The organism is Enterobacter cloacae complex sp. P24RS, assembly GCF_014982165.1.
Taxonomy (GTDB): Bacteria; Pseudomonadota; Gammaproteobacteria; order Enterobacterales; family Enterobacteriaceae; genus Enterobacter; species Enterobacter quasihormaechei.
On record NZ_JADCKU010000003.1, the window covers coordinates 171,811 to 229,113 of the forward strand.

A 57,303-nucleotide genomic window follows, 5' to 3' on the forward strand; every position below is an offset into this window, starting at 1 on the left:
AAAGGATTGCACTCAGATAACCCCGTCAGCGGTACCCACGACATGAGCTGGGACGCCACGCTCTATGGCCCGCCCGTGGCGGATAGCTGGCGGCTGTTTGCCGGCGCCCGCTATGCACAGGGCAATTTTGACGAAGGCAAAGGCATCAGCCGCCACCTGTTGGGCGGCGTTGAGTGGCGGCCACGCGACCTGACGCTCGAAGCCGAGATCTCCAGCAACCGCTATCACGGTGAAAACAAGCCGGGTGCCCGGCTCTCAACGACTTACAGCCTCAGTGACAGCTGGCAGATCAGCGGTAGCCTCGAACGGTTGTCCCGCACCACGCCCTTACGGGCGCTACGCAATGGCATAAGCGCGAACCGAGGCGAAGGCGGAGTGCGCTGGTATCAAAACGAGCGCCGGGAGTATCAGCTTAGCGCCGCCGTCAGCCGCTTCTCAGACCATAACCGCCGTCAGGAATATGTCCTCACGGGGAAAGAACGCCTCTGGCAAACCCCGTCCCTGACGCTGGATCTCGAACCGGGGATCGCCGCCAGTAAAAACAGCCTGCGGGATACGCTTTATTACAACCCGGCGCGGGATCTGTCCGTCACGGCCGCCCTGTCCGTTGACCATGAGATGTACCGCCACTACGACACCCTCTGGAGCCAGCAGATTGTCGCCGGCGGCGGCAGATACTGGCAGAAAAATCAGTCACCTGGCGCCATTACCCTGCTGGGTTACGGGCAACGCATTCAGTGGAATAACGTCGTGGATACCGGGGTAATGCTGAACTGGGATAAACGCCCTTACGACGGCAAACGCGAAAGCAATCTCTCCGTCTCGTTTGATGCGACTTTACGCTTTTAAGGATGACTATGCTGAACACACGTTTTTCAGTGAGACTGTTACTCACCGCCTGTCTCTGCCTCAGCGCGAGCGTTTACGCGCAGGCGCTCTCGTTTATTGCGCCCAAAGAAAGGCCGCAGCAGGAGGCAAGCAAACCCTGGCCGAAAAACCAGTTTCTGGTGCTCGCCTATCACGACGTTGAAGATGATGCCGCCGATCAGCGCTATCTCTCCGTTCGCACCAGCGCGTTAAACGAGCAGATTAGCTGGCTTTTGCATAACGGCTATCACGCCATCAGCGTGCAGGACATTCTTGATGCCCATGAGGGAAAGAAAACGCTGCCGCAGAAAGCCGTTTTACTCAGCTTTGACGATGGCTACAGCAGCTTTTATACCCGCGTCTGGCCGCTGCTTCAGGCATGGAACGTTCCTGCGCTGTGGGCGCCGGTGGGCAGCTGGGTGGATACGCCGTCAAATCAAAAGGTTAACTTCGGCGGTCTGATGACGCCCCGCGATCGGTTCGCGACGTGGGATATGGTGCGCGAGTTAAGCCGCTCCCCGCTGGTTGAAATCGGCGCGCATACCTGGGCCTCCCATTACGGCATTCCGGCCAACCCACAGGGCAGCCGTGAACCGGCCATCGCCAGCCGCTTTTATGATAAAGCGACGGGGCGCTATGAAACTGACGCACAGTTCAGCCAGCGGATCGGCGATGACGTGCGCAAGGTGACGGATAAAATCACCCGGGTAACCGGGAAAGCGCCGCGCGCCTGGGTCTGGCCGTACGGAGCAGCCAACGGCACGTCACTGTCTATTGCCAAAAAAGAGGGCTACCGCCTGGCCTTTACCCTGGAGGACGGACTGGGCGACGTGGGCAATCTCAGCAGCATTCCCCGCCTGCTGATTGCCGGGAATCCCTCGCTCAAAACCTTTGCTAGTACGGTCAGCCAGATCCAGGAGCACGATCCCGTGCGCGTCATGCACGTCGATCTCGACTACGTTTACGATCCCGACCCGGCTCAGCAGGCCCAGAATATCAACAAGCTGGTCCAGCGGGTCTACGACATGAAAATAAGCCATGCTTTCCTCCAGGCCTTTGCCGACCCGCAGGGCGACGGCAAAATCAAAGCGCTCTATTTCCCCAACCGCCGGCTACCGGTTCGGGCCGATCTCTTTAATTTTGTCTCCTGGCAGCTCCAGACCCGGGCGGGCGTGAAGGTCTTCGCGTGGATGCCGGTGCTCTCGTTCGATCTCGATCCTTCCCTGCCGCGCGTTCAGCGTCGGGATCGTCAGACAGGCGCATTGCACGAGGCCACCGATCCCTATATCAGGCTTTCGCCATGGAACCCGCAGGTTCGCCAGCAGGTGACGGAAATCTATGAAGATTTAGCCCGGCATGCCAGCTTCAACGGGATTGTGTTCCATGACGATGCGGTGCTGACGGACGTTGACGATGCCGGGCAGGATACCGCGCGCCAGAGGAGTCAGCTGCTTATTGGGTTTACCCAGGCCTTAAGCCAGGCGGTAAAGGACATTCGTGGTCCGCAAATTAAAACCGCGCGGAATATGTTCGTCTTGCCCATTCTGCAACCCGAAAGCGAAGCGTGGTTTGCGCAGAATCTTGATGATTTTCTGGCGGCCTATGACTGGACGGTACCGATGGCAATGCCCCTGATGGAGTCCGTCCCGGTAGAGGAGAGCAATGCATGGCTTACGCGTTTGGTTAAAGCCGTCGCCGCGCGGCCCGGCGCGCTCAATAAGACCATTTTTGAACTCCAGGCGAGAGACTGGTCGCAAACACCGCAACGCCCCGTTCCCGACGAGCGTCTGGTGGAGTGGATGCGCGTGCTCCAGTTGAACGGCGTCAAAAACTACGGTTACTACCCCGACGATTTCATTAACAACCAGCCTGCTATATCCCGCATCAGGCCTGAATTATCTTCCTACTGGTATCCTGACAATGACTGATCGCATTATCGCATTCTCTATTTTATGTCTGGTGTTCGGGCTGCCATTAGGCGTTGCCGCCCTGTTTACCGGCGAGCTGATCCTGGATTTTGTGTTCTTCTGGCCGCTGTTCATGTCCGTGTTGTGGATAACCGGCGGTCTCTACTTCTGGTTTCAGCTCGAACGACGCTGGCCGTGGGGCAAAGAAACGCCAGCCCCGATGCTCGCCGGTGAGCCGTTAATTTCCATCCTTATTCCCTGCTTCAACGAGGAAAGGAATGCCAGAGAGACCATCAGCGCAGCGCTGGCTCAACGGTATGAAAATATTGAAGTTATCGCCATTAACGACGGATCTTCCGACAACACCGCCCGGGAGCTGCACCAGCTCGCGCTGGAGCAGCCGCGCCTGCGGGTGATTAACCTCGCGGAGAACCAGGGGAAAGCCGTTGCGCTCAAGGCCGGGGCAGCGGCGGCCCGTGGCGATCTGCTGGTCTGCATTGACGGCGACGCCCTGCTTGACCGCGACACGGCGGCGTATCTGGTGGCGCCGCTGATCCAGTATCCCCACGTTGGGGCCGTCACCGGGAACCCGCGCATTCGCACGCGCTCGACGCTGATTGGCCGTATTCAGGTGGGCGAGTTCTCATCCATCATTGGGCTTATCAAACGGACGCAGCGGATCTATGGCCGGGTCTTTACCGTCTCGGGCGTGATCGCCGCCTTTCGCCGCCAGGCGCTGGCGGACGTCGGGTACTGGAGTCCGGACATGATCACGGAAGACATCGACATCAGCTGGAAACTCCAGCTGCGCCACTGGGATATCTTTTTCGAGCCGCGGGCGCTGTGCTGGATCCTGATGCCGGAGACCCTCAAAGGCCTGTGGAAACAGCGTCTGCGCTGGGCGCAGGGCGGCGCGGAGGTGTTTCTGGTCAACCTTCGCAGAATAGTGCGCTGGGAACACCATCGCATGTGGCCCCTGTTTATGGAGTACGCGCTGTCAACGCTGTGGGCGTTTGCTTACGCGGTGACGGTACTGTTATTCCTCATCAGCCATGTCGCGCCGGTGCCCGCCAACCTGACCGTTGAAACCCTCTTTCCACCGGCGTTTACCGGGCTATTGCTGGGCGTTATGTGCCTGATGCAGTTCCTTGTCAGCCTGTACATCGAGCGGCGGTACGAGCGAAAAGTGGCGAGCTCGCTTTTCTGGGTGATTTGGTTCCCGATGGTCTACTGGATGATTGGCCTGTTCACCACCCTTGTTGCATTTCCAAAAGTTATGCTTAAGCGCCAGCGCGGACGCGCACGCTGGATCAGCCCGGACCGGGGAAAAGGACGTCTTCAATGAACGAAAATACCTTAATTTTGACTGAACACCGGCTACTCCCACGCCTTTTCGATACCGCGTTAACGCTGCTGGCGTGGGGAGGATTTCTGTTTTTTCTGTATGCCCGGCTGTGGATGCAGTTAACTGAAGAGAGCGAGTACCGGTGGGGAGACATCATTGCTTCCTTTAACACGGTACTAATTTATTTGCTGCTCGCCGTACTCAACGGCTGGCTTCTGATTTTATGGTATCAGTACAATCGTCGACGTACCCACGTAAGACGCCGTCGTGCGGGCTATTTGCACCATGACGAGCTTGCCAGAAGCTTTGACGTTTCACCGCAGCTTATCTCGGAGATGAGCCAGTACAACCTGCTGACGGTCTATCATGACCAGATCGGCCGCATCATTGATCTCAAGATTAGCGAACAGCAGGACGAGGAAGAAGCGTAAGAAAAAGCCCCCGCCGGTTATCCGGCGGGGGCTTTTTGTCGCGGGTATGAATTACTTATCTTTCACCACAATCAGCGGTTCAATATCGCTCTCTTTTTTCACCACTAGCGACTCATCCCCGCGCAGACAGGTTCCGCCATAGTTCCCGCCCACGGTAAAGGTGCAGACCTGAATGTATTTGCCGTCAACCTTCGGCAGGCACCACAGCTGCTGATAGATATTTTTACGATCGACAAACTTGCCGCTGGATTTATCCAGCAACTCATCCTGAGCGCTGATGAGGTCGATGTTGCTCCCGCAGCGCCCGGCAATAGGCTTAACGGCGTAACCGGTCTGCTTCAGCAGGTCGTTCACCTCGAAGTCGGTATCCAGCAGATAGCGGTGGTTCGGGAACAGCTGCCACAGCACCGGCAGAATCGCCTTGTTACCGGGGATCACCGTCCACAGCGGTTCGAAGACCAGCACTTCCGGGCGCAGAAGGACGTCGATCAGGCGTACTTCACCCTGCGGGTGTCCGGTGCGGATAGGCACGGCGGCGTACTCGGTTTCGCTCACCTCGCGGATCTGCTCAATCGCCGTTTCCCACGCCCAGGTTTTCCATACGCAGTTGACGTGACGGCCTTCATCATCAATCAGTTGCCCGGCTGCATCCCAGCTCAGCGCGCCCAGGCCATGGAGGATTTTGGTTTCAAACCCGGCCTGGATCAGCGAGCGCTGAATAAAGAGTGCGTGGTAATCCTCTTCAGTATCGTTGTCCTGCATGATATGCACGAACGGCCGCGCGTGGCTGTGCTTCCAGGCGCCGGTCAGCTCCTCCAGCAAGCCTTCCGCCGGATTGTGGCCGGTGCCGCGATAGCCGTTTTTCACCCACTCTTCGAGAATGAGCCCGCCCTCGGTATGGCAGGAGGCGGAATCCGCGTTGTACTCGTAAACCTTGATGCCGCGCTCATCCATGCAGAAATCCATACGACCGGTGATCATATGGTGACGACGCCACTGCCAGGAGAGGCGCAGGCGCGGCCAGAGGATTTTCGGGATGTCGAAAAGCGCGAGGAGATTGTCGTCTTTCAGCACCTTGTCGGTGGCGTGGAGGTACATCAGGTGCAGTTCGTTGGTGGCTTTGATCAGCTCCTGCTCGGCGCTTTCGGTAATGGTGAAGTACTGGCAGGGATCTTTGTTGATAACGTGGCCGTTGGCGCGAACGTACGCCTGTTGCAGGGCGTCGTTTTCATTGAGCCATTTCCCGTCAAACTGACGGCTGTTCTTCAGCCGCGCGCCGCTGATTTTCAGCAGCTCACCGTCGATCTCCGGCTGAGGGATGCTGTGTTCAGTCTCCTCCGTCTGGATCATCCAGCCGAGGATCTCGGTATCGCTGAACGTGTCATGAAGCGTATAGCAGCCGTTTTCAACGCTCAGACGCAGCTCGCGCGTCCACTGCTGCCCCAGCGGCAGCGGAGCATGGATAACGTTCTGCTCCGCAATGCGCACCCTGTCGTCCAGCAACTGGGTGATGACGGCCACGTGTCCGGTCTCCTGAAACTCACCGCCCTTTTGCCAGATAAGCAGCGCCCCGGCCTGCGGCGCGCGCTTCGAGCCATTGGCAAAGGCCTGTAACGGCAGAATGTTGTCGTTCACCACCTGGCGTAAAAAACGAAGAGAGAAGATCTCCCACGCCATCCCGACGTCGGTAAAGACAAACCCGTGGTTGAGAAACAGGAAGCGGCGCGCAAACTCAACGCACTGCCATTTATGGCCCATGTATTCGTTGCCGATATAGCTGCGGAACTCCGCGTCTTCCGGGTAGTGGCGCGGATCGAGACTGCCATAATTTGAAGAGTAAATCGCCACGCCACCCGGCGCATAACCTAATAACGTCCCGAAGGGTGCGTCACTGCTTAACGTTCCTTTACGCATGTGTCCAACCTAAAACAGGCAGGCGGCAATTTTTTGTGGGGTTGTCGTCGTCTGCACGTTGTAATTAACTGACAGAGGTGGCGTTATCATACACCCGCCCTGACCATTACGCTCGCATCGTTAAACGGTTCCTATATCTCCTGCTACACTGCCTCAACACAACACCAAAAAGGCAGGCCAACATGTCCGAAAATACCTATCAGCCACCGAAAGTGTGGGAATGGAAACAGAATAACGGCGGCGCGTTCGCCAATATCAACCGTCCTGTCTCGGGCGCCACGCACGAGAAAGAGCTCCCCGTGGGCGCGCACCCGCTCCAGCTGTACTCTCTGGGTACGCCGAATGGACAGAAAGTTACCATCATGCTGGAGGAGCTGCTGGCGCTGGGTGTAACGGGCGCGGAATACGACGCATGGCTAATCCGCATCGGTGAGGGCGATCAGTTCTCCAGCGGGTTTGTCGACGTGAACCCGAACTCGAAGATCCCGGCGCTGCGTGACCACTCTACCACCCCGCCGACGCGCGTCTTTGAATCCGGCAATATCCTGCTCTATCTGGCCGAAAAGTTTGGTCACTTCCTGCCAAAAGATCCGGCAGGACGAACGGAAACCCTGAACTGGCTGTTCTGGTTACAGGGCGCGGCCCCGTTCCTCGGCGGCGGTTTCGGCCACTTCTACAACTATGCGCCGGTGAAGATTGAGTACGCTATCGATCGCTTCACCATGGAAGCTAAACGCCTGTTCGACGTGCTGGACAAACAGCTGGCGCGCGGCCGCTACGTGGCAGGCGAAGAGTACACCATCGCCGATATGGCGATCTGGCCGTGGTTTGGCTGCGTGGCGCTGGGCAGCGTTTACAACGCCGCCGAGTTCCTCGACGCCGGGAAGTACACCAACGTGCAGCGCTGGGCAAAAGATGTGGCGAATCGCCCTGGGGTTAAACGCGGACGCATCGTTAACCGCACCAACGGCGAGCTGAGCGAGCAGTTGCATGAGCGCCATTCAGCGAGCGACTTCGATACCCAGACGGAAGATAAACGTCAGGCCTGACGGATGACCGGGCGGTTCGCCGCCCTTCTTCTGCGATGAGAAAAGTGAGTCAGCACGCGTACGCAAGGAACCTCGTATGTCAGACCAGACGCTGAAAGCAACCCGACAACAGCGCCTTATCGCTTTGCTGAGCAAAAGCGACTGGCTGACCACCGATGTGCTGGCTGAGAAGCTCTCCGTCAGTAAAGAGACAATCCGCCGGGATTTGAAGTCGTTGCAGCAGCAGGGGAAGCTCCTGCGTCAGCACGGACGGGCGCGTCTGATTCATCCCGATAGCCGCGACAGCGGTGAACCCTTTGGCGCACGGCTGAAAAGCCATTATGCCGACAAAGCCGATATTGCCCGCCACGCGCTAGGCTGGATCAGCGAAGGGATGACCATTGCCCTTGATGCCAGTTCGACCTGCTTTCATCTGGCGCGACAGCTTCCGGATATCGAACTCACCGTGTTCACCAATAGCCTGCCTATCTGCCACGAGATGGCGAAGCGCGAGCGGATCACGCTTATCTGTTCCGGCGGAACGCTTGAGCGTAAGTATCGCTGCTATGTTAATCCGGCGCTGGTGACGCAGCTAAAAGGGCTGGAGATCGATCTGTTTATCTTCTCGTGTGAAGGGGTCGATGAGCATGGCGTCCTTTGGGATCCGTCCGAGCACAACGCGGGCTTTAAGGCGCTGCTGTTAAGCCGCGCCAGCCAGTCGCTGCTGCTGATCGACAAAAGTAAACTTATGCGGGCAAGCGAAGTGAAAATCGGCCAGCTGTCGCAGGTGACACAGATTATTCAGAGCGATAAACGTCAGGCCGCCAGTGACGGCCTGACGCGATGATGTTACGCGGAGAGACGGAACTTCTGCACTGAGCGCTGAAGCTCTTCAGTCTGCCGCTCCAGTGCGGCGGCGGCGGCGGAAACCTGCTCCACCAGCGAGGCGTTCTGCTGGGTCACGCCGTCCATCTGGGTGATGGCCACGCCGACCTGCGAAATGCCTTTACTCTGCTCCTCTGACGCGGTGGCGATCTGCTTCATAATGACGGTCACCTCCGTCACGTCCCGCAGGATGGCTTCCATCGTCGTGCCGGTATCGTTCACCAGCTGCGCCCCCTGCGCCACGCGGGAAACGGAATCTGCAATCAGCCCTTCGATCTCCTTTGCCGCGTTCGCGCTGCGGCTGGCCAGATTACGCACCTCACCCGCAACGACCGCAAAGCCACGCCCCTGCTCCCCTGCCCGGGCCGCCTCGACCGCGGCGTTAAGCGCCAGAATGTTGGTCTGGAAGGCGATACTGTTAATCACGGAGGTGATTTCAGCAATCTTCTTCGAGCTGGCTGAGATGCCGCTCATGGTGGTGACGACCTCGTCGACCAGCGAACCGCCGCGGCTGGCCGTGCCGGAGGCAACGTCCGCCAGCTGGCTGGCCTGGCGTGCGCTTTCGGCGTTCAGCTTCACCGTTGCGGTAAGCTGCTCCATGCTCGCCGCCGTCTCTTCCAGCGCAGCGGCCTGCTCTTCGGTACGCGAAGAGAGATCGTTATTCCCGCTGGAGATCTCCGTTGCCCCGCGCCAGATATTCTCGCTGCCGGAACGGATGGTGCTGACCGCCTCACGCAGGCTGTCCTGCATGGCGCTCAGCAGCGGCACCAGCTGGCCCACGCAGTTGCGGCCAATGGGCTCAATCGGCTGGCTGAGATCGCCCTGCGCAATCTGGCGGAACTGCTGGCGGATGCGTTCCAGCGGCTTCACCAGCAGCGCCACCAGGTAGCGGTCGGTGAAGAGCAGGATCAGCAGACCGACGATCGTGGCGGTAACGATCACCGTCCGGGTTATGCTGGTGAGGCTGTCAACCACCACGCGCGTACTGTCGAGCGCCGTCACCGCAGAATTGTTAAAGTTCTCAACCGCGGCGCCAAACGCGCGGCTCAGCGGCGGCGTGACGTTGTTGGCCTGCTGACGATAGCCTTCGAGCGTCGCCTGCTTCGCCTGCGCCATCTGCGGCGTAACGCCCCGATCGAGCAGCGCCTGCCAGGTGGAAATGACCTGCGCAGAGACCGTTTCATCCATCGGGCCCGGGGAGATGGCCTTCATCTCCGCCAGCTTTTTGCTCATGTTATCCAGAGCCTGCTGGGCGGGAGCCAGGTCTGGCGTGCCGCCCGCCGCTTTAACGTCCATCGCGCGGCTCAGGCGGGTGACAAAACGAAAATACTGATCGTTACCCTGGCTCAATACCGTCATTTGCCGGACCAGCTGACGGTCAACGTCGTTACCATCAGAAACGCGGGACAGAGACCAGGTGCTGTAAAGCCCTACGCCCGCCCACATGACACAAAAGATCCCCAGTATCGTCAGCATGACGAAACGGATGGTGAAATTACGAAGCATGTTCATTGAGTGTTCCTTGCCGTGAGGGTGAATTCGCCCAGAGGCGAGTGCTATCCTCGTTATCGGCAGGGACAGGGGAAAAGATAACCCCTTGTGATGATTTATTTAAGCAGTGCTTATTATTCCAGATGATTTTTAAACCAGCTTAACGTTCTCGACCAGCCAGCTCGGCTTCGGGATGGTCATAGTCAGGCGCGTCGTCGCTTATCTCCACGATTTATGATTTGATAGGCTTAGAATAAAAACGCTGTTTCGAAAATTCACCGATAAGAAAGGAGACATCATGTCCTGGCACCCTTACTCCGGCCGATACGAAAATATGCAATACCGATACTGCGGCAAAAGTGGCCTGCGCTTACCGGCGCTGTCGCTGGGCCTGTGGCACAGCTTCGGTCACGTTCAGGCGCTCGATTCCCAGCGTACGCTGCTGCGTAAAGCCTTCGATCTCGGCATTACCCATTTTGACCTTGCCAATAACTACGGCCCTCCTGCGGGCAGCGCTGAAGAGAATTTTGGCCGCCTGCTGCGGGAAGATTTTGCCGGTTATCGCGACGAGCTGATTATCTCCACCAAAGCGGGCTACGACATGTGGCCAGGGCCGTACGGTTCGGGCGGTTCACGTAAATATCTGCTCGCCAGCCTCGACCAGAGCCTGACACGCATGGGCGTGGAGTATGTGGATATTTTCTATTCTCACCGCGTTGACGAACACACGCCGATGGAAGAGACCGCCGCCGCGCTGGCACACGCGGTGCAGAGCGGAAAAGCGCTGTATGTCGGCATTTCGTCTTACTCCACGGAACGCACGACGGCGATGGCCGAACTGCTGCGCGAGTGGAAGATCCCGCTTTTGATCCACCAGCCGTCTTACAACCTGCTTAACCGCTGGGTCGACAAAACTGGCCTGCTGGACGCGCTGGAGAAAAACGGAACGGGCTGTATCGCCTTTACCCCGCTGGCGCAGGGCCTGCTGACCGGTAAATACCTGAACGGTATTCCGGACGGTTCACGCATGCAGCGGGAAGGGAAGAAAGTGCGCGGCCTGACGGAGAACATGCTGACGGAAGCTAACCTGAGTAGCCTTCGTCTGCTGAATGAAATGGCGCACGCGCGCGGGCAGACGATGGCGCAGATGGCGCTAAGCTGGCTGTTGAAAGACGCGCGCGTAACGTCGGTGCTCATTGGTGCGAGCCGCCCTGAGCAGCTGGAAGAGAACGTGCAGGCGCTGAATAACCTGCGCTTTACCGAAGATGAACTGACGCGGATTGACCAGCACGTGGCGGACGGTGAACTGAATTTGTGGCAGGCGTCGTCGGATAAATAGCGCGCCTGCTGCCCTCACCCCGGCCCTCTCCCACAGGAAGAGGGTTAGGGTGAGGGGCGCGGTGAATTTATTTCTTACTGATCTTATCCAGATACCCCATCACAAACGCCGACAGCACAAACGTCAGGTGGATAATGACATACCACATCAGCTTATTGTCCGGGACGTTCTTCGCGTCCATAAAAACGCGTAACAGGTGAATAGACGAAATCGCCACAATTGACGCCGCGACTTTATTTTTCAGCGAGGAGGCGTCCATTTTCCCCAGCCAGCTGAGCTTTTCTTTATGCTCGGCGATATCAAGCTGAGAGACGAAATTCTCATAACCGGAGAACATCACCATCACCAGTAATCCCCCCACCAGCGTCATATCCACCAGCGACAGCAGAACCAGAATCAAATCGGCTTCTGCCACGGAGAAAATGTTTGGCAGGACGTGGAAAATCTCCTGGAAGAACTTGATCGTCAGAGCGACCAGCGCCAGGGAAAGACCAAAATAGACGGGTGCGAGCAGCCAGCGAGAGGCATACATTGCGTTTTCAAAAAAGCGTTCCATAAAATCCTGTCTGCAAACGAAACCAGCGCTCAGTATATCTCAACTACACATCGTTGGGATCTACATCCGGGCGCGCATACTCCGGCCAGACCAGCGCAACCAGTTCCGGGTAGGCTTCCAGGCTAAACTCGCGAAAACACTGGCGCAGATTTAATACGTCCAAATCGGAGTACGACACCTTCTCACCATTCAGACAGCGCTTTTTGATATTGTCATAATATTTATAGACGGCGGAATTAAGGTCGCTACAGCGGCGCTGCGCATCGAACAGGCCGGGCGTGTCATTAATGTCGGACATTTTCATCCGCTTTATTGTCGCATGAAGAAAATCGATATATTCGTGATTCACCCGCCAGTACCACACCGGCGTTACGGCGTTCATCAATACGGAGAAATGATCTTCCCCCTCCTCTTTGGACATCAATTCAGGCTGCGGCGGTTCACTGACGTCTTTTGACACTTTCGTTTTATTGAACTCTTGCATCAATAAAAGCACGCCAGCGGTCAGTAATAGTAACGTTATGACCGTAAAGAAAATGCTGTTCATGGGTAGGCTCCATTTTTTTTGATTTTAAAATTGCCTCATGTTATTGTCAACGAATCTCACCCTTTTTCCAACCCCACCCTTTTGAAATTAAAGGAAATTAAAATGCTGCCCGACAATATTGTCCCGGCAAAGTACCACATTACGCCTGTGGAACAGCCTTCGGCGGAAGCAGATAAAGAGGCGAATTTCACTCAAGGAAAAAGAAAACTCTCCGACTACGAAGCCGACATATTAATTGGTGTTTCGCGCACCGGCAAATCTCGTAATATGGTGCTGGAAGAGCACGATCGCCATTTAAAAGAACGTTTATTTCGGGCCATCAAGATTGAAGCTCTGGTTCATCTGCTGAATGATTTACAGGCCGAAGGGGAAATAGATGCCCAGACTTTAAGTCAAATAATGGCCGAGAAAACGCAGCAAATAAATGAAGCGGGCAATGAAATTTGGCTTAATTTAATTACGCGTGAAAAAAACAATCCCATTTTTTATCAGCTGGGGGAAGATTAACGTGAATGATGATACCGGTAATAACGTTTATTTGACTTTAGATGATAAGAAAAGCGATGAATTTATCTTAAAGCAAAATCTCGACGCCCTCAAAAAGATAAAAAATGACGAGATGACGCGTATTACGCAGGATTTAATTTCAATTCCGGCCACGCTGGTGCGCCTGAAATGGCAGAACCGCCGGGAGATTTATGCCTTGCAGGTCAAAGAGGAAATTTACGGTGCGGTGATGAACGCCATTATTGAACAGCGCCCTGAGCTGAAGGAGAAGATCCTCGGGCGGCTGGAGGCGAGCTATCAGTACCTGCTGGCACGCGAAACCGCCACCCTGCGCCTGACCCGTAAACTCTCGGAAGGCAACTATCGCACATCAAACGTCACCTGCGTGGCGCTCGATGAAGAGGCGTCAACAACATCTTCCGACTGCTGACAACGTGGTTCGCCCGGCGGCGCTAGCCTGAAATTGTAGGCCGGGTAAGGCGAAGCCGCCACCCGGCACGGAAGGCGGCTTCGCCTTCGTTTTACTTCGCGGCCGCTTTCTCTTCGCCGACCAGACCAATCTTCAGGTAACCCGCCTGATGCAGCGTGTCCATTACCTTCATCATGGTTTCGTAATCGACGGTTTTATCCGCGCGGAAGAAGACGGTGGTGTCTTTCTTGCCGCCGGTCAGCTGGTCCAGCGCCGGAATAACCGAGGCATCCGTCACCGGGTCGTTGCCCAGGAACATGGATTTGTCAGCCTTCACCGACAGGTAGATAGGCTTTTCCGGACGCGGCTGCGGCTGGCTGGAGGACGCAGGCAGATTCACCTTTACGTCCACCGTCGCCAGCGGCGCGGCAACCATAAAGATAATCAGCAGAACCAGCATGACGTCGATAAACGGCGTCACGTTGATCTCATGCATTTCACCGTTATCGTCCAGATTTTCATTAAGACGCATTGCCATACAATCAACCTACGCGCAGTTTGGAGGCCGCATGCACCGGTTTAACGGCGCTGGCGTTCAGGTCCAGGTCGCGGCTTTGCAGCAGCAGAACCTGCGCGGCAACGTCGCCCAGCGTGGCTTTGTAACTGCCAATCATGCGCGCAAAGATGTTATAGATAACCACCGCCGGGATAGCGGCAACCAGACCGATAGCCGTTGCCAGCAGCGCTTCTGCGATACCCGGCGCGACGACCGCAAGGTTAGTGGTCTGCGTCTGGGCGATGCCGATAAAGCTGTTCATGATGCCCCAGACGGTACCAAACAGGCCGACAAACGGGGAGATGGCGCCGATAGTCGCCAGATAGCCGTTACCGCGGCCCATATGACGGCCTACGGCTGCAACGCGACGCTCCAGACGGAAGCCGGTACGCTCTTTAATGCCTTCGTTATCTTCACTGCCTGCGGAGAGTTCCAGCTCGTTCTGAGCTTCATTCACTAACAGGGTGGTCAGGCTTTTCGCATGGAAGGATGAGGTGATATCAGAAGCCTGATCCAGAGAGCGGGCTTCTGCCAGCTGCTTCTGCTCACGCTTGAGGCGACGTTTTTGTGAAAGAAGTTCGGCGCTCTTGCTGAAGAAGATAGCCCAGGTGATCACGGACGCCAGAATCAGGCCGATCATCACAATCTTAACTACGATGTCAGCATGATGGTACATGCCCCAAACGGAGAGATCCGTCTGCATCAAATTATTACCCACTCTGTATCTCCAGGACGCAAATCACAAATCTGAACGTAATAATATCAAAACGTCGTCGAATTGATAGTAGTTCTCATTAGTATTTACATAGTGCCGTAATTTTCGCTCACTTTCCTTGCGCTTACGCAGTAAAAATTTTTTATGCGTATTTTTAATAATATTTTCTGCTTATTCGATAAGCATCCGGATGCACATTCTGACAATCATGGTAGTCTGGACGTCCAGACGTATAAAAATAGGGTTAGCGAATATGACTAATAAGCAGCTTGAGACCACGCTGGTGCAGGCAGGACGCAGTAAGAAATACACCCAGGGCTCCGTCAACAGCGTGATCCAGCGCGCCTCCTCGCTGGTGTTTGATACCGTCGAGGATAAAAAAATCGCCACGCGTAATCGCGCGAAGGGCGGGCTGTTTTACGGTCGTCGCGGCACACTAACCCATTTCTCGTTGCAGGAAGCCATGTGCGAACTGGAGGGCGGCGCGGGCTGCGCGCTGTTCCCGTGCGGCGCGGCGGCGGTCGCCAATACCATTCTGGCGTTTGTGGAACAGGGCGACCACGTCCTGATGACCAATACCGCCTACGAACCAAGCCAGGACTTCTGCACCAAAATTCTCAGCAAGCTCGGCGTCACCACCAGCTGGTTCGATCCGCTGATTGGGTCAGGCATTGCCGGGCTTGTTCAGCCAAACACGCGCGTGGTGTTCCTGGAATCTCCCGGCTCCATCACCATGGAAGTGCATGACGTCCCGGCCATCGTGAACGCGGTGCGCAGTATCGCGCCGGAAGCGATTATCATGATCGACAATACCTGGGCGGCAGGCGTGCTGTTTAAAGCGCTGGACTTTGATATTGATATCTCCATACAGGCGGCGACTAAATATCTGATTGGCCATTCCGACGGCATGATCGGTACGGCGGTAGCTAACGCCCGCTGCTGGGATCAACTGCGTGAAAACGCCTACCTGATGGGTCAGATGGTGGATGCCGATACCGCCTACATGACCAGCCGGGGTATTCGTACGCTCGGCGTGCGTCTGCGTCAGCACCACGAAAGCAGCTTGCAAATTGCCCAGTGGCTGGCGCTGCATCCGCAGGTGGAGCGCGTTAACCATCCGGCGCTGCCGGGCAGCAAAGGCCACGAATACTGGCAACGTGACTTTACGGGCAGCAGCGGGCTGTTCTCATTTGTTCTTAAAAAGCGCCTGAATGACGCCGAGCTGGCGCGCTATCTGGATCACTTTACCCTCTTCAGCATGGCCTATTCCTGGGGTGGATTTGAATCGCTGATCCTGCCTAACCAGCCGGAGCAGATTGCGGCCCTGCGCCCGGGCGGCGAGGTGGACTTTGAGGGGACCTTAATCCGCCTGCATATCGGGCTGGAAAATGTGGACGATTTAATTGCGGATTTATCGGCAGGGTTTGAGCGCATCGTGTAAAGTGCTGACTGAAATGTACTCCCCGGAAGCCATTCTGAACACCGCAAGCGGAAAAGTCTGTATGAGATGCGCCTGCGATCAACCCCTACAGGCAAATTTGGGAGTACAATAGCGTTATATCTGCTGTTCCACAGGAAAGTCCATGGCTGTTATTCAAAATATCATCACGGCGCTCTGGCAACACGATTTTGCCGCGCTGGCGGACCCGCATGTCGTCGGGATTGTCTATTTCGTGATGTTCGCGACGCTGTTTCTGGAAAATGGACTACTGCCAGCCTCATTTTTACCCGGAGACAGCCTGCTTCTGCTCGCAGGAGCGTTAATCGGCAAGGGCGTGATGGACTTCGCACCGACAATGGTGATCCTCACCTCTGCGGCCAGTCTCGGCTGCTGGCTGAGCTATTTGCAGGGGCGCTGGCTTGGAAACACCCGCGTGGTGAAGGGCTGGCTGGCGCAGCTGCCGCAAAAATACCACCAGCGTGCGACCTGCATGTTTGACCGCCACGGCCTGCTGGCGCTGCTCGCCGGGCGTTTTCTGGCGTTTGTGCGTACCCTGCTGCCAACCATGGCGGGAATTTCAGGCCTGTCTAACCGCCGCTTCCAGTTCTTCAACTGGCTGAGTGCCCTGCTCTGGGTGGGCGTGGTCACCACGCTCGGCTACGCGCTGAATATGATCCCCTTTGTTAAGCGCCATGAAGACCAGGTGATGACGTTCCTGATGGTGCTGCCGATCTTCCTGCTGGTTGCTGGGCTGGTGGGTACCATTGCGGTGGTGATTAAGAAAAAGTATTGCAGTGCATAACCAAAAGCCGGGTGGCGCTACCGCTTACCCGGCCTACGTTTCCCCTCAGGCTCCCTGCATGGTTCGGATGCGCGACGCATCTTCCCCCGGCGTAACGCCGAAGTAACGCTTAAACTCCCGACTAAACTGCGACGCGCTTTCATATCCAACCCGCATCGCCGCCGCGCTGGCCTTCATGCCATCGTGGATCATCAGCATCCGCGCCTTGTGCAGACGGTAGGTTTTGAGGTACTGCAACGGCGACGTGCTGGTGACGGATTTAAAGTTATGGTGAAACGCCGAGACGCTCATATTGGCTTCCGCCGCCAGCTGGTCAACGCTGAGGTTTTCGGTGTACTGGCTCTCAATGCGCTTCAGCACGCGGCTAATCAGGCTGAAGTGCGTTTGCCGGCTTACCAGCGCCAGCAGCGCCCCGCCGCCCGGCCCCAGCAGCACGTGATAAAGAATTTCGCGGATAATCTGCTTTCCGAGAATACGGGCGTCCAGCGGCCTTTCCATCACATCTAACAGGCGTTCGATCGCGCAAAGAATTTCATCCGATAAGGTCGCGGAGTTAATGCCGCTTGCCGCCATCGACGGCCGGAACAGTTCGTCCTCCCCAATCTCCATCAGCAGCTCCTGCAACTGGAGGATATCGACGTTGACGCGGATCCCGGCCAGGGGCACATCCTCTGTCGCGAAGGTTTCACATTCGAAGGGTAAAGGTACTGTCAGAAGCAGATATTCATTGGGATCGTAACGGAAAACGCGCTCGTTGATATAGCCAATCTTATGGCCAGAAAAGAGAAAAACGATGCCGGGCTGATACATCACCGGGGTGCGTGTACCGGGCTGGGTTCCGTAGAGCAGCCGAATATCCGGCAATAGCCCGGACACATTATTTCCATTATCTGTCAGTCTCTTAATCTGCGACGTTAGTTGATGGCAGATGGCATCACGGTTCATTTTCAGTTACTCCGGGTACGGTTTCCGACGTTAATAGTGTGCGCATTTTCTTACCGTTTCTCCAGCGCGCTGTAGAAATGGGCAAGACATCGGCAGGAATGTGCATTGAGAGGATAGCGCCTGCCCGCCACAATGTGCAGCATCAGGTTGCCTTCTGCGCCACCACGATTTTTTACCCACTACAGGGAACAAGCCATGAACAACTTTAACCTTCACACCCCAACCCGCATTCTGTTTGGTAAAGACGCTATCGCTGACCTGCGTGCACAAATCCCGACGGACGCCCGCGTCCTGATTACCTACGGCGGCGGCAGCGTGAAAAAAACCGGCGTACTGGATCAGGTTTACCGCGCGCTGGAAGGACTGGACGTGCGCGAGTTCGGCGGGATCGAGCCTAACCCGTCTTATGAAACGCTGATGAACGCGGTGAAAATCGCCCGCGAGGAGCAGATCACCTTCCTGCTGGCGGTGGGCGGCGGCTCCGTGCTGGACGGCACCAAATTCATCGCGGCGGCAGCGCATTACGCTGACGGCATCGACCCGTGGCATATTCTGGAAACGGGCGGCAGCGACATTAGCAGTGCCATCCCGATGGGCTCCGTGTTGACGCTGCCGGCCACCGGCTCTGAATCCAACAAAGGCGCGGTCATCTCCCGTAAAACCACCGGTGACAAGCAGGCCTTTATGAACGAACACGTTCAGCCCGTGTTCGCGATCCTCGATCCGGTTTACACCTATACCCTGCCTGCACGTCAGGTGGCGAACGGCGTGGTTGACGCCTTTGTTCACACCGTTGAGCAGTACGTGACTTATCCTGTTAATGCCAAAATTCAGGATCGCTTTGCGGAAGGCATTCTGCTGACGCTGATTGAGGAAGGTCCGAAAGCGCTGAAAGAGCCTGAAAACTACGACGTGCGTGCCAACGTCATGTGGGCCGCCACCCAGGCGCTGAACGGCCTGATCGGTGCAGGCGTGCCGCAGGACTGGGCTACCCATATGCTCGGCCACGAGCTGACGGCGATGCACGGACTGGATCACGCCCAGACGCTGGCGGTGGTTCTGCCTGCGCTGTGGAACGAAAAACGTGACGTTAAACGCGCCAAGCTGCTCCAGTACGCCGAACGCGTGTGGAACATCACCGAGGGTTCCGACGATGCGCGTATTGATGCCGCGATTGCAGCCACCCGTCAGTTCTTTGAAAGCCTGGGTGTGCCAACGCGTCTTTCTGACTACGGCCTGGACGGCAGCTCCATCCCTGCCCTGCTGGCGAAACTGGAAGCACACGGCATGACGCAGATCGGCGAGCATGGCGACATCACCCTGGACGTCAGCCGTCGCATTTACGAAGCGGCACGCTAAGCGTTTTTAGGATCCTGACTTTCGTTTTTTGACATTTCGTCCAGACTTAATGCACATCACATCGTCGGAGGTTCCCTCCGGCGATGAGCACCTGAAGGAGGAAAAATGGCAAACCAAACCGTAATCAAGCTACAGGACGGCAACGTGATGCCCCAGCTGGGGCTAGGTGTATGGAAAGCCGGTAACGACGAGGTCGTCTCCGCCATTCATAAAGCCCTGGAAGTCGGCTATCGGTCCATCGATACTGCCGCCGCCTATAAAAACGAGGACGGCGTGGGGACCGCGCTTGCCAGCGCTGGCGTTCCCCGCGATGAGTTATTCATCACCACCAAGCTGTGGAACGACGATCAAAAGCGTCCCCGCGAAGCGTTGCAGGAGAGCCTGGAGAAACTCCAGCTCGATTTTGTCGATCTCTATCTGATGCACTGGCCGGTTCCGGCTATCGATCATTACGTTGATGCCTGGAAGGGGATGATTGACCTGCAAAAAGAGGGGCTGATTAAAAGCATCGGCATCTGTAATTTCCAGGTTCATCACCTGCAACGCCTGATTGATGAAACGGGCGTCGCGCCGGTAATTAACCAGATTGAGCTGCATCCGCTGATGCAGCAGCGCCAGCTTCATTCGTGGAACGCCACGCACAAGATCCAGACCGAATCCTGGAGCCCGCTGGCTCAGGGCGGCGAAGGAGTGTTTGACCAGAAAATTATCCGCGAGCTGGCGGATAAGTACGGCAAAACGCCGGCGCAGATTGTCATCCGCTGGCATCTGGACAGCGGTCTGGTAGTGATCCCGAAATCGGTCACGCCGTCGCGTATCGCCGAGAACTTCGACGTCTGGGATTTCCGCCTGGATAAAGACGAACTGGGTGAGATTGCGAAGCTGGATCAGGGTAAGCGCCTTGGGCCAGACCCGGACCAGTTTGGCGGTTAATAAAAAACCCCGGCTTGCCGGGGTTTTTCTTTACGCTTTGCGCTTCACGGGCTTCTTCGCGCTGGAATTACCATTCGAACGCTGATGCACAATCGGCGTGTGCTTCGTCAACGCCGGGCGCGTATTGCGGTTCTGGCGGCGCGCTTCGCGCATCTCTTCCAGCGTTGGCGCAGGCACCAGACAATCACGACGCGAGCCAATGAGGTGCTTTTTGCCCATCTCTTCCAGCGCCTGACGGATCAGCGGCCAGTTTTTCGGGTCGTGATAGCGCAACAGCGCTTTATGCAGACGGCGCTGTTTATCCCCTTTCGGCACCACCACGTCTTCACTCTTATAGCCAATCTTACTCAGCGGGTTCTTGCCGGTGTAATACATGGTCGTCGAGTTAGCGAGCGGCGACGGATAGAAGTTCTGCACCTGATCCAGACGGAACCGACGCTGCTTCAGCCACAGCGCCAGGTTCACCATGTCTTCATCACGCGTGCCAGGGTGCGCGGAGATGAAGTAAGGGATCAGATACTGCTCTTTCCCCGCCTGTTTTGAGTAGGTGTCGAAGAGCTGTTTAAAGCGGTCGTAGCTGCCCATGCCCGGCTTCATCATTTTGGACAGCGGGCCTTCTTCGGTGTGCTCCGGGGCGATCTTCAGATACCCGCCCACGTGGTGCGTCGCCAGCTCTTTAATGTAGCGCGGATCTTCCACGGCGATGTCGTAACGCACGCCAGAGGCGATCAGGATCTTCTTGATGCCTTTGAGATCGCGCGCGCGGCGGTAGAGGTTGATCGTCGGCTCGTGGTTGGTGTCCATATGCTCACAAATGCTCGGATAGACACAGGAGAGACGGCGGCAGGTCTGCTCGGCGCGCGGCGATTTACAGCGCAGCATATACATGTTCGCCGTCGGGCCACCCAGATCGGAGATCACGCCGGTAAAGCCCGGCACCGAGTCGCGAATCGCTTCGATCTCGTTAACAATCGACTCTTCAGAGCGGCTCTGGATGATACGGCCTTCGTGTTCGGTGATCGAACAGAAGGAGCACCCGCCAAAGCAGCCGCGCATGATATTGACCGAGAAGCGGATCATCTCGTACGCCGGAATACGGCTGTTGCCGTATGACGGATGCGGCACGCGCTTGTACGGCAGGGCAAAGACGCTGTCCATCTCTTCGGTAGAAAGCGGGATTGCCGGCGGGTTAACCCAGATATAGCGCTCACCGTGCTTTTGCATCAGCGCTCGGGCGCAGCCCGGGTTGGTTTCGTGGTGCAGAATACGCGACGCGTGGGCGTAGAGCACCTTATCGCTTTTCACCTTCTCGTAAGACGGCAGCAGCACGTAGGTCTTCTCCCACGGCTTCGGACGCGGCGGCTGCACCACCACGGCCTTTGCTTCCGCTTTCTTCGGTTCAACCGGTTTGTTATCCGCGCACGGCAGATCGTCACCGTACGGATGTGGGATAGGGTCGATTTTGCCCGGCATATCGATAATGCGGGAATCCACCCCGCTCCAGCCCGGCAGCGCCTCTTTCACCATGATCGCGGTGTTGCGCACGTCGCGGATCTCGCTGACCGCTTCACCCTGCGCCAGACGGTGTGCCACTTCCACCAGCGGACGCTCACCGTTACCGAAGATCAGCATATCGGCTTTCGAATCCACCAGCACCGAGCGGCGCACGGTGTCAGACCAGTAGTCGTAGTGCGCGGTACGGCGCAGGCTAGCCTCGATGCCGCCCAGGATCACCGGCACGTCTTTCCATGCTTCTTTGCATCGCTGGGTGTAAACGAGGGTCGCGCGATCGGGACGTTTACCCGCCACGTTGTCTGCCGTATAAGCGTCGTCATGGCGCAGCTTACGGTCAGCGGTATAGCGGTTGATCATCGAGTCCATGTTGCCCGCGGTCACGCCGAAGAACAGGTTTGGCTTGCCCAGACGCATGAAGTCGTCTTTGCTGTTCCAGTCAGGCTGGGAGATGATCCCCACGCGGAAGCCCTGGGCTTCAAGCATACGGCCACAGATCGCCATGCCGAAGCTCGGGTGATCGACATACGCATCACCCGTTACCAGAATGATATCGCAGCTGTCCCAGCCCAGTTGATCCATCTCTTCCCGGGACATCGGCAGAAACGGCGCCGGTCCAAAGCAGGCCGCCCAGTACTGGGGCCAGGAGAAGAGGTCGCGATCCGGCTGGATCAGGGAAATAGCGCTCATAATGCTTCCGAAGAAAAAATAGACAAAAGGAGCGGGATTATACGCTGGAACATTGTGGGAAATGAAGGGGTATTTATTGCCCGGTGGCGCTACGCTTACCGGGCCTGCGCGCGTGTAGGTCGGGTAAGGCGAAGCCGCCACCCGACACGTTTTACGGCGCCGGATTGACCAGCATCTGCCCTACCGAGCCCCTGTCCATCATCTCCAGCGTCTGGCTGTGGAACAGGAACGGGAAGTGCGGCCACGACGGTTGACCGTAGTAGACCAGCAGTTCTACCTGCCCATCCACCCAGACGGTATCTTTCCAGCCTCTGTCTTCCGGGAACGGCATCGCCCCGTTGACGTTGCGGATCAGGAACGACACTCCTTCAATATGGAACGACTGCGGCATCTCCGAGCGAACGGTCCAGCGCTCCCAGGTTCCCTGCTGGGCGGTGATATCAATGCGGTTAACGTCCCACAGCGCGCCGTTGATGCCCGGGTCATCGCCCAGGCTGATATCGCGACTGCGCACTGCCGGCCCGGTCACGATCTCCTGCGGCAGCAGGCGCATCGGCAGGCTATCGGTCACCAGCGGCAGCAGGCCGGTCGGGCGCAGCGTCAGCACCAGCGTGGAGACCAGAACGCTCGACGGCTCAAAGAACCCGCGTATGCGGTCAACAATGCTTGCCGCTTCGCCGCAGGTCACGGACACTTCATCCCCGTTGGTCATATCAACGAGGATTTCACGCCGTTCGCCCGGCGCCAGCGCCAGCTGTTTCACCGATACCGGCGCGGGTAATAATCCCTGATCGCCTGAAATAACATGCAGCGCACGGCCGTCGCTCATCTGCAACTGGTAACGGCGCGAGTTGGAGGCGTTCAGCAGACGCAGGCGCACCCAGCCACGTGACACTTCCACAAACGGGCTTTGCGCGCCGTTAACCAGCAGCGTATCGCCCACAAAGCCACCGCTGCCCGGCTCGCTGTACTCCGGCGTGCCAAAGTTATCCAGGCGCTTGTCCTGGATGATGACCGGGAAATCGTCCACGCCGTAGTGATTTGGGATCGGCAGCGTTTTACTGACCTCATCCTCAATCAGCCACATCCCGGCCAGGCCGTTGTAGACCTGCTGGGCGGTGCGGTTCGGGGTATTGGCGTGATACCACAGTGTCGCCGCGCTCTGACGAATCGGGAGCACGGGCGCCCAGTCGGCATTCGGCGACATCATGCGCGCCGCGCCGCCAATTAGCGGCCCCGGCACCTGCAATCCACTGACGGTCATCGCGACATTTTCAGTCGTCCGGTTACTGTAGATGAGCTTAACGTCATCGCCATTCCACACGCGAATGGTCGGCCCAAGGTAGCGTCCGTTAATGCCCCATACCTGCGCGCGCGTTCCCTGGGTAAAGGACCAGTGGCTACGCTGAAGCGTGAGGAATAGCGGCTGCCCGCGACGGGATTCAATCAACGGCGGAATGGGCAGCGGCTGTTGCTGCCCGGCGGCGCTGGCTGTCCGCGGCATCGCACCCGCACAAAGGGCGATACCCGAAGCCTGAATAAACTGACGCCGACTGAGTGACATATAAGCTCCATCTGAAACGACTAACAACGCGGGAATTCGTTTTCCCTTAAACGACGCCGGTTAAATCTTACCGGCGGCTTCTCGCTCTGCAACTTCTTTATCGAGCTGCGCAATATGCTGAGCCATCAGCTCACGACAGTGCGTGGCCAGCTCGCGCACCTGGTCTTTACCGTATGTAGAGGTATCCACCGGCGGCAGCATTTCGACAATCACCAGTCCGTTATTCAGACGGTTAAGATTAATCTTATTCGATGTATTGGAAACACACACGGGAATAATTGGAACACCCGCCGCAATTGCAGCATGAAACGCGCCGGTCTTGAACGGCAGCAGGCCGCGACCGCGGCTGCGCGTGCCTTCCGGGAACATCCAGATTGAGATCCGACGCTTTTTAAACTGATCCACCACTTCCGCAATGGTGCCATGCGCTTTGGCGCGGTTGTTACGGTCAATCAGCAAGTTACCGGTGAGCCAGTACAGCTGGCCGAAAAACGGGATCCACAGCAGGCTCTTTTTACCCACGGTTACGGTCGGCGGAAGAACAATATTTGAGGCCGTCACCATATCGAAGTTGTTCTGATGGTTAGCGATATAGATGGCGTTACCGAAATTCTCCGCCCCTTCAGGCAGACGCTTCTCAACCTTCAGGCCAAACAGCGGCGCAAGACGGCCAAACATGTGGCCAAACGTCGCGACATGCTTTGGGTTACGCGGGCTGAACAGGCAGTAAATCGATCCGAAAATACAGACCAGAATGCAGTAAATAACGGTAAGAATGAGACGAACAATGTATAGCATAGCGACCTCTGAAGCCCTGACAGCTGACAATTATACTTCACCTGTGGCCAGGTAAGGACTTTATTACGAGCGCGTATTGTTAATCGCAACGCACGAATTAACAACGTTTTTACGGGAAATTTTACGGTAATACCCCCTCCGGACAGAGGGGGATGAAACAGGTTACTCTTCGCTGTCGTCCGCTTTGCTGCGCGCCGGCGAGTCGATCTCCACGCGGTCGATTCGCTGGAGGCCGCGCATCAGTGAGCCGCGACGTCCGCGCTCACCCACCACCTTCTGCAACTCTTCCGGACGCAGTTTGATCTTACGTTTGCCGACGTGAATGGTCAGCGTGCTCTGCGGCGGCAGCAGGAAGAGATGCGCCAGGCCATCTTCGCCTTTTGCCGCTTCCGCTGACGGGATACTGATGATTTTGTTGCCCTTCCCTTTCGACAGCTCCGGCAGATCGCTGACCGGGAACATCAGCATACGTCCGGCAGAGGTGATCGCCAGCAGCATGTCGCTTTCGTTCTCAATGATCAGCGGCGGCATCACGTGTGCGTTATCCGGCAGGCTGATCAGCGCTTTACCGGCACGGTTACGCGACACCAGATCGTTAAAGGTACAGATAAAGCCGTAGCCCGCATCGGAGGCCATCAACAGCTTCTGGTCGTCGGCTTCCATCAGCATATGGTCAACCGTGGCGCCCGGCGGCAACGTAAGCTTGCCGGTCAGCGGCTCGCCCTGCCCGCGCGCGGACGGCAGGGTGATCGGGTCAATGGCGTAGCTGCGGCCCGTGGAGTCGATAAACGCCACCGGCTGGTTGCTCTTGCCTTTCACCGCCGCCTTAAAGCTGTCGCCGGACTTGTAGCTCAGGCCCGGCGCGTCGATATCGTGGCCTTTGGCGCTACGCACCCAGCCGCTCTGGGACAGCACGATGGTTACCGGCTCGGACGGCAGCATGTCGTGCTCGTTCATCGCCTTCGCTTCTTCACGCTCGTGCAGCGGAGAACGACGGTCATCGCCAAAGGCGTCGGCGTCGGCCTGCAACTCTTTCTTCAGCAGGGTGTTCATCTTGCGCTCGGACGCCAGAATCGCCTGAAGCTGATCGCGCTCTTTTTCCAGCTCGTCCTGCTCGCCGCGGATCTTCATCTCTTCCAGCTTAGCGAGATGGCGCAGCTTCAGTTCGAGAATTGCTTCGGCCTGGGTTTCACTGATGCCAAAGCGCGACATCAGGGCGGGCTTAGGTTCGTCCTCGGTACGAATGATTTCGATCACGTCGTCAATGTTGAGGAACGCCACCAGCAAACCTTCAAGGATATGCAGGCGCTTAAGCACTTTTTCCAGACGATGGTTCAGACGACGGCGCACCGTATCGCGGCGGAAGGCCAGCCATTCGGTGAGGATCTCCAGCAGGTTTTTCACCGCCGGACGACCGTCCAGACCAATCATGTTCAGGTTGATGCGATAGCTTTTTTCCAGATCGGTAGTGGCGAACAGGTGGTTCATTACCTGCTCCATGTCCACGCGGTTAGAGCGCGGTACAATCACCAGACGGGTCGGGTTTTCGTGATCCGATTCGTCGCGCAGGTCGTCCACCATCGGCAGCTTTTTATTGCGCATCTGGGTGGCGATCTGCTCCAGCACTTTGGCCCCGGAAACCTGGTGCGGCAGCGCGGTGATCACCACCGCGCCATCCTCTTTGGTCCAAACCGCGCGCATGCGCACGGAGCCGCGACCGTTCTGGTAGATTTTGCGGATTTCAGCACGCGAGGTGATGATTTCGGCTTCGGTCGGATAGTCCGGCCCCTGCACGATATCCAGCAGATCGTCCAGCGAGGTTTTCGGCTGCTCAATCAGGGTGATGGCGGCTTTCGCCACTTCACGCAGGTTGTGCGGCGGAATGTCCGTCGCCATACCCACGGCGATACCGGTGGTGCCGTTCAGCAGGATGTTCGGCAGGCGGGCAGGCAGCATTTTCGGCTCCTGCATCGTACCGTCGAAGTTTGGCACCCAGTCAACCGTACCCTGCCCCAGCTCGCCCAGCAGCACTTCGGCATATTTAGACAGACGGGATTCGGTGTAACGCATCGCCGCGAAGGATTTCGGATCGTCCGGTGCCCCCCAGTTCCCCTGGCCATCCACCAGCGGATAGCGATAAGAGAACGGCTGGGCCATCAGCACCATCGCTTCATAGCAGGCGCTGTCGCCGTGCGGATGGTATTTACCCAGCACGTCACCAACGGTACGGGCGGATTTCTTGAACTTGGCGGTAGCATTCAGCCCCAGTTCGGACATCGCATAGACGATGCGGCGCTGAACGGGCTTCAGGCCATCCCCGATAAACGGCAACGCCCTGTCCATGATGACGTACATGGAGTAGTTCAGGTAGGCGTTTTCCGTGAATTCATGTAGCGCGAGGCGCTCTGCCATATCGCTCATTACGTGTGATTCCTCAACTCAGAAACCGATGGGTTTCAGGCAATATTGCCGCAGATACTACCTCATCTGGCGAGTTGAGTCACAAAGAAAAAGGGCCGCTCATGCGGCCCTTTCCGGGTTATTTGTTCAGCTTGATAACCTGCTTCACGTCGATTTCAAACTCGTTCCAGTCTTTATCGATTTTACCCTGAAGCTCGACTTTATCCTGTGGCGTCACCGTCACGCCGTTCCAGCGCTTGTGGTCGATCTCAACCACCACCGTGCCGCTTTCGTCGCGGAAGGTGTAACGGTCATCGGACAGGCGCTCGGTGATGTTACCGCGCAGCTTCACCCAGCTGTCGTCCTTCATGTCTTTCACTTTAGCCGCGGTGGTGAGGTTGGCGTTGTTATCGACAAAGCCGCCCTGCTGGGTTTGCGTCTGGGTCTGTGTTGCAGATGGGCCCGTGAAGCCGCCCTGTGCAGCAAAAACAGGGGCAGTGGTCATCATCATGATGGCAGCAATTGCAGCGTATTTTTTCATCTTAATCTCTCCCTTTAATGTCGTTTCACAATCCATTAAACAGGGTAAACCTTAACAACTTCTTAAGGGGAAAATTTATTTATTTTTACTGTACAGCATGCGCGTGCAGAAGGTTTACTGACGGCATCAAGGAGGGACAATGCGCATTTTACTGGTAGAAGACGACAAGCTTATCGGCGATGGCATCAAAGCGGGCTTAAGCAAAATGGGCTTTAACGTGGACTGGTTTACCGACGGTAAAACCGGTCAGGCGGCCCTGTACACCGCGCCTTACGATGCCGTGGTGCTGGACCTGACGCTGCCGGAAATTGACGGCCTTGAGATCCTGCGCGCCTGGCGCGAAAGCGGTAAGAGCGAGCCGGTGCTGATCCTGACGGCGCGGGATGCGCTGAACCAGCGCGTGGAAGGCTTACGCCTGGGGGCGGATGATTACCTGTGTAAACCGTTCGCGCTGATTGAAGTGGCAGCCCGCCTCGAAGCGCTGGTGCGCCGCAGTCACGGGCAGGCGCGCAGCGAGCTGCGTCACGGCAAGGTCACGCTCGACCCCACAAGCCTTGTCGCCACGCTGGACGGCGAAACGCTGGTGCTTAAACCAAAAGAGTTCGCCCTGCTGGAACTGCTGATGCGCAACGCGGGCCGCGTGCTGCCGCGCAAGGCCATCGAAGAGAAACTCTACAACTGGGATGATGACGTCTCCAGCAACGCCGTCGAAGTCCATGTACATCATTTACGCCGCAAGCTCGGCAGCGAATTTATCCGCACCGTGCACGGCATCGGTTATACCCTGGGTGACGCATGAAACTGACCCAACGCCTGAGCCTGAAGCTGCGCCTGACGCTGCTCTTTTTGCTGCTTTCCCTGGCGGCCTGGTTTGCCGCAAGCGTGGTCGCCTGGCACCAGACGACCGACAAGCTCGATAAACTGTTCGATACCCAGCAGATGCTGTTTGCCAAACGGCTGCTGACGATGGACGTGGACGAACTCCGCGCGCCGGAGCGTATGCGCGAGGTGCCGAAAAAAGCGAAACACGGCCATCTTGACGACGACGCGCTGGCCTTCGCGATCTTCACCGCCGACGGCAGCATGGTGCTTAACGACGGCGAGAACGGGCGCGACATCCCCTATCACTACCGCCGGGAGGGGTTTGCTGACGGTCGGTTGCAGGATGACAGCGACGAATGGCGTTTCCTGTGGCTAACCTCCCCGGACGGGAAATACCGCGTGGTGGTCGGTCAGGAGTGGGAGTACCGACAGGATATGGCGCTGGACGTGGTCAGCTCGCAGCTGACGCCGTGGCTGGTGGCGCTGCCCGTGATGCTGCTGTTGCTGATTGTCCTGCTGAGCCGGGAACTGAAGCCGTTGAAAAACCTGGCGCAGACCCTGCGCTCGCGCTCGCCGGATGCGACCGATACGCTGCCCACCCACGGCGTGCCGACGGAGGTTCGTCCCCTGCTTGATGCGCTTAACCATCTTTTTGCCCGTACGCAGGAGATGATGGCCCGCGAGCGCCGCTTCACCTCGGACGCCGCCCACGAGCTGCGCAGCCCGCTGGCCGCGCTGAAGGTGCAAACCGACGTGGCGCAGCTTTCCCACGACGATCCCGAGGCGCAGTCTAAAGCGCTGGGGCAACTGCATGCGGGCATCGACCGCGCCTCCCGGCTGGTGGACCAGCTTCTTACCCTGTCGCGCCTGGATTCACTGGATAACCTTGATGACGTCGAACCCGTGGCGATGGCTGATTTGCTGCAATCTGCGGTGCTGGACATCTGGCATCCGGCGCAGCAGGCGGGCATTGATGTTCGGCTCAACGTTAATGCGCCCGAGGTGATGCGTCATGGGCAGCCGCTGCTGCTGAGCCTGCTGGCGCGTAACCTGCTGGACAACGCCGTTCGTTACAGCCCGCGCGGCAGCGTGGTGGACGTGACGCTGAATACCCAAAGCTTTACCGTGCGCGATAACGGACCGGGCATTTCTCCTGAAGCGCTGGCACGCATTGGCGAGCGTTTTTATCGCCCACCCGGGCAGGACGCCACCGGCAGCGGCCTGGGGTTGTCTATAGTGAAGCGTATCGCAACGCTACACGGGATGCGCGTCTCGCTGGACAATGCGCCTCAAGGGGGCTTTGCGGTAACCGTCAGCTGGTAAGATTATTGCGCTTAGCGCAAAAGACTTTGCACATTTTGCTTATTTTTCCGCTCCGTCCTCGCGCGTAGAATACCCGGCATACTCTCAGCATCGAGGACAAATAATGAGCAACATTCTGATTATCAACGGCGCAAAAGAATTTGCGCACTCTAAAGGCCAGCTGAATGACACCCTGACCGAGGTCGCGGATGGTTTCCTGCGCGACGCCGGACATGATGTTAAGGTCGTGCGCGTGGACAGCGATTATGACGTGAAGGCCGAAGTGCAGAACTTCCTGTGGGCCGACGTGGTGATCTGGCAGATGCCGGGCTGGTGGATGGGCGCACCGTGGACCGTGAAAAAATACATGGACGACGTGTTCACCGAAGGTCACGGTTCGCTGTATGCCAGCGACGGTCGTACCCGTTCAGATGCGTCTAAAAAATACGGTTCCGGCGGCCTGATTCAGGGCAAAAAATATATGCTCTCCCTGACCTGGAACGCGCCTCTTGAAGCGTTCACCGAGAACGATCAGTTCTTTGAAGGCGTGGGCGTAGACGGCGCGTATCTGCCGTTCCACAAGGCTAACCAGTTCCTGGGAATGACGCCGCTGCCGACCTTTATCGTCAACGACGTGATTAAAATGCCGGACGTCCCGCGCTATATCGCAGAATATCGCAAGCATCTCGCGGAAATTTTTGCTTAACTGTTAGCCTGGAATTAGAAGGAGTTAACCATGCTTACCGTAATTGCTGAAATCCGTACGCGTCCCGGCCAACATCACCGCCAGGCGGTGCTGGATCAGTTCGCGAAAATCATCCCGACCGTTCTGAAGGAAGAAGGCTGCCACGGCTACGCGCCGATGGTGGATGCCGCTACCGACGCTAGCTTCCAGGCAACCGCGCCAGACTCCATCATCATGGTGGAGCAGTGGGAAACCGTCGCCCACCTTGAAGCGCATTTGCAGACCGCGCATATGAAAGCGTGGAGCGATGCGGTGAAAGGGGATGTCCTTGAAACCCACATCCGTATTCTGGAGCAAGGGGTTTAAGTTCTGTGAAATTTGCCGGGTGGCACTGCGTTTACCCGGCCTACAATTTTCCCCCGCAGGCCCGGTAAGCGTTAACGCACCGGGCTTTTTTTATCACCTTACCGCTCAACTGCTATGCTTATTCTGACTTCATGTTTAACAGGAGGATGGAATGGGTCTTTTTAACTTCGTGAAAGAAGCAGGCGAAAAGCTGTGGGACAACCTGACCGATCATAAGGGTCAGAGCGACAAAATCACCGAGCACCTCAAGAAACTCAACATTCCCGGTTCCGATAAAGTTCAGGTTAACGTCACCGATGGCAAAGCCAGCGTAACGGGCGACGGGCTGACGCAGGAGCAGAAAGAAAAAATCCAGGTCGCCGTCGGCAACATCGCGGGCGTCAGCGAGGTGGAGAACAATATCACCGCAACGGACGCTAAAGATGAAGCAACCTACTATACGGTGAAATCCGGCGACACCCTGAGCGCCATCTCTAAAACCGTGTACGGCGATGCCAACCAGTACAACAAGATCTTTGAGGCGAACCGCCCGATGCTCTCCAGCCCGGATAAAATTTATCCCGGCCAGACGCTGCGTATTCCTAAGGCATAACGTCTGAGGCTATTGGTTCACGTCGCGCAGAGGAACAGCATGAAAATCGCTTGTCTTGGCTGGGGCTCGTTAATCTGGAAAAGCGGCGCGTTACCGGTAGCCGGTGAGTGGCAAACCGACGGGCCATCACTGCCCGTCGAGTTCTGCCGCGTAAGCGATGGCGGCGAACTGGCGACCGCCATCTGCATGAACGCGCCCGCCCTGCCTGTGCTTTGGGTATGGCTGAACGCCACTTCGCTCAGCGTGGCCTCTCAGGCCCTGCGCGAGCGGGAGGGCATTCCTGACGATCGTTGCGATGGTATCGGCTCGCTGCTGATAACCGGACGCAACGCGGGAGTGATCTCAACGTGGGCGAGGGAGAGAGGAATTGAGGCGCTCATCTGGACCGGGCTTCCCCCGAGAAGCGCGTCGCAGGAGGGCAGAGTTCCTGCCGTGGACGAGGCCATCGCCTATCTCGACGGCCTCAGCGGACAGGCCCGCAGCCATGCGCGGGACTATATTTGCCGCGTGCCTGCCCAGCTTGATACGCCCTACCGGCGCGCCATTAAAGAAGTGCTTGGGTGGTGACACCCCTGCCCGTTACCAGTACAGCTTCCAGCTCTGGGTGAAGCGCACCAGCGCCTCAACATAGAAGTAATCGCCCCAGCTTGCGCATTCATCCACGCCTTTGTTGCTCGCCAGGTGGTATACCGAGTGCTTGAGGATCCCGTTGCCCTTTTCGTCTTTGCCCATCAGATAGTGCTTCGTCAGCGACGACATGATGCCTTTCGCCCACTCCAGATAACGCTCCCGGTCCGGATCCGTCACCGGCAGATGCTTCACCAGCTCCAGCAGCCCGCACACCGCGATTGCCGCCGACGATGAGTCGCGCAGCGCGTCGGTGCCCACCAGCGCCAGATCCCAGTGGCAGACGTAATCCTCCGGCAGGCGGTTGAGGAAGTAGTTCGCCAGCCGTTTCGACAGGGCAATCATCGTTTCATCGCCGGTATAGATATAGCTCAGCAGGAAGCCGTAAATCCCCCACGCCTGCCCGCGCGACCAGCACGAGTCGTCGGCATAGCCCTGCTGCGTGTTGCCGTAGCGTGGCGCGCCGGTTAACACATCCATATAGTAGGTGTGGAAGGTGGACGCATCGTCACGAATAAGGTACGTCGCCGCCTGCATGACGTGCGCTTTGGCCGCGTCGGCAAAACGCGGATCGCCCGTCTGCTCGGTTGCCCAGTAGAGCAGCGGCAGGTTCATGTTGCAGTCGATGATCATCCGTCCGGCCTGATCGGGATCGGAGAGATCGCCCCACGCCTGGATGATCTTCGCCTTCTCATGGAAGCGCTCCAGCAGCGCCTCCGCCGCCAGCAGCGAGAAGCCGCGCGCCTCGCGGCTGCCGGTCAGTCGCCAGGCCGCCACGCAGGAAAGCGTGTACAGGAAGCCTAAATCGTGGGTGTTGGTGTCGTTGCGCCCGGCGATGCGCAGGCCAAAGGAGCGCACGTGTTTTTCCGCCATCGCGCGAAATTTCTCCTCACCGCTCATCTCCCACGCCAGCCACAGCTGGCCGGTCCAGAAGCTGGTGGTCCACTCCACGTTTTCGGTCAGCGGATAAAAGCCCTCTTTACAGGTCTCCGCCGGGAATTTGTCGCCGAACGCCGTTAAATGACGGCTAATCAGGTCGAGAACGTGGCCGCGGGCCGAACTCAGCTCATCGCTGAACGCGCGGGAATCAACGGGCGCAGCGATAGCGGACAGACGTTCCTCTTTGATACGACTTAACATATTTCGGTTCCTTCTTTGACGGCGTAATTAGCGTGTTGAGGTTTCTGCTACGTTCAGCGCACGGGCCCCGCGCCACTTGCTCTGGCAGGCGGATAACGTAAAGGCAGAAATAAGGGTAAAGGTCAGCGCCGTAGCGCCCATGATGATATAGGTGTGCTCAAAGCCGATGCGGTCGTACATATAGCCGGCAGGAGAAGAAACCACCACGTTGCCAACGTACAGCATCGCCTGATAGCCAAGTAAATACATGGTGGCATTGACGCGCTTGTCGAAATGCTCGGCGATATATTTAAAGACCGACACCAGCAGCAGGCATATTTCCAGGCCGTACAGCGGCTTAAGCACGGAAATTAACAGGTGAGAGTCACACATGCCGGAAATAATCAGACGCGCCCCGACAACCAGCCCGACAATTAACAGCCCGCGCTTGGCGCCAATAAAATTCACAAACAGCGGGACCACCATATACATGACAAATTCCATGCCCGACTGCACCGTACCGAGGTAGCCAAATACCGCGTTGCCTTCGTGAATATCGTCGAAGAAGGTGACGAAATAGCGCGAGAACTGCTGCTCGGCGATAAACATCATCCACGCCACGCCCGCCACGTACAGGCAGAAGGCCCAGAATTTGCGGTTTCGCAGCAGGGCGTAAACGTCAGACGGGGCGATTTTCTCTTTCGTCAGCACCTCCCCTGCGTGAGCGGAGTTAGTGTTCACTTTCAGGTTCAGCAGGACGATCAGCATCACCACCGACGCCACGCTGCCGAGAATAAAGTTATACGCTGGTGAAAGGTTAAACAGCAGGCCGGAGAAGGACGACGCCACCGCCCAGCCGAGCGAGCCCCACATGCGAATTTGCCCGAACTCCATGCCGTTCAGGCGGCTAAAGCGGTCGGAATAAGATTCGCACGCCGCCACGCCCGCGTACCAGGCAAAGCTTAAATAGAGCGCGCCGATAATAATCCCCAGCAGGGTGTTGGACATTAACAGCGGCTGGTAAACATAAATAAAGAACGGAGCCATCAGCGCCGACATAATCACCACAAAATAGAGCAGGTATTTGCTCATGCCGATCTTATCGAGAATATAGCCGTAGATCGGTTTGAGAATAACGGAGAAGATCCCGTTAACCGCAAAGACGGTTCCAATCACCGACCCGCTAAGATTGGCTTTCTGGCCGAGCCAGATTGCCAGCAGGCCAATACTGGCAGACCAGGTAAAGAAATAGAGAAAAATAAAGCTGCTGATTTTGTAATATTCCGTTCTGCTGGTTGTCGATGTACTTTTCATATCATCCTCGCCGACGTGTAGGGCCAGATTTTTATAATGTGAACGACAGCTTACGTTCGCTTCCGGGTTCGTGGATCACAACCTGGTGATGGGTAATGTTCAGCTGCGGTACCGCCGCAGCTATCGGTTTTTCGCAGGCCAGGACGGCGCAGCAGAGCCAGCTCTCCCCCGGCGGGAGTTCGGTTTGCAATAGCGGAATGGAGGCACACCCGGCAAACATCACGCTGCTGTTGGGCGGGGTGACGACGCTGGCCGGCGTGCGGGTGATTTCGGGCGAGAGATCGACAATCGCGCTGCTGCCGTTTTCTGCCGTCAGGTAACTTCCCCGCTCGCGCAGCTGGTGGTCCGTTTTCAGCACCGCAAAGCCGCCCTCGACGGTTTGCAGGGTACGTGCGCTGTTGATGCGGTGCAGGCGCAGGTGCCACTCCCCGAACGGGATCTGCCAGGTCTCTATGTGCACGTCGCGCCACGGCGACCAGCGCGAAAAAATGTAGTTTTCCTCCACCCGAACCTCGTCGCATTCCCGACGGCCGCGGAAATAGTCGTCTCCGTCCGCCAGCAGCAGCATGGAATCGCAGGCCGCATGCTTCAGGCCAAAACGCCCGCGCTCAATGGTGAAGCCGAAGCGGCTGGAGTAGGCAAATTTGGTGTATTTCGCTTCGGTGTTGACGTAGTTGTTCAGCTCCAGCTGGCCGGCGGTGAGCATGACGGCATGCTGCGAATCTTTCGAATGCATCAGGATCTGCTGCGCGTGCGGGATCACGCGCGTCTCAGCCAGCGCGGGCAGCGGCTGCTCGTCGGCCTGCCAGAACGGATGCGTCTCCGGCAGCGCCAGAATCAGGTAGGTTTTCAGCGCCCAGTACGGTGAACCGGGGGAGTTGTAGTCCTCGCACATCGCCAGGTTCGGGCAGGCAAAGCCGAGGGTGAGAATGCCGTCGCGGTCGGTAATCGGCTGCTGCTGCCACCAGCGCAGATGCCGCAGCACGATGCCCTTCACGATGCCTGGCGTGAACACGTCCAGCCCGGAAAAGGCCACCGCGCTCCAGAAGGCGACCATCGCAAAGCGGTAGGTCAGGCTGCGGCCAAACGGAACCGAGGCGCCGTCGGCGGCGGACCAGTAGATAAAGTCTTCCGCGAAGAGGCGCGAGCGCTCTCGCAGTACCTCCGACCTTGCCTCGTCACCGCTCAGGGTGGCGTAAATCAGGCCGTAGAAGTGGAAGGCCATGGAGATGTAGTAGTCTTTCGGGCGGCCCGGGCCATCGGAATACCAGCCGTCGCCGAGGTAGTAGGCGTCCATCAGCGTAAAGCGACGGTCAATGGCGGCCTGGTCGTACGGCAGTCCGGCGCGCTTAAAGCCGAGCTGAACCATAATGGCAAAATAGTTCCAGTTGCTGTCCGGCATCTGCGCGTCGGTGATTTGGTTGAGCCACGCGTGCAGGTTCATCACCTCGCGTCCGGTAAAGCGCGCGGTGAGCGTCTCCCCCAGCAGAGCAAGTCCCAGACCGTAGGCCGCCATCTCCACCAGACGCTGATCGTACGGGCCGGTTTCGCCCCAGTAGCCTGTGCTTTGCGGGTCGGTACCGATCTTGATGGCGGTAAGGTACTTCTCGCTGAACGGCGTGCTTTCGCCGGACGCCATCAGCGGAAACAGCCCCCACAGCGCGCGGGAAAGGCCCTCCATCTGCGCAATATCCGTTGTGTAATGGGCGCAGGTATCGCCCAGCGAGAACCGTGAACGGTTTGCCGGAAATTGCGTGTCCAGCGCTTGTAAAAGCTCATTCAACGACGCCACCACATCCTGGCGTGAAGACAACGGATTTGATTTTTCTTTGTTTGCCGCCCACATCGGTTCGCCCTCGTAATCAACTGCGGCAAAGCATAGTGAATCCGCAAGGGGCAGAAATGTTAGCCGTGTCACAGGCATGAACGATGAATAAACCTCCAGTTGAGAAAATTTAAAAAGGTGGTTTATAAAGACGATCAGACGGGAAAAAGTTGAGTTTTATTGCACTATGCGCGACACGCCGACATCCGACCTTCTGGAACTGATCGCCCTGAACGATACCGTGGCCTCGTTCAGCCGCTTGTTTGCCAATACCGTGCGCTACCATCACTGGCATCAGTGTCTGGAGATCCTCTACGTGGAAGAGGGCTTTGGCGTAGCGATCGTCGATAATCGTCACTACACCATGCGCCCCGGAAGGCTGTTTTTCTTCCCGCCTTTTACGCTGCATAAGGTGATGGTGGACGAACAGGCAGAGGCGATTTACCGCCGCACCATCATTCACCTCGACCAGCACGCGGTGCTGAAGATCCTGCGGGATTTTCCCCAGAGCCGGCAGCGGCTGGAGCGGCTGTCACGCCGCGGGGGCGAAGCGTGGGTCGCCGATTTAGCCCACTGCAATCACTATATCGACCATCTGTTTGGCTGCTACAAACCGCCGATGAACAGCGAGAGCATCGCCAGCCTGCTGATCGGGCTGTTTGCGATGCTTCCCGCCGATCGCGACGGTGAGCCGGGCAACAGCCAGGGGATCGCCAGCCGGGTAATGTTCTGGCTCGACGAGCATTACCAGGAGAAATTTCGCCTGGACGCGCTGGCCAATGAGCTGGGGAAATCCCGCAGCTACGTATCGCGAAAATTCCATGCGGAAACGGGCGAAAAAATTCATGACTATCTGAATACGCTAAGGTTGCGTAAGGCGTGTGAGTGTTTACTCCACACTGATTCAAGCGTGCGTGACATTGCCGCACAGACGGGTTTTTCCGACGTGACGTGGTTTATCAGCGCGTTTAAAAAAGGGATTGGCGAGACGCCGTTGCAGTACCGAAAAAACCATCGTGCGGTGTGATCGAGGGGACTGCTCACGGCTTATCATCCAGCCCACAGGGAGAAAGTGTAAATCAACCGCTCTTCTTGCCCGGCTTTAACCCTCGGTGAAATTCGTTGATGCGCTTCATAGACCTGATGGTGCGCTGCGGCTCGGTGGAGGCGACGGACAAAATAATCATCTCCAGACACAGCAGCACCGTGCCGTGCAGCGGGATTTTGCCCTTCTCGCCTCCGCGCGGGACGTGGATCACCACGCTGGCCTCTTTGCTAAAGCGTGAGTCAGTGGCGTTGGTCAGCAATATGGTGGGAATACCCAGGCGCTTCGCTTCACGCAGCGTCGTCAGCCCTTCCCGGTGCGCGGATTTTTGCGCCATCATCACCAGCACATCACCGCGCTGTAAGGCTATCAGCTGTTCGGCGAGGCCGATACCGGTGCGGTTGAGTGGGATCGCAGGCAGGCCGATGCGGCTAAACAGGCGGGAGGTGTACTCGGCCAGGATGCCGGATGCGCCAATACCAAAAATTGCGACCTGTCTCGCCTGCGCCAGCAGCGACACGGCCTGCGCCATCGCGTAACGGTTACCCGGTTCGGACAACACATTACAGGTATGCTGATGCCCTTCCAGCACAAAATCGATGCTCGCATTGACGTCACTGGTCAGCGTATTCACCGTGGTGGACATCTTCTCGCTGGAGGTGACCACCGGACCAAACCACTGCTCAAGCGTCTGCTTGAGATCCCGTAGCCCGCCAAACCCCAGCGCCTGAATGGCTCGCACCACGGTGGCGTCCGAGGTTTTTAGCACTGCGGCGATCTCCATGGCCGTCTGTTCCATAACGGCTTCACGGTTTTCATTGATATAGCGCGCCACCTGGAGCAGGCGCGGTGTCAGCTGGTGCGCCCGCGAGCGAAAGCGGTCGCCGTAGACATCAATTTTTCGAATCATCGTGCGGCCTCCGGCAGCGGACGACCCGCTATCTGCGACTGCACCTGCGCGACCATCAGCCCTAGCGAGGCGAACGAATTTGAGATCGCTTCCTCGCGGGAGATCAGCACGTAATGCCCGGTCCGGCAGGCGTTAAGGAACTGGCACCAGCCCGGCATCACCGCGTCCATCGCCGCCAGCTCGTCCTGCGGTTTACCGCCGGTATCACCGCGCCAGGTGGCAAAAACGAAATCAGCATCCAGCTCCGGCAGGCGCTCGGCGCTGACGTCGATGCGCCCGCCCTCCGGGATGCTCTCAATCAACGGCGGAAAGGTAAATCCCGCATCGCGCAGTACGCGACCGAGTGAATGGTAGCTGTGCATGGCGTTAATCTTTCCCTGGTTAGCCTGAATCACCGAGACGGTGATTTTGCGGGTATCGACGGTCGCCTTCAGGGCCTTGATTTGCTCCTGGTAGCGACGCTCCAGAATCTTCAGCTTCGCCTGCGTGCCGGTCAGCTGTGCCAGCTTGCGGTAGATTTCCGGCGCGCCGCCGTCTAGGTGATCGATACTCACCGTCGGGGCAATTTTTTCCAGCTGTTCCACCGGCGTGTTGCGGGTTGGCTCAGTGACGATCAGGTCCGGCTTCGCGGCGGCGATGGCTTCGATATCGATATCCGCGGTGCCGATGAATGTGATGTCGGCATTATCAAAATCGATGCCCGTCAGCATACCGCTGGAACGCAGAAAATGGCTGCCGTCCGGTCGGGTACGGCCATGGCTGGCAACCGGCGGTACGCCAAGCTCGATCAGCGGAATGGTAATATCCAGGTCGTGCAGGGAAACAATTCGCTTCGGCTTAACCGGCACCACCACTTTGCGGTTCAGGTCATCAGTAAACGTCTGCGTTGTCTCTGCGGCTCCGACAGCAAAGCCCACCAGCAGCAGCATTGAGAAAAGTACGCGCATCACACACTCCTAAAATCGGTCCCGACGCTGCCAGAGCAGCAGCAGGAAAAATGGTCCGCCAATCAGTGAAATGACAATGCCCGCCGGCAGCTGCAACGGGAGGAATGCCAGCCGCCCGACGTTATCCGCCAGCAGCACCAGCAGCGCGCCCAGCACGGCGCTTCCCTTCAGCAATGCGGTTTGCCCGCCGCGCAGCAGCAGGCGCGCCATATGCGGCGCAATCAGCCCGACAAAACCTATACTCCCCACGCAGGAGACGCAGGCCGCCGTCAGCACCACGGGCGCAAACACGCGCAGCAGCGCGAGACGTGAGGTGCGCACGCCGAGCCCCGTTGCGGCCTGGTTGCCGAGCAAGGCCACGTCCGCGGCGCGCCCGGTAAAAAGCAGCAGGGCAAACGCGGGCAGCGCCCAGGCCGCAGCCATGCCGAGCAAGGTCCAGTTAGCGGCATGCAGGCTTCCGGCCAGCCACAGCATCGCGGTCTGCACGTCGCGCACGTCGGCAGTGGTCATAAAGACGCCCATCGCGGCGGCAAACGTCCACGACACGCCTATGCCGATCAGGATGAATCGCGGACGCGAGATATCGCGGGACAGCGCCACCACCAGCAGCGCGGTGAGTAGCCCACCCGCCATGCCGACCAGCGGACGCCACGCCAGCCCCACTGCCGGAAACTGAAAGATCAGCAGCAGCACCGCCGCGCTACAGCCCTCTTTCACGCCGATGAGTCCGGGATCGGCGAGCCCGTTACGGGTGATGGACTGCATGGCTGCCCCCGCCATGCCAAGCATCGCCCCGCACAGCACCGCCATCAGCAGACGCGGCAGGCGGATATCCATCACAATGTAATGCGCATCCGCCGTCAGACGTTCAGGGTAAAACAGCGCTCGTCCGATGGCGGAAGCAGGAATGGGCAGCGAGCCGTGCGTCAGGCCAAAACTCAGCAGCAGTAAAGCGGCAAGGGTTAAAACGGTCAGATACCACAGCGCCCTCGGGCGAACCAGCGCCGAGAGGGGCCCGAGACGTAACGCACGCAGTCCGGCCCGGTTCATTTGAACATCCTCGAGGCCATGAAGATAAAGATCGGTGCGCCGACCATGGCGGTCATGACGCCCGTTGCCAGCTCATAGGGCGTAAACATCGTGCGGGCGGCGATATCCGCCAGCAGCAGAACCAGTGCCCCGCACAGAGCCGAAAGCGGAACCATCACTCGCAGATCCACCGAAACCAGACGACGCACGAGCTGCGGCACCACGAGCCCGATAAACCCGATCGGCCCGGCAATGGAAACGGCCGCGCCGCACAGCAGGGCAATGGCCAGCAGCGCGAACAGGCGGGTTTTTAAGAGCGACACGCCAAGCCCCTGCGCCATGCTGTCGCCCAGCGCCAGCATGTTCATTGCTGGCGACAGCCAGAGCGCCAGCGCAAAACCCACGGCCGCTACCCCAGCAGCGCTGCGGATAGCGTCTGCGTTTAGCCCCGCCAAATCTCCCGCCAGCCAGGTCCGCATGGCGAGCAGCGTCTGTTCATCCAGAATCAACACGGTGGCGGTAATCGACGAGGCAAACGCCGACATCGCCACGCCGCACAGCGTGACCTTCATCGGCGTGAGCCCGGTACGCCCGGAAGAGGAAAACATCAGCACCAGCAGAAACAGCACTGCGGCGCCTGCGCAGGCAATCAGCGGCCGCCCAAACGGCAGTGAAAGCCCGAGGGCGCTGGTCAGCACAACCGCCAGCGCTGCCCCGGCATTTAGCCCCAGGATGTGCGGTTCACCGAGCGGATTGCGGATCGCCGACTGCAACAGCACGCCCGCGACGCCGAGCGCGGCGCCCGTCACCATGGCGGCGCACAGGCGTATCAAGCGCAGCCTGACGATCACGTTATGGTCAAAATTGCGCGGATCGAAGTGGAAAAATGCCTCCACCACCGTTCGCGGAGCGATAACGCGCGCGCCAATGCCCAGCTGGGCAATCGCACCTGCCCCCAGCAGCAACGTGAACAGGATGAAAGCCAGAGACGTGCGCATCATGATTTGTCGGCCGCCTGGCGAAACGGCATAAAAAAGGGTTTACCGGTCAGCGGATTAACAGACATATGCACATCAACATCAAACACCGATTTAATGAGCGCCGGCGTACAGGTGTCGCCTTCGTGCAATACGCCCTCGACTTTCCCCTGACGTAAAAAGACCAGCGAATCACCGTAGTTTACGGCGAAGTTGAGATCGTGCAGTACCACTACCACCGTGCGTCCGTGCCGGCGCGTGAGCGTATGCAGCAGTTCGAGGATTTCTACCTGATAGCGAAGATCGAGGTAAGTGGTCGGCTCATCAAGCAGGATATACGGCGTTTGCTGTGCCAGCGCCATCGCGATCCAGCAGCGCTGGCGCTGGCCGCCGGACAGGCTTTCCACGGGCAAATCGGCAAACGCCGCCGTGCCCGTCAAACATAACGCCTCTTCCACGGCCCGCTCATCTTCCTCGCTCCACTGGCGCATAAGGTTCTGCCAGGGAAAACGCCCGCGCGAGACCAGCTCAAATACGGTTAACCCTTCCGGCAGCAGCGGAGACTGCGGCAGGATGCCAAGCTGCCGGGCAACCGCTTTGGTGGGCTGCGCGTGGATGGCTTTGCCGTCGAGCACCGCGCTGCCGCCAAGCGGCTGGAGCAGACGCGCGATGGTGCTCAGCAGCGTGGATTTTCCACAGCCGTTCGCCCCCACCAGAACGGTTATTTTCTGCTGGGGGATCGTGAGGGAGATATCATCAACGATGATTTTTTTCTGGTAACCCGCCGAAAGGTTCTTCAGAACCAGACCCGAGGTTGTCGTGTTGTGAGCCACGTGAATGCCAACGTAAAAAATAAATAAAAATAAAACTCATTCTCTTTTAAGAAGTTTGCCGCTGCGCCGTGTAGTAGTCAAGCCATGTAAAGCCCTAAAAAAAGCAGGGATGAATGCATAACACAACACAGTCATTAAGAAGTATTTTTTGTTTTAATTCATAAAGTTAAACATCTGACATCGCGTTAAATAGCCGCGATAACTCGCTGTAGTCGATTTTTTCTTTTTTTCATTTACTACTACATTTGCACATGTTTGAATGATTCTCAATTACAAGTTCGATGCCATTCAGGCTAACGAACAGACCGTAAGGGCAATGACTCACACATTTCTCCGCGAGCCTTCACTCGCCGGATTTTTCGGGATAACAGATTTAATGGCTAAATTCACACCTTCATTCTCTGGGATAAAAGGGCGCGCGCTCTTTTCACTGGTGTTTATGGCTCCCCTGGTACATGCAGCGGCAAAAGACGGCGACACCCTGACCGTTACCGCCGATCCGAATGCTACCCTTGACGCTACCAGCGGCTACCAGCCCCTGAACACCTCCACCGCCACGCTAACCAACATGCCGATGCTGGACATCCCGCAGGTGGTGAACACGGTTAGCGACAAAGTGCTGGAAGATCAACACGCGACGACGCTCGACGAGGCGCTGTATAACGTCAGCAACGTGGTGCAGACCAACACCCTGGGCGGCACGCAGGATGCCTTTGTGCGCCGCGGTTTTGGCGCCAACCGCGACGGGTCGATCATGACCAACGGCCTGCGTACCGTGCTGCCACGCAGCTTTAACGCGTCAACCGAGCGCGTGGAAGTGCTGAAAGGTCCAGCCTCAACGCTGTACGGGATCCTCGACCCCGGCGGGCTGATTAACGTGGTGACCAAACGCCCGGAAACCCACTTTGGCGGCTCGCTATCAGCCACCTCCTCGAGCTTTGGTGGCGGCACCGGGCAGTTCGATGTCACTGGCCCGGTTGAAGGCACGCGCCTGGCGTATCGCCTGACGGGTGAATATCAGGATGAAGATTACTGGCGCAATTTTGGCACCGAGCGCAGCACCTTTATCGCCCCGTCGCTGACCTGGTTCGGCGATGATGCCACCGTGACGGTGCTCTATTCGCATCGCGACTATAAGACGCCGTTCGATCGCGGGACAATTTTCGATCTCAACACTAAGCAGCCGGTAAACGTGGATCGCAAAACGCGCTTTGACGAGCCGTTTAACGTTACTGACGGGCAGTCCGATCTCGCTCAGCTCAACGCGGAATATCGCCTCAACGGCCAGTGGACCGCGAAGTTCGACTACAGCTTTAGTCAGGACAAATACAGCGATAACCAGGCGCGCGTGATGGCCTACGATTCAAAAACCGGCAACCTGACTCGCCGCGTGGATGCCACGCAGGGATCGACCCAGCGGATGCACACCACCCGCGCGGATCTTCAGGGGAACGTGGATATCGCAGGCTTCTACAATGAGATCCTGACCGGCATCTCGTATGAGAATTACGACCTGCTGCGCACGGATATGATCCGCTGCAAGAACGTTAAAGGTTTCAATATTTACAACCCGACGTATGGCGATATTGGCAAGTGCACCACCGTTTCAGCCTCCGACAGCGACCAGACCATCAGGCAGGAGAGCTACTCCGCCTATGCGCAGGACGCGCTGTACCTGACCGATAAATGGATTGCCGTTGCTGGTCTGCGCTACCAGTATTACACCCAGTACGCGGGCAAAGGCCGTCCGTTTAACGTGAACACCGACAGCCGCGACGACCAGTGGACGCCGAAGCTGGGCCTGGTTTACAAGCTCACGCCTGCGGTCTCTTTATTTGCCAACTATTCCCAGACGTTCATGCCGCAATCATCAATTGCGAGCTACATCGGCAACCTGCCGCCAGAGACGTCAAATGCCTATGAAATCGGCGCTAAGTTCGACCTGTTTGACGGAATTACGGCTAATATTGCTCTGTTTGATATTCACAAGCGCAACGTGCTGTATACCGAGAGCGTGGGTGACGAAACCGTGGCTAAAACCGCAGGCCGCGTGCGCTCGCAGGGCGTGGAGGTGGATCTCGCCGGATCGCTTACGGAGAACACCAACATTATCGCGAGCTATGGCTATACCGACGCGAAAGTGCTGGAAGATCCGGACTACGCGGGCAAACCGCTGCCGAACGTGCCTCGCCATACCGGCTCCCTGTTCCTGACGTACGATATTCACAATGCGTTTGCCGGGAATACGCTGACAATTGGCGGCGGCGGGCACGGCGTGAGCCGTCGTTCAGCAACCAACGGTGCGGATTATTATCTGCCGGGTTATTTCGTGGCGGATGCATTTGCGGCGTACAAAATAAAGCTGCAATATCCGGTGACGCTACAGGTGAACGTGAAGAACCTGTTTGATAAGACCTACTACACGTCGTCGATTGCGACCAACAACCTGGGCAATCAGATTGGCGACCCGCGTGAAGTGCAGTTTACGGTGAAGATGGCGTTTTAATAAGAACGGCCCGGTGGCGATACCCTCTACCGGGCCTGGACTTTTAACAGGAAAAATCTTAATTGCCCCAATAGCGAACAACCTCCGCATTTCATTTAATTCTTTATTCGGAATAAGCCGCGCTGAAATAGTAAAAGCTTCCTTAATCCTGGCTCCAAATTCTTAAATCCAGCCTTTTACTATATCGTTCTTATGCGCTGTTGATTACTATATTGCCCCTCAGGTAGAAGGAGTCAGTGAAGCCACCAAAAGGACAAGCGGTAGTATGATTTCAATTTTGCTTGCAGACGATCATCCAGCAATTTGCTTTGCTTTAAAGGTACTGCTGGAGAAGCACGGAGATATGGTCGTCAGTACCTCTACAGGTGAAAAACTGCTGTCCCAGCTGCATCAGCAGCGTCCGGACTTATTAATTCTGGATCTCGAACTTAAGCACGCCGATGGCCTCGACCTGTTGCCCCGAATTAAACAACACTTCCCGGAACTTAAAATCCTGATCTTTACCAGCCAGTCAGCAGGATTATATGCGCTGAGAACGCTTCAGGCCGGGGCGCAGGGCTTTATCAATAAAAATATGCCGCTGGAAAACGTTGAGCCACTGTGCCGGCTTATTATGACGGGCTATCAATGTTTTCCCGAAGGAACGCTGTTCAAAGCCGCCAGCGTCAATGAAAAAAGCGATGCGCCTGAATCACTCTCAAGCCGCTTCTCGGATCGTGAAATGGCCGTTCTCAATTACCTGAAACAGGGCAAGAGTAACAAAGAGATTGCCGATCTCCTGATGCTCAGCAATAAAACCATTAGCACCTATAAAACACGGATGCTGCAAAAATGTGGCTGCGACGATCTCAATCAGCTCATTTCGCTGATCTTCAGAGAGTCTGATAATGAGAATACTTAGCGGACTGCTGCTGTTGCTCGTCGCGTTTATGGCTCAAGGTGCGACGGCGCAAGAACCCCTTAAGCTTCTCTCCCGCAGCATGGAGACGATTGCCGACCCGGGGCTGAGCGCAAGCGAATGGCGCTGGCTGCGTGAACACCGCAAGATCCGCCTGGCCGTCTGGCTGCCGATGTCGCCGCCCTATGACATTACCACCGGCCTGAATGATTACGGTGGCATCAATGCCGATTTCATCGGTCTGGCGGCGGATAACCTGGGCGTCGAAATAGAGGTGATTCGCTACCCAAACTATCAGGCTGCACTGGAAGCGTTACGCGCAGGGGAAGCCGATTTCATCGCGCAGGCCAGCGATAACCAGCATCAACAGGGGCTGATACTGAGCCACCCTTACAGCCCAAATTCTGCCGTTGAAGTGGTCAATAACGAAGCCACACAGGATGATGCGGTCAGAAAGATTGCCATCGCGCCGGGCTACGATCCTCAACGCGTCCTGGAGCGCTACCCGAACGCGGAGATCGTCCCCTTCTATTCACCACGCCACGCGCTGGAAGCACTCGCGTTTCGAAAAATCGACCTTTTCTTTTGCGATGGCGTCACCGCTCGCTATCTGGTGAACCAGTCCAACATCAGCAACTTACTTATTCGCCCTCTCGACACCCCCTTCCCCGTGTCAGGATTTTCCTTTGCGGCAATGCCAAAGATGCGCATCTGGATCACGGTGTTGAATAACTTTCTGGCCGCGTTACCGGAAAGTGCGAGCGTAGAGATACACCGTCGGTGGAATGGCGGCATCCCGCTTTCACTCAGCGAGCAGAAACCGGTCTTTACGTCGCTGGAGAACAAATGGATTGATGAGCACAAACGTATACGGGTGGCAGTGGCCGAGGATAACCCACCGATTGCCTTTTTTGATAAAGGCGGCAAGATGCGTGGCATTATTGCCGATGTACTGACCGCATTACAGCTTCGCACCGGGTTTACCTTTGTTATCCAGCGTTTTCCTACCCAAAGGGCGGCCCTGGCGTCGGTAAAAGCGGGAAAATCGGATTTGGTTGCAGGCGTGACGCAGGGGGATATCTGGCGCACCGATTTACTGACCACCCGCACCTGGCTCTATAACTCCTGGGTGATGGTCGGACAAGCGCACTCGGTTCCTGGCGCGGTGAGTTCCGGCGTACTCAGCCTGGACGGGCAGTCGCCCGAAGAGTGGTTACGTAAGCAGAGCGGGGGCCAAACGGAAAAGGTCGACACCTGGCGACAGGGGCTTAACCGCATTGTTCACAGTAACGACAAAATGATGGCCATGCCGCTGATCGTCGCCAATACGCTCCTGGCGAATAAAGAGTATGCCGCGCTCCGTATTCTGGGAAGCATCGACATCGACCCAATGCGATTCTCGTTCGGGGCGTCCCGCCAGTCCTGGCCTTTAATCACCATTCTCAATAAAGCGCTCATTAATATTCCGCCGGAGGATCTCCATGCCCTGACCCGTGGCGGAAATGCGGGTAACAGCTTCACGTCGACAGGACCAAAACAGGTCGCGCTGAGCACGGTAGTGAGCGTCGGACTGGCAATCGCATTTTTTCTCTGCCTCGCCGCCGCGTGGGGTTATCGTCGCCATCTGCACTATCAGCAGCGCATGCTGAAAATCATTTCGGCCCAGCGACAATCCAGGAAACTTGCGCACCGCGCCAGCCGTGCGAAGAGCGTGTTTCTGACAACCATGAGCCACGAGATACGCACACCGATCGGCGCCATCATGGGGATGCTGGAGCTCGTGATGAAACGCCCTGGTGATACCCAGCAAAACCGCCAGTCCGTGCAGGTGGCGTGGGATGCCGCCCAGGCCCTGCTGGATTTGATCGGCAACATACTCGATGTGTCGCGTATCGAATCTGGCCGCCTGGTGCTTCGCCCCGAGCGTTCCTCGCTGCGCAAGCTGATTGAGGAGCCCGCCATGTTGTTCGAAGGCATGGCGGCGCAAAAAGGGCTGGCCTTCGTACTGGAACGTGATGCCGAACTACGGGAGGACGTATTGGTCGATCGCAGCCGTTTCAGGCAGATTCTGGTTAACATCGTCGGAAACGCGATCAAATTCACCGAACGCGGACAGATAACGCTGAGCGTGCAGCTCGATGGACGCGACGAGGGCTATCTGCTGTTGCGTATCACGGTCGTCGATACCGGGGTAGGTATCGACGAGGCCACCCAACAGCGGTTGTTCCAGCCCTTCGCTCAGGGAAACACCCCTAACGTTGCACAGGGGAGCGGGCTGGGCCTTTATATCTGCCGCACGTTAACAATGATGATGGGCGGCAGTTTAGCGATCCACAGCGAGCCTGGACAGGGAACGACGGTCACAGTCTCCCTTAAGCTGCCGATAATGGCAGAACGCCAGGATGTTCCTGATATACAGCCCGCGCCCCCGCTTTCTCGCCCCTCCCTGCGCGTTTTGATTGTCGATGATAATCCCGTCGGCAGAATGGTACTCAGCCAGCAGCTAAGCTGGCTCGGTCACCGCGCGATCGACGCCGACAGCTCAGCCTCTGCGCTGGAAGCACTACAGCATGCGCAACCGGATGCGGTGATCACCGATTGCAATATGCCTGGCATGAGTGGGTTTGAGCTGGCTCAGATAATTCATACGAACTACCCCGATATTGTGGTCTTTGGCGCGACCGCTGACGCACGGGAAGTTGTCCGGGAGAGAGCAAGAGAAGCCGGTATGCGCCACTGTCTGTTTAAGCCGATCACCCTCACTATGCTTGCGGAACTGCTGGCCCCCCTGAAGGGATCTGCCCCGATTGCCGAAAGCCCGCAAGGGTCAATAGCGTGCAACCTGCCGCCCGAATTGCTGGAAGGGGATAACCTGCCCCTGTTCCTTTCGCTCCAGATTTCGGTCATTGATGAATCCCTTGCCCACCTGCGCGCCTGGCTCGTGACGCCGGATACCGCTCTGCGTGAGACGCTGCACAAACTGCGCGGCGGGCTGGCGTTACTGGGCGTGCCCGCGTTGATAGCCCGCTGTGAAGCCCAGGAAGCCAACCCGGACCGCGACGGCATCCACCAACTGTTAGCTGAACTTGAGCAGCTACGCGCCGCGTTACAGCGTTGGTACGATTCAGGACGACAACCTTAATCCACGTCCTACATGCGTTGAGGACGCGTCTGCATCGTTTTGGCTATCCGCGTTGCAGTACTCTTTTGTTCACAGGAGATTGCCGGAGCATCCGTTCAGGCAATACATCAACAAAGGAGAAAGACTATGAAGAAATTAGTTTCCGTTCTGTCTGTCGTTGCAGCTGTTGGTATGTTCGCAACAGCATCAGCACATGCCGCTGAAAGCTGTGCTGCTAAAAGCGCTGCGCTGGAAAAAGAGATCAAAATTGCCCAGCAGTACGGCAATATCTACAAAGTGAATGGCCTGAAAAAAGCTCTGGCAGAAGTCAAAGCCCACTGTACTAATGCAAGCGTTCTGGCTGATGCCCAGAAAGACGTGCGTAAGCTGGAGAAAAAACTGGCTGAAAAACGTGGCGACGTTGCTGAAGTTCAGGCCGATCTGGCAGAAGCTAAAGCGAAGGGTGATGCTAAGAAGATCGCCAAGTACCAGAGAAAACTGGCAGAAAAACAGGCCGATCTGCGTGAAATTCAGCAGGAGCTGAATCAGGCTCGTGCTGAGCTGGCTGCCCTCAATAAATAAGCCATAACGAGCTTAATCGTGGGCAGCAAAAGCTGCCCACGATGTTAACGCAGATGCAGATCCACCATGCAATTCGAGTGATGGTGCTGTTACTGACAGCAAACGCTGCGTCTGCAAATGAAAAGACATGGGTTATTCTTAATAACGACTATAAAGGCTCAATCTTTCTTGATTTTCACTCCGGTAAACCCTGCCTGACGCGTCCTCTCCTTGAAGAGTGGGGCGTAAAATCCTCCGTGCTTGACAGGCTTCACTGGGACACCAGGGCATGTCTGAGCGCCGACTCGGCGAACGCCTTCGACCTCCAGTCCTGGTATCGTCCGGATGCCAGCCTGCTCACGCTTTTATTTCCCCAGGAGGCGTTTAATCCGCAGCAAAACGGGGTCAGTACCAGCCGCTGGGATGATGGAATTAATGCCCTGTTTGTTAACTACCGGCTGGACGTCAATAACCAACGTGCACAGTACCGTTGGGATACGCCGGGCACCGATGCAACGCTCGTGCTGGAAAACGGCCTCAACGTCGGACCATGGCGCATGCGCTACCAGAATACATTCTGGCGAGAGGCGGACCGCCAGCACGGCTCTTACAGCAATTCAGCCTCTGTCTGGCGCAGTATCACGTCTATGCGCTCCCGGCTTAACCTTGGCGACGGTTACACCTCATCGAACCTGTTCGACAGTATGTCCTATCGGGGGATTTCCCTGGCCAGCGATGAGGCGATGTTCCCGGATAGCTGGCGGCCCTATTCGCCGCTGATTAACGGCTATGCGCGCAGCGAAGCAGAAGTCACGCTTCGCCAGAACGGCGAGCGCGTCTATCGCATTCACGTCCCACCGGGGCCCTTCGTTATCCGTGATTTTTATCCACCAGATTTACAGGGCAACCTTGAGCTGACGATTCAGGAGAGCGACGGGAGCGAGCGTACCCGGTCCATTCCGTACTCGATCATGCCCAATCTGGTGCAGTATAAAATGTTCAGTTACGAGCTGGTCGCCGGGCGTTATAAACCCTTTCACGGCGTGGAGCTGGATAAAGATCGTTTCTGGCAGAGCACGCTCTCCTGGGGCGTCGCCCCGCGCGCTACCGTTTTTGGTGGCATACAGCAGGGCGAGAATTACTTCAGCCATGTTGTGGGTTTGGGCGGCAATATGGGCAAATGGGGAGCGTTGTCTGCGGATGTACGTAACGCCCGTTACCGCCAGCAGGGCAAAGCGCTGAGCGGCAGCGTCGGGCGAATGCGTTATGCCAAAACATTTTTTCAAACCGAAACCAGCCTTAACGCCCAGCTTCAGTGGTACCCGCGCGGTAGCCAGTATCGTTCGCTTGAGGAGCGGTTAAACCGCGCCTCGGTGCTGGCCTGGGGTTTCGATGATGACACCACTCAGCGCGCCCTTGACGGCCAGATTGAGCTGACGCAAAACTTCGATGAAAACTCGAGTCTGAGCCTCTCGTGGCGCTGGCTGAAATCACGCGCTCGCGAGGCGGGCAGTAACAGCCTCACCCTGAGCCTTGACGCCAGCTGGGAGGACGTCGATTTTTCGCTTTATGGCGGCTATGACCGCTACGGCGACTCTGCCCCTGAATCAACGCTGGGGTTTAACATCAGCATCCCCTTCAGCATTGGAAGCCATTTTACCAATGTGGGACTGGTTTCTGACCTCGCCAGCCGAAACAAGAATACCCATGGAATCAACGTCAATGGCTCGCTGCTGGAGGATTATAGCCTGCGTTATGACGTGACGGCGGAGCATAGCGAACACGGGAACGATGCCCTGAAAAGCAGTATCGGCTATCAGTACAACAGCGGGGAGCTGAACGTCAGTATGACCCGCAGCGGCACGCAACGTGATTATCATGGAGACGTCAGCGGCAGCGTGCTGTTATATCAGGAGGGGGTTGTCCTGGGCCAGACGCTGGGAAGCACTGCGGCACTGGTTCAGGTACCAGGTTCGGCGAAGATTGGATTTTATAACCAGTTCGGTTCGACCACCAACGCAGAGGGCGATCTGCTGGTGAGTTACCTCACCCCCTGGCGAGTAAACCGCATCACGGTTGACAGCCTCAGCCTGCCTGAAGGGACCGATATGGATGTGAATGAGCTGGAGACCGTCCCCACCGACGGCGCAATTGTTAATCTGCGTTTTTTGAAACCGGAAAAAACAGCGTTTCGCTGACGGGATTATGGCGCAATGCCCTGGAATCCGGCGATCCCTCAGCCGCCTGGGAGGCTGAGGGCCAGTGCATCAGGCTTCAATATCCGCCATATCGCCTTTCTCCTGTAGCCAGTTACGTCGGTCTTCAGAACGTTTCTTGGCCAGCAGCATGTCCATCACGGCGTTGGTTTGCTGTTCGTCTTCATCGCTGATGGTCAGCTGCACCAGACGGCGAGTGTTCGGATCCAGCGTGGTTTCACGCAGCTGCATCGGGTTCATCTCACCCAGCCCCTTAAAGCGCTGCACGTTCGGTTTGCCCTTCTTGCGTTTGAGCTGCTCCAGCACGCCCGCTTTCTCTTCTTCCGTCAGCGCATAGTAAACTTCTTTGCCGAGGTCGATACGGTACAGCGGCGGCAGCGCCACGTGGACGTGACCGTTTTTCACCAGCGTGCGGAAGTGCTTCACGAACAGCGCACAGAGCAGCGTGGCGATGTGCAGCCCATCGGAGTCCGCATCCGCGAGAATGCAGATCTTGCCGTAGCGCAACTGGCTCAGATCGTCGCTGTCCGGATCGATGCCGATCGCCACGGAGATGTCGTGCACTTCCTGCGAGGCCAGCACTTCATCGGACGAGACTTCCCAGGTGTTCAGGATCTTACCCTTGAGCGGCATGATCGCCTGATATTCACGATCGCGCGCCTGCTTGGCCGATCCGCCCGCCGAGTCCCCTTCCACGAGGAACAGCTCGGTGCGGTTGAGATCCTGCGCGGTACAGTCCGCCAGCTTGCCCGGCAGCGCGGGGCCGCTGGTCAGCTTTTTACGCACCACTTTCTTCGCCGCGCGCAGACGACGCTGGGCGCTGGAGATGGCCATTTCAGCCAGCATCTCAGCAGCCTGAACGTTCTGGTTCAGCCACAGGGTAAACGCATCTTTCACCACGCCGGAAACGAACGCCGCGCACTGGCGCGACGACAGACGCTCTTTAGTCTGACCGGCAAACTGCGGATCCTGCATCTTCACGGAAAGCACGTAGGCGCAGCGGTCCCAGATATCTTCTGCGGAAAGCTTCACGCCGCGCGGCAGAATGTTGCGGTATTCGCAGAACTCGCGCATCGCATCCAGCAGGCCCTGACGCAGGCCGTTAACGTGCGTACCGCCGAGCATGGTTGGGATCAGGTTGACGTAGCTTTCGGTCAGCAGCTCGCCGCCTTCCGGCAGCCACAGCAGCGCCCAGTCCACCGCCTCGGTGTCGCCTTCGAAATTACCGACGAACGGTTTTTCTGGCAGGGTCGGCAGGCCGTTAACCGCTTCGCTCAGGTAGTCGTTGAGACCCTTTTCGTAGCGCCAGCTCTGCTCGGTGTTGTTAACGTGATCCTTAAAGGTAATTTCCACGCCGGGACACAGCACCGCTTTGGCTTTTAGCAGGTGCGACAGGCGAGAAACGGAAAAGCGTGGGCTGTCGAAGAAGCTTTCGTCAGGCCAGAAGTGGACGCTGGTGCCGGTGTTGCGCTTACCGCACGTCCCGACGACCTGCAAATCCTGTACCTTTTCGCCGTTTTCAAACGCGATGTTATAGACCTGACCGTCACGACGGACGTTCACTTCCACGCGCTTCGACAGGGCGTTAACCACGGAGATCCCCACGCCGTGCAAACCGCCGGAGAACTGGTAGTTTTTGTTGGAGAACTTACCGCCCGCGTGCAGACGACAGAGAATCAGCTCAACGGCAGGGACGCCCTCTTCCGGGTGAATATCCACCGGCATGCCGCGGCCGTCGTCGATGACTTCCAGCGACTGATCGGCGTGCAGGATAACGTCCACGCGTTTGGCATGGCCTGCCAGCGCTTCGTCCACACTGTTATCAATTACTTCCTGGCCCAGGTGGTTTGGGCGCGTCGTATCGGTGTACATCCCCGGGCGGCGGCGAACCGGCTCAAGCCCGGTGAGTACCTCAATGGCATCAGCGTTATAGGTTTGCGTCATGATTTAAACTAGCAATTCGCATTGATTGTCAGTGGCTGTGCAGTCCAAGAAAATCGACAATCTGGGTGAAATGATCTTCAAAGCCCGTGAAAGCATGGTTTCCGCCCTCCTCTACAGTCTGGCGGCAGGATGCGTAATACGCCACTGCCTGGCGGTAATCCAGCACTTCATCTCCCGTCTGTTGCAGCAGCCAGATAAGATCGGGCGCTTCAAGCGGGTCGACCTGCATAACTTTGAGATCGTAAATATGGCGTGACTCTAGCACATATTGTTGGCCGGTGTAGGGGTTCTCGTTTTCACCGAGAAAGTCCCTTAACAGCTCAAATGGCCGGACCGCCGGGTTGACGACGACAGCGGGCAACATAAAGCACTGCGACAGCCAGGTGGCGTAGTAGCCGCCGAGCGACGACCCGACAACGCCAAACGATTCGCCGCCGTGTTCAAGCACAATCGATTCCAGCATCTCTGCCGCATCCGCCGGATAGGGGGGCAGCTGCGGAATAATCATCTCCACGTGCGGATGATGTTCGCTCAGCCACTGGCGAAACTGCGTCGCCTTTGCGGAACGCGGTGAACTGTTGAACCCATGGAGGTAAAGGAGCGTTGACATCAGTAGCCTTCTGAAGCGGTATCCGGGCGGAATTCAGCCCCGGCCAGACGGCAAACTTCGGTGGTCAGCGTGCCGTCGGCATGCAGTTCCAGCCAGCGCCAGCCCGGCGCGATGGTATCCAGCGTGAAGTTGGCGCAATGCGGCTTAAACTGCACGCAGGTGGATGGCGTCGCGAGCAGGCGGCGACCGTTCCAGTCGAGATCCTGCTCCTGGTGAATATGCCCGCACAGCAAATGCTTCACGCGCGGGAATTTCGCCAGCACGCTGTCCAGCGCCGCTGAATTGCGCAAGCTGTGCTGATCGAGCCAGCTACAGCCTGCCGGCAGCGGATGATGATGCAGTAGCAGCAGCGTATTGCGATCCGGCTCGGCGGCCAGTTTTGTCTCCAGCCAGTCAAGCTGATAGTCGCTCAACTCACCGTGCGGAACGCCAAACACCTGGCTGTCGAGGAGCAGAATTTGCCACTGGTCCCCCACAAAGACACATTTTGCCGGTGAAATCCCCGCGTCCTGAAGCGAACTGTACATGGCGGGCTGAAAATCGTGGTTGCCGGGTAGCCAGACGCAAGGCACGCTAAAGCTCGCAATCCCTTCAGCGAAATGCTGATAGGCTGCGGAGGATTGATCCTGCGCCAGATCGCCCGTCGCGACGATCAGATCGCATGGCCGGTTTTCAGCATGAATTGCGCTAAGCACCGCCTGATAACTCTCCCAGGTGTTCACGCCCAGCAGCGTCTCATGCTTTTCGGCAAAAAGGTGGGTGTCGGTGATTTGTAATATCCTGACTGGCGCCCCACCAGCAACAGTCAGGTTCAACAGGCTTTCCAAATGGTGTCCTTAGGTAGGTTTATGACGCTAACAAACCGGAATCGCCATTGCTCCATGTGCTAAACAATATCTTAGCCAGTCGGCTAAAAACTGGTTAATTTGATGCTTTTCGTCGCGTTGATGCAACTTTTTATTCGGGTAATCATACCGCGCTTTGAAGCGAAAGATCTGCTGGCTTGAACACACTTCAGCGACCATCGCATCGTGATAAAGACGTACCGTCATCGACGGCAGGCTCCAGTAGCTGATTTTCGGCGCCGTTTGCTCAATTTCCACCAGCGTAGTGTAGCGCGTTGATTCTGTTATCGTTAACCGATACTGGGCGTTGCTCACCTGATAGCTCACCGTTTCGCCGGGTGCGTCGTTTCGCGGCAGCAGGCGGCGCAGCTGTGCAAAATTGGTTTCGCACAGGCGCATCATTTCTGGGAAGTCAGGCGTATAGCGCTTCATTTTTTCCACTCGTTTCGTAAACTCTGATAGTGCAGTTGCAGCCATTGCAGGGCAATGACAGACGCTGCGTTGTCGATTTTCCCCTCTTCTACCCATTGGTAAGCCTGCTCCCGACTCACCACATGAACCCGAATATCTTCGTTTTCATCTGCCAGACCGTGGATCCCTTCCGCCGTCGTGGCGTCCACTTCGCCCACCATAATAGATGAACGTTCCGTTGTGCCGCCCGGGCTTGCCAGGTAGCTCAACACCGGTTTCGTCCGCCCCACCACCAGGCCCGCTTCTTCCAGCGCCTCGCGGCGAGCGACGTCCTCGACCGACTCACCTTCTTCAATCATCCCGGCCACCATTTCCAGCAGCCACGGGGTTTCGCTGGTATCATAAGCCGCAATGCGAACCTGCTCGACCAGCACAACTTCATCACGCACTGGGTCAAAGGGTAGCAACACAGCCGCATGCCCGCGCTCAAAAATTTCGCGTTTGATCTCACCGCTCATTTCACCGTTAAACAGACGATGCCTGAAACGGTAAAGTTCCATTGAAAAAAAACCGCTATAAAGCGTTTCTCGTGCAATAATTTCTACATCGTTTTTGGCGAAGGTGACAGGCACGTTTTCTGGTTTTTGCATCGGTCAAGTCCTGGTAGCAATGGTGATGAAATTGTGAATTTCAAGGCTGTTTGGCTGCCGTTTGTATGGCTATATGGTAGATTGGAGCAAATTACCGCCAGATGGCACGTTACGCCAACCTTTTGGTGTGGATGATTCTGTTAGAATCGGCAATTATTTTTAATTAGATCAGCGCTAATACTGCTTCACAACAAGGAATGCAAATGAAGAAATTGCTCCCCATCCTTATCGGCCTGAGCCTGACGGGCTTCAGTGCAATGAGCCAGGCAGAGAACCTGTTACAGGTCTACCAGCAGGCACGTCTGGGCAACCCTGATTTACGTAAATCAGCGGCCGATCGTGATGCTGCGTTTGAAAAGATTAACGAAGCACGTAGCCCACTGCTGCCGCAGTTAGGCTTAGGTGCAGATTATACCTACACTAACGGTTTTCGCGATAACAACGGCATCGACTCGAATGCCACCAGCGCCTCTTTACAGCTTACACAGACTCTGTTCGATATGTCCAAATGGCGTGAACTGAGTTTGCAGGAAAAGAGTGCGGGCATTCAGGATGTCACCTATCAGACCGATCAGCAAACGCTGATCCTGAATACCGCGACCGCGTATTTCCAGGTATTGAGCGCGATTGACGCCCTCTCCTACACCGAAGCGCAGAAACAGGCGATTTACCGTCAGTTAGATCAGACTACCCAGCGTTTCAACGTGGGTCTGGTTGCGATCACTGACGTGCAGAACGCCCGTTCACAGTACGATACCGTACTGGCTAACGAAGTGACCGCACGTAACAACCTCGACAACGCGCTGGAAGCTCTGCGCCAGGTCACCGGTAATTACTATCCTGAGCTGGCCTCTCTGAACGTGGACAGCTTCAAGACGGACAAACCGCAGGCGGTTAACGCCCTGCTGAAAGAAGCGGAAAACCGCAACCTGACCCTGTTGCAGGCACGCCTGAGCCAGGATCTGGCACGCGAGCAGATCCGCCTTGCACAGGACGGCCACCTGCCAACCCTGAGCCTGAGCGCCTCGACCGGCGTATCGGATACCAGCTACAGCGGCTCTAAAACGACGTCTCAGGCCTATGACGACAATAACATTGGTCAGAACAAAGTGGGCCTGAGCTTCTCCCTGCCGCTGTACCAGGGCGGGATGGTTAACTCCCAGGTTAAACAGGCGCAGTACAACTTTGTTGGCGCAAGCGAGCAGCTGGAAAGCGCGCACCGCAACGTGGTGCAAACCGTGCGTTCTTCCTTTAACAACGTGAACGCGTCTATCAGCAGCATCAACGCCTACAAACAGGCCGTTGTCTCTGCGCAAAGCTCTCTGGACGCGATGGAAGCGGGCTACTCCGTCGGTACGCGTACCATCGTTGACGTGTTAGACGCAACGACCACGCTGTATAACGCTAAGCAGCAGCTCTCCAGCGCACGTTACCAGTACCTGATTAACCAGCTGAACATCAAGCAGGCTCTGGGTACGCTGAACGAGCAGGATCTGCAAATGCTGAACAGCACGCTGGGTAAACCGGTTTCCACGTCGCCTGACAGCGTCGCGCCGGAAAATCCAGAGCAGGATGCCGCGGTTGATAACTTCAACGCTAACGGCAGCATGCCAGCAGCGCAGCCTGCGGCCGCGCGTAGCACGGCACCTGCAAGCAGCGGTTCTAA

General features: G+C 57.1%; 51 protein-coding genes (2 of these 51 cut by a window edge). 26 read left to right on the plus strand and 25 right to left on the minus strand.

Annotation, left to right across the window (positions count from 1 at the left end):
- The 4 genes in view from pgaA to pgaD are tightly spaced (at most 8 nt apart) and all read left to right on the plus strand, a layout consistent with a single transcriptional unit that may run on beyond the window.
- On the plus strand, positions 1-849 hold the end of the coding sequence (pgaA, locus tag INF58_RS03430) for a poly-beta-1,6 N-acetyl-D-glucosamine export porin PgaA (protein WP_193527004.1). Its footprint begins 1,590 nt before the window's first position; 849 of the gene's 2,439 nt are visible here — the last part of the coding sequence; its start codon lies off the left edge, out of view; its stop codon occupies positions 847-849.
- A gap of 8 nt (positions 850-857) precedes the next feature.
- A complete protein-coding gene (gene pgaB / locus INF58_RS03435; protein ID WP_193527005.1) occupies positions 858-2,795 on the plus strand; it encodes a poly-beta-1,6-N-acetyl-D-glucosamine N-deacetylase PgaB in 1,938 nt (645 codons plus the stop codon).
- Entirely contained in the window at positions 2,788-4,119 is a 1,332-nt protein-coding gene (pgaC, locus tag INF58_RS03440) for a poly-beta-1,6-N-acetyl-D-glucosamine synthase (RefSeq protein WP_193527006.1), read from the plus strand. Before pgaB ends, pgaC begins: the two co-directional genes overlap by 8 nt.
- Positions 4,116-4,550, plus strand: coding sequence for a poly-beta-1,6-N-acetyl-D-glucosamine biosynthesis protein PgaD (gene pgaD / locus INF58_RS03445; RefSeq protein WP_063451195.1), 435 nt, complete (start codon positions 4,116-4,118; stop codon positions 4,548-4,550). The genes pgaC and pgaD overlap by 4 nt, the downstream gene beginning before the upstream one ends.
- Before the next feature lie 51 nt (positions 4,551-4,601).
- Here pgaD and gss read toward each other — a convergent pair whose 3' ends face one another.
- A complete protein-coding gene (gss, locus tag INF58_RS03450) occupies positions 4,602-6,464 on the minus strand; it encodes a bifunctional glutathionylspermidine amidase/synthase (RefSeq protein ID WP_193527007.1) in 1,863 nt (620 codons plus the stop codon).
- A gap of 182 nt (positions 6,465-6,646) precedes the next feature.
- On the opposite strand from gss, the gene yghU reads away from it, so the two are divergent.
- Together yghU and fucR are read left to right on the plus strand one after the other, a co-directional pair.
- Positions 6,647-7,513 (plus strand): glutathione-dependent disulfide-bond oxidoreductase, encoded by an 867-nt coding sequence (gene yghU / locus INF58_RS03455; RefSeq protein WP_063451193.1) that lies wholly within the window; start codon positions 6,647-6,649, stop codon positions 7,511-7,513.
- A 91-nt stretch (positions 7,514-7,604) separates the two neighbouring features.
- Positions 7,605-8,339: an L-fucose operon activator gene (fucR, locus tag INF58_RS03460; protein ID WP_063451243.1), complete on the plus strand. Its 735-nt coding sequence runs from the start codon at positions 7,605-7,607 to the stop codon at positions 8,337-8,339.
- Between the two features lie 2 nt (positions 8,340-8,341).
- On the opposite strand, the gene INF58_RS03465 is transcribed toward fucR, so the two are convergent.
- On the minus strand, positions 8,342-9,889 hold the full coding sequence (locus INF58_RS03465) for a methyl-accepting chemotaxis protein (RefSeq protein WP_193527008.1): 1,548 nt from the start codon (positions 9,887-9,889) through the stop codon (positions 8,342-8,344).
- A 277-nt stretch (positions 9,890-10,166) separates the two neighbouring features.
- Here INF58_RS03465 and INF58_RS03470 point away from each other — a divergent pair, with 277 nt between their 5' ends.
- Positions 10,167-11,207 (plus strand): aldo/keto reductase, encoded by a 1,041-nt coding sequence (locus INF58_RS03470; protein WP_193527009.1) that lies wholly within the window; start codon positions 10,167-10,169, stop codon positions 11,205-11,207.
- 67 nt (positions 11,208-11,274) lie between these two features.
- Here the strand turns inward: INF58_RS03470 and INF58_RS03475 are convergent, their stop codons facing one another.
- Positions 11,275-11,763 (minus strand): TIGR00645 family protein, encoded by a 489-nt coding sequence (locus INF58_RS03475; protein ID WP_003862473.1) that lies wholly within the window; start codon positions 11,761-11,763, stop codon positions 11,275-11,277.
- A 43-nt stretch (positions 11,764-11,806) separates the two neighbouring features.
- Positions 11,807-12,310, minus strand: coding sequence for an ESA_00282 family adhesion-associated protein (locus INF58_RS03480; RefSeq protein WP_131636393.1), 504 nt, complete (start codon positions 12,308-12,310; stop codon positions 11,807-11,809).
- A gap of 102 nt (positions 12,311-12,412) precedes the next feature.
- On the opposite strand from INF58_RS03480, the gene INF58_RS03485 reads away from it, so the two are divergent.
- Positions 12,413-12,817 carry a hypothetical protein gene (locus tag INF58_RS03485; RefSeq protein WP_193033605.1) on the plus strand — a complete coding sequence of 135 codons (405 nt, stop codon included), beginning with the start codon at positions 12,413-12,415 and terminating at the stop codon, positions 12,815-12,817.
- Position 12,818: 1 nt separating this feature from the next.
- Positions 12,819-13,247 (plus strand): cytoplasmic protein, encoded by a 429-nt coding sequence (locus tag INF58_RS03490; RefSeq protein WP_193527010.1) that lies wholly within the window; start codon positions 12,819-12,821, stop codon positions 13,245-13,247.
- A 91-nt stretch (positions 13,248-13,338) separates the two neighbouring features.
- Here INF58_RS03490 and exbD read toward each other — a convergent pair whose 3' ends face one another.
- Both exbD and exbB read right to left on the minus strand, forming a co-directional pair.
- Positions 13,339-13,764: a TonB system transport protein ExbD gene (gene exbD, locus INF58_RS03495; RefSeq protein ID WP_001251472.1), complete on the minus strand. Its 426-nt coding sequence runs from the start codon at positions 13,762-13,764 to the stop codon at positions 13,339-13,341.
- Positions 13,765-13,768: 4 nt separating this feature from the next.
- On the minus strand, positions 13,769-14,500 hold the full coding sequence (gene exbB, locus INF58_RS03500; RefSeq protein ID WP_063451187.1) for a tol-pal system-associated acyl-CoA thioesterase: 732 nt from the start codon (positions 14,498-14,500) through the stop codon (positions 13,769-13,771).
- 250 nt (positions 14,501-14,750) lie between these two features.
- On the opposite strand from exbB, the gene metC reads away from it, so the two are divergent.
- Together metC and yghB are read left to right on the plus strand one after the other, a co-directional pair.
- Positions 14,751-15,938: a cystathionine beta-lyase gene (gene metC, locus INF58_RS03505; RefSeq protein ID WP_193527011.1), complete on the plus strand. Its 1,188-nt coding sequence runs from the start codon at positions 14,751-14,753 to the stop codon at positions 15,936-15,938.
- 142 nt (positions 15,939-16,080) lie between these two features.
- Positions 16,081-16,740, plus strand: coding sequence for a DedA family general envelope maintenance protein YghB (yghB, locus tag INF58_RS03510; RefSeq protein WP_063867767.1), 660 nt, complete (start codon positions 16,081-16,083; stop codon positions 16,738-16,740).
- 45 nt (positions 16,741-16,785) lie between these two features.
- Here the strand turns inward: yghB and INF58_RS03515 are convergent, their stop codons facing one another.
- Positions 16,786-17,685, minus strand: coding sequence for an AraC family transcriptional regulator (locus INF58_RS03515; RefSeq protein ID WP_063451185.1), 900 nt, complete (start codon positions 17,683-17,685; stop codon positions 16,786-16,788).
- A 195-nt stretch (positions 17,686-17,880) separates the two neighbouring features.
- Between INF58_RS03515 and yqhD the strand changes: the two genes are divergently transcribed.
- Positions 17,881-19,044 carry an alcohol dehydrogenase gene (gene yqhD, locus INF58_RS03520; protein ID WP_063451184.1) on the plus strand — a complete coding sequence of 388 codons (1,164 nt, stop codon included), beginning with the start codon at positions 17,881-17,883 and terminating at the stop codon, positions 19,042-19,044.
- A gap of 105 nt (positions 19,045-19,149) precedes the next feature.
- Positions 19,150-19,977 carry a 2,5-didehydrogluconate reductase DkgA gene (gene dkgA / locus INF58_RS03525; RefSeq protein ID WP_193527012.1) on the plus strand — a complete coding sequence of 276 codons (828 nt, stop codon included), beginning with the start codon at positions 19,150-19,152 and terminating at the stop codon, positions 19,975-19,977.
- A gap of 30 nt (positions 19,978-20,007) precedes the next feature.
- Here dkgA and INF58_RS03530 read toward each other — a convergent pair whose 3' ends face one another.
- From INF58_RS03530 to INF58_RS03550, 5 genes are all read right to left on the minus strand, one after another.
- Positions 20,008-22,179: a YgiQ family radical SAM protein gene (locus tag INF58_RS03530; RefSeq protein ID WP_063867763.1), complete on the minus strand. Its 2,172-nt coding sequence runs from the start codon at positions 22,177-22,179 to the stop codon at positions 20,008-20,010.
- A gap of 151 nt (positions 22,180-22,330) precedes the next feature.
- A complete protein-coding gene (gene ftsP / locus INF58_RS03535; protein ID WP_063867761.1) occupies positions 22,331-23,743 on the minus strand; it encodes a cell division protein FtsP in 1,413 nt (470 codons plus the stop codon).
- 60 nt (positions 23,744-23,803) lie between these two features.
- The gene (gene plsC / locus INF58_RS03540) at positions 23,804-24,541 is read right to left on the minus strand and encodes a 1-acylglycerol-3-phosphate O-acyltransferase (protein WP_193527013.1); all 738 of its coding nucleotides are present in this window, start codon (positions 24,539-24,541) and stop codon (positions 23,804-23,806) included.
- Positions 24,542-24,703: 162 nt separating this feature from the next.
- Positions 24,704-26,962, minus strand: a complete 2,259-nt coding sequence (gene parC / locus INF58_RS03545; protein ID WP_063451179.1) for a DNA topoisomerase IV subunit A — start codon at positions 26,960-26,962, stop codon at positions 24,704-24,706.
- Positions 26,963-27,080: 118 nt separating this feature from the next.
- Entirely contained in the window at positions 27,081-27,482 is a 402-nt protein-coding gene (locus INF58_RS03550) for a YgiW/YdeI family stress tolerance OB fold protein (RefSeq protein WP_063867755.1), read from the minus strand.
- Positions 27,483-27,621: 139 nt separating this feature from the next.
- Between INF58_RS03550 and qseB the strand changes: the two genes are divergently transcribed.
- The 6 genes from qseB to INF58_RS03580 all read left to right on the plus strand — a co-directional run bounded on the left by qseB (position 27,622) and on the right by INF58_RS03580 (position 31,816).
- Positions 27,622-28,281 carry a quorum sensing response regulator transcription factor QseB gene (gene qseB, locus INF58_RS03555; RefSeq protein WP_063867753.1) on the plus strand — a complete coding sequence of 220 codons (660 nt, stop codon included), beginning with the start codon at positions 27,622-27,624 and terminating at the stop codon, positions 28,279-28,281.
- Positions 28,278-29,627, plus strand: a complete 1,350-nt coding sequence (gene qseC, locus INF58_RS03560) for a quorum sensing histidine kinase QseC (protein WP_193527014.1) — start codon at positions 28,278-28,280, stop codon at positions 29,625-29,627. Before qseB ends, qseC begins: the two co-directional genes overlap by 4 nt.
- 103 nt (positions 29,628-29,730) lie before the next feature.
- The gene (locus INF58_RS03565) at positions 29,731-30,312 is read left to right on the plus strand and encodes an NAD(P)H-dependent oxidoreductase (protein ID WP_193527015.1); all 582 of its coding nucleotides are present in this window, start codon (positions 29,731-29,733) and stop codon (positions 30,310-30,312) included.
- A 30-nt stretch (positions 30,313-30,342) separates the two neighbouring features.
- A complete protein-coding gene (locus INF58_RS03570; RefSeq protein ID WP_008502984.1) occupies positions 30,343-30,657 on the plus strand; it encodes a putative quinol monooxygenase in 315 nt (104 codons plus the stop codon).
- Positions 30,658-30,808: 151 nt separating this feature from the next.
- A complete protein-coding gene (gene lysM / locus INF58_RS03575) occupies positions 30,809-31,249 on the plus strand; it encodes a peptidoglycan-binding protein LysM (protein ID WP_003862507.1) in 441 nt (146 codons plus the stop codon).
- 39 nt (positions 31,250-31,288) lie between these two features.
- Positions 31,289-31,816: a hypothetical protein gene (locus INF58_RS03580; protein WP_193527017.1), complete on the plus strand. Its 528-nt coding sequence runs from the start codon at positions 31,289-31,291 to the stop codon at positions 31,814-31,816.
- Between the two features lie 12 nt (positions 31,817-31,828).
- Here INF58_RS03580 and INF58_RS03585 read toward each other — a convergent pair whose 3' ends face one another.
- Genes INF58_RS03585 through INF58_RS03595 form a run of 3 tightly spaced genes read right to left on the minus strand, consistent with a single transcriptional unit; the run spans position 31,829 to position 36,155 of the window.
- Positions 31,829-33,016, minus strand: coding sequence for a glycoside hydrolase family 88 protein (locus INF58_RS03585; protein ID WP_063867746.1), 1,188 nt, complete (start codon positions 33,014-33,016; stop codon positions 31,829-31,831).
- A gap of 27 nt (positions 33,017-33,043) precedes the next feature.
- The gene (locus tag INF58_RS03590) at positions 33,044-34,309 is read right to left on the minus strand and encodes an oligosaccharide MFS transporter (RefSeq protein ID WP_063867744.1); all 1,266 of its coding nucleotides are present in this window, start codon (positions 34,307-34,309) and stop codon (positions 33,044-33,046) included.
- A 31-nt stretch (positions 34,310-34,340) separates the two neighbouring features.
- A complete protein-coding gene (locus tag INF58_RS03595) occupies positions 34,341-36,155 on the minus strand; it encodes a DUF2264 domain-containing protein (RefSeq protein WP_193527019.1) in 1,815 nt (604 codons plus the stop codon).
- Between the two features lie 166 nt (positions 36,156-36,321).
- On the opposite strand from INF58_RS03595, the gene INF58_RS03600 reads away from it, so the two are divergent.
- Entirely contained in the window at positions 36,322-37,161 is an 840-nt protein-coding gene (locus INF58_RS03600; protein ID WP_193527021.1) for an AraC family transcriptional regulator, read from the plus strand.
- 52 nt (positions 37,162-37,213) lie between these two features.
- Here the strand turns inward: INF58_RS03600 and INF58_RS03605 are convergent, their stop codons facing one another.
- The 5 genes from INF58_RS03605 to INF58_RS03625 are packed head-to-tail and all read right to left on the minus strand — an operon-like array spanning position 37,214 to position 41,875.
- Positions 37,214-38,089 (minus strand): MurR/RpiR family transcriptional regulator, encoded by an 876-nt coding sequence (locus INF58_RS03605; RefSeq protein WP_063451166.1) that lies wholly within the window; start codon positions 38,087-38,089, stop codon positions 37,214-37,216.
- Positions 38,086-39,036, minus strand: coding sequence for an iron-siderophore ABC transporter substrate-binding protein (locus tag INF58_RS03610; protein WP_193527022.1), 951 nt, complete (start codon positions 39,034-39,036; stop codon positions 38,086-38,088). Before INF58_RS03610 ends, INF58_RS03605 begins: the two co-directional genes overlap by 4 nt.
- A 9-nt stretch (positions 39,037-39,045) precedes the next feature.
- Positions 39,046-40,086, minus strand: a complete 1,041-nt coding sequence (locus tag INF58_RS03615; protein ID WP_193527024.1) for an iron ABC transporter permease — start codon at positions 40,084-40,086, stop codon at positions 39,046-39,048.
- Complete coding sequence (locus tag INF58_RS03620) at positions 40,083-41,066, minus strand: iron ABC transporter permease (RefSeq protein WP_193527026.1); 984 nt, start codon at positions 41,064-41,066, stop codon at positions 40,083-40,085. The genes INF58_RS03615 and INF58_RS03620 overlap by 4 nt, the downstream gene beginning before the upstream one ends.
- Positions 41,063-41,875: an ABC transporter ATP-binding protein gene (locus tag INF58_RS03625; protein WP_063451162.1), complete on the minus strand. Its 813-nt coding sequence runs from the start codon at positions 41,873-41,875 to the stop codon at positions 41,063-41,065. The genes INF58_RS03620 and INF58_RS03625 overlap by 4 nt, the downstream gene beginning before the upstream one ends.
- Positions 41,876-42,251: 376 nt before the next feature.
- On the opposite strand from INF58_RS03625, the gene INF58_RS03630 reads away from it, so the two are divergent.
- From INF58_RS03630 to INF58_RS03650, 5 genes are all read left to right on the plus strand, one after another.
- Positions 42,252-44,381 (plus strand): TonB-dependent siderophore receptor, encoded by a 2,130-nt coding sequence (locus INF58_RS03630; protein WP_063867730.1) that lies wholly within the window; start codon positions 42,252-42,254, stop codon positions 44,379-44,381.
- Positions 44,382-44,646: 265 nt separating this feature from the next.
- Positions 44,647-45,282, plus strand: a complete 636-nt coding sequence (locus tag INF58_RS03635; RefSeq protein WP_063867728.1) for a response regulator transcription factor — start codon at positions 44,647-44,649, stop codon at positions 45,280-45,282.
- Positions 45,269-48,421: a transporter substrate-binding domain-containing protein gene (locus tag INF58_RS03640; protein WP_193527028.1), complete on the plus strand. Its 3,153-nt coding sequence runs from the start codon at positions 45,269-45,271 to the stop codon at positions 48,419-48,421. The genes INF58_RS03635 and INF58_RS03640 overlap by 14 nt, the downstream gene beginning before the upstream one ends.
- Before the next feature lie 126 nt (positions 48,422-48,547).
- On the plus strand, positions 48,548-48,982 hold the full coding sequence (locus tag INF58_RS03645) for a DUF1090 domain-containing protein (RefSeq protein ID WP_063451158.1): 435 nt from the start codon (positions 48,548-48,550) through the stop codon (positions 48,980-48,982).
- A gap of 41 nt (positions 48,983-49,023) precedes the next feature.
- Positions 49,024-51,159, plus strand: a complete 2,136-nt coding sequence (locus INF58_RS03650; RefSeq protein WP_227415000.1) for a fimbria/pilus outer membrane usher protein — start codon at positions 49,024-49,026, stop codon at positions 51,157-51,159.
- A gap of 69 nt (positions 51,160-51,228) precedes the next feature.
- On the opposite strand, the gene parE is transcribed toward INF58_RS03650, so the two are convergent.
- Genes parE through nudF form a run of 5 tightly spaced genes read right to left on the minus strand, consistent with a single transcriptional unit; the run spans position 51,229 to position 55,637 of the window.
- On the minus strand, positions 51,229-53,121 hold the full coding sequence (gene parE, locus INF58_RS03655) for a DNA topoisomerase IV subunit B (RefSeq protein ID WP_063451156.1): 1,893 nt from the start codon (positions 53,119-53,121) through the stop codon (positions 51,229-51,231).
- 28 nt (positions 53,122-53,149) lie between these two features.
- Positions 53,150-53,731 (minus strand): esterase YqiA, encoded by a 582-nt coding sequence (yqiA, locus tag INF58_RS03660; protein ID WP_023306967.1) that lies wholly within the window; start codon positions 53,729-53,731, stop codon positions 53,150-53,152.
- The gene (cpdA, locus tag INF58_RS03665; RefSeq protein WP_063867725.1) at positions 53,731-54,558 is read right to left on the minus strand and encodes a 3',5'-cyclic-AMP phosphodiesterase; all 828 of its coding nucleotides are present in this window, start codon (positions 54,556-54,558) and stop codon (positions 53,731-53,733) included. The genes yqiA and cpdA overlap by 1 nt, the downstream gene beginning before the upstream one ends.
- Positions 54,559-54,585: 27 nt before the next feature.
- On the minus strand, positions 54,586-55,008 hold the full coding sequence (locus INF58_RS03670; protein ID WP_063451153.1) for a DUF1249 family protein: 423 nt from the start codon (positions 55,006-55,008) through the stop codon (positions 54,586-54,588).
- Positions 55,005-55,637, minus strand: coding sequence for an ADP-ribose diphosphatase (gene nudF / locus INF58_RS03675; RefSeq protein WP_102751121.1), 633 nt, complete (start codon positions 55,635-55,637; stop codon positions 55,005-55,007). Before nudF ends, INF58_RS03670 begins: the two co-directional genes overlap by 4 nt.
- 203 nt (positions 55,638-55,840) lie before the next feature.
- Between nudF and tolC the strand changes: the two genes are divergently transcribed.
- On the plus strand, positions 55,841-57,303 hold the 5' portion of the coding sequence (gene tolC / locus INF58_RS03680) for an outer membrane channel protein TolC (RefSeq protein ID WP_063867721.1). It continues 16 nt past the right edge of the window; 1,463 of the gene's 1,479 nt are visible here — the first part of the coding sequence; it begins with the start codon at positions 55,841-55,843; the stop codon falls past the right edge of the window.

Coding starts and splice junctions, on each gene's coding strand:
- INF58_RS03610 (WP_193527022.1), bottom strand. CDS start 39,036: ATGCGCGTACTTTTCTCAATGCTGCTGCTGGTGGGCTTTGCTGTCGGA.
- dkgA (WP_193527012.1), top strand. CDS start 19,150: ATGGCAAACCAAACCGTAATCAAGCTACAGGACGGCAACGTGATGCCC.
- INF58_RS03615 (WP_193527024.1), bottom strand. CDS start 40,086: ATGAACCGGGCCGGACTGCGTGCGTTACGTCTCGGGCCCCTCTCGGCG.
- INF58_RS03640 (WP_193527028.1), top strand. CDS start 45,269: ATGAGAATACTTAGCGGACTGCTGCTGTTGCTCGTCGCGTTTATGGCT.
- INF58_RS03585 (WP_063867746.1), bottom strand. CDS start 33,016: ATGTTAAGTCGTATCAAAGAGGAACGTCTGTCCGCTATCGCTGCGCCC.
- INF58_RS03530 (WP_063867763.1), bottom strand. CDS start 22,179: ATGAGCGCTATTTCCCTGATCCAGCCGGATCGCGACCTCTTCTCCTGG.
- pgaD (WP_063451195.1), top strand. CDS start 4,116: ATGAACGAAAATACCTTAATTTTGACTGAACACCGGCTACTCCCACGC.
- INF58_RS03475 (WP_003862473.1), bottom strand. CDS start 11,763: ATGGAACGCTTTTTTGAAAACGCAATGTATGCCTCTCGCTGGCTGCTC.
- INF58_RS03570 (WP_008502984.1), top strand. CDS start 30,343: ATGCTTACCGTAATTGCTGAAATCCGTACGCGTCCCGGCCAACATCAC.
- metC (WP_193527011.1), top strand. CDS start 14,751: ATGACTAATAAGCAGCTTGAGACCACGCTGGTGCAGGCAGGACGCAGT.
- qseC (WP_193527014.1), top strand. CDS start 28,278: ATGAAACTGACCCAACGCCTGAGCCTGAAGCTGCGCCTGACGCTGCTC.
- ftsP (WP_063867761.1), bottom strand. CDS start 23,743: ATGTCACTCAGTCGGCGTCAGTTTATTCAGGCTTCGGGTATCGCCCTT.
- yghB (WP_063867767.1), top strand. CDS start 16,081: ATGGCTGTTATTCAAAATATCATCACGGCGCTCTGGCAACACGATTTT.
- parE (WP_063451156.1), bottom strand. CDS start 53,121: ATGACGCAAACCTATAACGCTGATGCCATTGAGGTACTCACCGGGCTT.
- pgaC (WP_193527006.1), top strand. CDS start 2,788: ATGACTGATCGCATTATCGCATTCTCTATTTTATGTCTGGTGTTCGGG.
- INF58_RS03590 (WP_063867744.1), bottom strand. CDS start 34,309: ATGAAAAGTACATCGACAACCAGCAGAACGGAATATTACAAAATCAGC.
- yghU (WP_063451193.1), top strand. CDS start 6,647: ATGTCCGAAAATACCTATCAGCCACCGAAAGTGTGGGAATGGAAACAG.
- INF58_RS03515 (WP_063451185.1), bottom strand. CDS start 17,685: ATGAACCGTGATGCCATCTGCCATCAACTAACGTCGCAGATTAAGAGA.
- INF58_RS03600 (WP_193527021.1), top strand. CDS start 36,322: ATGCGCGACACGCCGACATCCGACCTTCTGGAACTGATCGCCCTGAAC.
- INF58_RS03565 (WP_193527015.1), top strand. CDS start 29,731: ATGAGCAACATTCTGATTATCAACGGCGCAAAAGAATTTGCGCACTCT.
- INF58_RS03650 (WP_227415000.1), top strand. CDS start 49,024: ATGTTAACGCAGATGCAGATCCACCATGCAATTCGAGTGATGGTGCTG.
- qseB (WP_063867753.1), top strand. CDS start 27,622: ATGCGCATTTTACTGGTAGAAGACGACAAGCTTATCGGCGATGGCATC.
- lysM (WP_003862507.1), top strand. CDS start 30,809: ATGGGTCTTTTTAACTTCGTGAAAGAAGCAGGCGAAAAGCTGTGGGAC.
- INF58_RS03470 (WP_193527009.1), top strand. CDS start 10,167: ATGTCCTGGCACCCTTACTCCGGCCGATACGAAAATATGCAATACCGA.
- INF58_RS03580 (WP_193527017.1), top strand. CDS start 31,289: ATGAAAATCGCTTGTCTTGGCTGGGGCTCGTTAATCTGGAAAAGCGGC.
- INF58_RS03635 (WP_063867728.1), top strand. CDS start 44,647: ATGATTTCAATTTTGCTTGCAGACGATCATCCAGCAATTTGCTTTGCT.
- INF58_RS03630 (WP_063867730.1), top strand. CDS start 42,252: ATGGCTAAATTCACACCTTCATTCTCTGGGATAAAAGGGCGCGCGCTC.
- pgaB (WP_193527005.1), top strand. CDS start 858: ATGCTGAACACACGTTTTTCAGTGAGACTGTTACTCACCGCCTGTCTC.
- INF58_RS03620 (WP_193527026.1), bottom strand. CDS start 41,066: ATGATGCGCACGTCTCTGGCTTTCATCCTGTTCACGTTGCTGCTGGGG.
- INF58_RS03465 (WP_193527008.1), bottom strand. CDS start 9,889: ATGAACATGCTTCGTAATTTCACCATCCGTTTCGTCATGCTGACGATA.
- nudF (WP_102751121.1), bottom strand. CDS start 55,637: ATGCAAAAACCAGAAAACGTGCCTGTCACCTTCGCCAAAAACGATGTA.
- INF58_RS03645 (WP_063451158.1), top strand. CDS start 48,548: ATGAAGAAATTAGTTTCCGTTCTGTCTGTCGTTGCAGCTGTTGGTATG.
- exbD (WP_001251472.1), bottom strand. CDS start 13,764: ATGGCAATGCGTCTTAATGAAAATCTGGACGATAACGGTGAAATGCAT.
- plsC (WP_193527013.1), bottom strand. CDS start 24,541: ATGCTATACATTGTTCGTCTCATTCTTACCGTTATTTACTGCATTCTG.
- gss (WP_193527007.1), bottom strand. CDS start 6,464: ATGCGTAAAGGAACGTTAAGCAGTGACGCACCCTTCGGGACGTTATTA.
- INF58_RS03480 (WP_131636393.1), bottom strand. CDS start 12,310: ATGAACAGCATTTTCTTTACGGTCATAACGTTACTATTACTGACCGCT.
- INF58_RS03550 (WP_063867755.1), bottom strand. CDS start 27,482: ATGAAAAAATACGCTGCAATTGCTGCCATCATGATGATGACCACTGCC.
- parC (WP_063451179.1), bottom strand. CDS start 26,962: ATGAGCGATATGGCAGAGCGCCTCGCGCTACATGAATTCACGGAAAAC.
- yqhD (WP_063451184.1), top strand. CDS start 17,881: ATGAACAACTTTAACCTTCACACCCCAACCCGCATTCTGTTTGGTAAA.
- INF58_RS03485 (WP_193033605.1), top strand. CDS start 12,413: ATGCTGCCCGACAATATTGTCCCGGCAAAGTACCACATTACGCCTGTG.
- INF58_RS03595 (WP_193527019.1), bottom strand. CDS start 36,155: ATGTGGGCGGCAAACAAAGAAAAATCAAATCCGTTGTCTTCACGCCAG.
- yqiA (WP_023306967.1), bottom strand. CDS start 53,731: ATGTCAACGCTCCTTTACCTCCATGGGTTCAACAGTTCACCGCGTTCC.
- INF58_RS03605 (WP_063451166.1), bottom strand. CDS start 38,089: ATGATTCGAAAAATTGATGTCTACGGCGACCGCTTTCGCTCGCGGGCG.
- INF58_RS03670 (WP_063451153.1), bottom strand. CDS start 55,008: ATGAAGCGCTATACGCCTGACTTCCCAGAAATGATGCGCCTGTGCGAA.